Annotated in this window: 48 protein-coding genes (1 of these 48 running past the window's edge); 20 read left to right on the forward strand and 28 right to left on the reverse strand. The window is 64.7% G+C overall.

Translation table 11 applies throughout. The features are described 5' to 3' along the window. Positions 1-209: 209 nt before the first annotated feature. The 10 genes from Q0X68_RS04265 to Q0X68_RS04310 form a co-directional block, all read right to left on the reverse strand. Positions 210-860, reverse strand: coding sequence for a hypothetical protein (locus Q0X68_RS04265; protein WP_297748045.1), 651 nt, complete (start codon positions 858-860; stop codon positions 210-212). Positions 861-1,315: 455 nt separating this feature from the next. Next, a complete protein-coding gene (locus Q0X68_RS04270) occupies positions 1,316-1,948 on the reverse strand; it encodes an ABC transporter ATP-binding protein (RefSeq protein WP_297748048.1) in 633 nt (210 codons plus the stop codon). 9 nt (positions 1,949-1,957) lie between these two features. After that, the gene (locus Q0X68_RS04275; protein WP_297748051.1) at positions 1,958-3,178 is read right to left on the reverse strand and encodes an ABC transporter permease; all 1,221 of its coding nucleotides are present in this window, start codon (positions 3,176-3,178) and stop codon (positions 1,958-1,960) included. After that, complete coding sequence (locus tag Q0X68_RS04280) at positions 3,175-4,497, reverse strand: ABC transporter permease (RefSeq protein WP_297748054.1); 1,323 nt, start codon at positions 4,495-4,497, stop codon at positions 3,175-3,177. Before Q0X68_RS04280 ends, Q0X68_RS04275 begins: the two co-directional genes overlap by 4 nt. 128 nt (positions 4,498-4,625) lie before the next feature. Beyond that, positions 4,626-6,557, reverse strand: coding sequence for a S9 family peptidase (locus tag Q0X68_RS04285; RefSeq protein WP_297748057.1), 1,932 nt, complete (start codon positions 6,555-6,557; stop codon positions 4,626-4,628). 39 nt (positions 6,558-6,596) lie between these two features. After that, the gene (locus tag Q0X68_RS04290) at positions 6,597-7,889 is read right to left on the reverse strand and encodes a chromate transporter (protein WP_297748060.1); all 1,293 of its coding nucleotides are present in this window, start codon (positions 7,887-7,889) and stop codon (positions 6,597-6,599) included. Positions 7,890-8,197: 308 nt separating this feature from the next. Next, positions 8,198-10,150: an ABC transporter ATP-binding protein gene (locus tag Q0X68_RS04295; protein ID WP_297748063.1), complete on the reverse strand. Its 1,953-nt coding sequence runs from the start codon at positions 10,148-10,150 to the stop codon at positions 8,198-8,200. Continuing rightward, positions 10,147-11,889 carry an ABC transporter ATP-binding protein gene (locus Q0X68_RS04300; RefSeq protein WP_297748065.1) on the reverse strand — a complete coding sequence of 581 codons (1,743 nt, stop codon included), beginning with the start codon at positions 11,887-11,889 and terminating at the stop codon, positions 10,147-10,149. The genes Q0X68_RS04295 and Q0X68_RS04300 overlap by 4 nt, the downstream gene beginning before the upstream one ends. After that, a complete protein-coding gene (locus tag Q0X68_RS04305) occupies positions 11,886-12,452 on the reverse strand; it encodes a TetR/AcrR family transcriptional regulator (protein ID WP_297748068.1) in 567 nt (188 codons plus the stop codon). The genes Q0X68_RS04300 and Q0X68_RS04305 overlap by 4 nt, the downstream gene beginning before the upstream one ends. A 178-nt stretch (positions 12,453-12,630) precedes the next feature. Continuing rightward, complete coding sequence (locus tag Q0X68_RS04310; RefSeq protein ID WP_297748071.1) at positions 12,631-14,247, reverse strand: beta-N-acetylhexosaminidase; 1,617 nt, start codon at positions 14,245-14,247, stop codon at positions 12,631-12,633. 195 nt (positions 14,248-14,442) lie between these two features. Between Q0X68_RS04310 and Q0X68_RS04315 the strand changes: the two genes are divergently transcribed. The 7 genes from Q0X68_RS04315 (at position 14,443) to Q0X68_RS04345 (ending at position 22,922) form a co-directional block, all read left to right on the forward strand. Beyond that, entirely contained in the window at positions 14,443-15,747 is a 1,305-nt protein-coding gene (locus Q0X68_RS04315; protein ID WP_297748074.1) for a sugar ABC transporter substrate-binding protein, read from the forward strand. A gap of 70 nt (positions 15,748-15,817) precedes the next feature. Further along, entirely contained in the window at positions 15,818-16,780 is a 963-nt protein-coding gene (locus Q0X68_RS04320; protein WP_297748077.1) for a carbohydrate ABC transporter permease, read from the forward strand. 2 nt (positions 16,781-16,782) lie between these two features. Beyond that, a complete protein-coding gene (locus Q0X68_RS04325; RefSeq protein WP_297748080.1) occupies positions 16,783-17,715 on the forward strand; it encodes a carbohydrate ABC transporter permease in 933 nt (310 codons plus the stop codon). Between the two features lie 298 nt (positions 17,716-18,013). Next, on the forward strand, positions 18,014-19,309 hold the full coding sequence (locus tag Q0X68_RS04330) for a hypothetical protein (RefSeq protein WP_297748082.1): 1,296 nt from the start codon (positions 18,014-18,016) through the stop codon (positions 19,307-19,309). A 176-nt stretch (positions 19,310-19,485) separates the two neighbouring features. After that, a complete protein-coding gene (locus Q0X68_RS04335) occupies positions 19,486-20,601 on the forward strand; it encodes an ROK family protein (RefSeq protein ID WP_297748084.1) in 1,116 nt (371 codons plus the stop codon). A 26-nt stretch (positions 20,602-20,627) separates the two neighbouring features. Next, positions 20,628-21,530: an ROK family protein gene (locus tag Q0X68_RS04340; protein WP_297748087.1), complete on the forward strand. Its 903-nt coding sequence runs from the start codon at positions 20,628-20,630 to the stop codon at positions 21,528-21,530. Between the two features lie 192 nt (positions 21,531-21,722). Further along, a complete protein-coding gene (locus Q0X68_RS04345; protein WP_297748090.1) occupies positions 21,723-22,922 on the forward strand; it encodes a helix-turn-helix domain-containing protein in 1,200 nt (399 codons plus the stop codon). 31 nt (positions 22,923-22,953) lie between these two features. On the opposite strand, the gene Q0X68_RS04350 is transcribed toward Q0X68_RS04345, so the two are convergent. Further along, positions 22,954-23,595, reverse strand: a complete 642-nt coding sequence (locus Q0X68_RS04350) for a DUF1707 domain-containing protein (protein ID WP_297748094.1) — start codon at positions 23,593-23,595, stop codon at positions 22,954-22,956. Positions 23,596-23,844: 249 nt separating this feature from the next. Here Q0X68_RS04350 and Q0X68_RS04355 point away from each other — a divergent pair, with 249 nt between their 5' ends. The 4 genes from Q0X68_RS04355 to Q0X68_RS04370 all read left to right on the forward strand — a co-directional run bounded on the left by Q0X68_RS04355 (position 23,845) and on the right by Q0X68_RS04370 (position 30,639). Then, positions 23,845-28,293 (forward strand): DUF4185 domain-containing protein, encoded by a 4,449-nt coding sequence (locus tag Q0X68_RS04355; protein WP_297748098.1) that lies wholly within the window; start codon positions 23,845-23,847, stop codon positions 28,291-28,293. An 82-nt stretch (positions 28,294-28,375) separates the two neighbouring features. Beyond that, entirely contained in the window at positions 28,376-28,636 is a 261-nt protein-coding gene (locus Q0X68_RS04360) for a hypothetical protein (RefSeq protein WP_297748102.1), read from the forward strand. A gap of 52 nt (positions 28,637-28,688) precedes the next feature. Next, positions 28,689-29,159, forward strand: coding sequence for a Fur family transcriptional regulator (locus Q0X68_RS04365; protein ID WP_297748104.1), 471 nt, complete (start codon positions 28,689-28,691; stop codon positions 29,157-29,159). Continuing rightward, positions 29,146-30,639, forward strand: a complete 1,494-nt coding sequence (locus Q0X68_RS04370; RefSeq protein ID WP_297741586.1) for a catalase — start codon at positions 29,146-29,148, stop codon at positions 30,637-30,639. The genes Q0X68_RS04365 and Q0X68_RS04370 overlap by 14 nt, the downstream gene beginning before the upstream one ends. A gap of 97 nt (positions 30,640-30,736) precedes the next feature. Here the strand turns inward: Q0X68_RS04370 and Q0X68_RS04375 are convergent, their stop codons facing one another. Then, a complete protein-coding gene (locus Q0X68_RS04375) occupies positions 30,737-31,285 on the reverse strand; it encodes a DUF1707 domain-containing protein (RefSeq protein ID WP_366127721.1) in 549 nt (182 codons plus the stop codon). Beyond that, positions 31,286-32,788, reverse strand: coding sequence for a lysine--tRNA ligase (gene lysS / locus Q0X68_RS04380; protein WP_297748107.1), 1,503 nt, complete (start codon positions 32,786-32,788; stop codon positions 31,286-31,288). It abuts the gene before it with no gap. A gap of 58 nt (positions 32,789-32,846) precedes the next feature. Between lysS and Q0X68_RS04385 the strand changes: the two genes are divergently transcribed. After that, positions 32,847-33,251 carry a YbjQ family protein gene (locus tag Q0X68_RS04385; protein ID WP_297748111.1) on the forward strand — a complete coding sequence of 135 codons (405 nt, stop codon included), beginning with the start codon at positions 32,847-32,849 and terminating at the stop codon, positions 33,249-33,251. Positions 33,252-33,288: 37 nt separating this feature from the next. Here Q0X68_RS04385 and Q0X68_RS04390 read toward each other — a convergent pair whose 3' ends face one another. Both Q0X68_RS04390 and Q0X68_RS04395 read right to left on the reverse strand, forming a co-directional pair. After that, positions 33,289-33,573, reverse strand: coding sequence for a cell division protein CrgA (locus tag Q0X68_RS04390; RefSeq protein WP_108871264.1), 285 nt, complete (start codon positions 33,571-33,573; stop codon positions 33,289-33,291). Between the two features lie 235 nt (positions 33,574-33,808). Continuing rightward, positions 33,809-34,570, reverse strand: a complete 762-nt coding sequence (locus Q0X68_RS04395) for a DUF881 domain-containing protein (RefSeq protein WP_297748115.1) — start codon at positions 34,568-34,570, stop codon at positions 33,809-33,811. A 46-nt stretch (positions 34,571-34,616) separates the two neighbouring features. Between Q0X68_RS04395 and Q0X68_RS04400 the strand changes: the two genes are divergently transcribed. Continuing rightward, a complete protein-coding gene (locus Q0X68_RS04400; RefSeq protein WP_297748118.1) occupies positions 34,617-35,204 on the forward strand; it encodes an aminodeoxychorismate/anthranilate synthase component II in 588 nt (195 codons plus the stop codon). On the opposite strand, the gene pknB is transcribed toward Q0X68_RS04400, so the two are convergent. From pknB to meaB, 7 genes are all read right to left on the reverse strand, one after another. Further along, positions 35,201-37,084, reverse strand: a complete 1,884-nt coding sequence (gene pknB / locus Q0X68_RS04405) for a Stk1 family PASTA domain-containing Ser/Thr kinase (protein ID WP_297748121.1) — start codon at positions 37,082-37,084, stop codon at positions 35,201-35,203. The two genes, Q0X68_RS04400 and pknB, sit on opposite strands and share 4 nt — an antisense overlap. A 61-nt stretch (positions 37,085-37,145) precedes the next feature. Further along, positions 37,146-38,534, reverse strand: a complete 1,389-nt coding sequence (locus Q0X68_RS04410) for a penicillin-binding protein 2 (protein WP_366127723.1) — start codon at positions 38,532-38,534, stop codon at positions 37,146-37,148. Between the two features lie 38 nt (positions 38,535-38,572). Then, on the reverse strand, positions 38,573-39,967 hold the full coding sequence (locus tag Q0X68_RS04415; RefSeq protein ID WP_297748127.1) for an FtsW/RodA/SpoVE family cell cycle protein: 1,395 nt from the start codon (positions 39,965-39,967) through the stop codon (positions 38,573-38,575). A gap of 1 nt (position 39,968) precedes the next feature. Then, positions 39,969-41,393 (reverse strand): PP2C family serine/threonine-protein phosphatase, encoded by a 1,425-nt coding sequence (locus Q0X68_RS04420; protein WP_297748131.1) that lies wholly within the window; start codon positions 41,391-41,393, stop codon positions 39,969-39,971. Between the two features lie 3 nt (positions 41,394-41,396). Then, complete coding sequence (locus tag Q0X68_RS04425; protein ID WP_297748134.1) at positions 41,397-41,867, reverse strand: FHA domain-containing protein; 471 nt, start codon at positions 41,865-41,867, stop codon at positions 41,397-41,399. Positions 41,868-41,871: 4 nt separating this feature from the next. Continuing rightward, positions 41,872-42,564, reverse strand: coding sequence for a DUF3662 and FHA domain-containing protein (locus tag Q0X68_RS04430; RefSeq protein ID WP_297748137.1), 693 nt, complete (start codon positions 42,562-42,564; stop codon positions 41,872-41,874). Between the two features lie 47 nt (positions 42,565-42,611). Then, entirely contained in the window at positions 42,612-43,655 is a 1,044-nt protein-coding gene (meaB, locus tag Q0X68_RS04435; protein WP_297748140.1) for a methylmalonyl Co-A mutase-associated GTPase MeaB, read from the reverse strand. A gap of 203 nt (positions 43,656-43,858) precedes the next feature. Between meaB and Q0X68_RS04440 the strand changes: the two genes are divergently transcribed. Then, complete coding sequence (locus Q0X68_RS04440; RefSeq protein ID WP_297748143.1) at positions 43,859-44,833, forward strand: hypothetical protein; 975 nt, start codon at positions 43,859-43,861, stop codon at positions 44,831-44,833. A gap of 22 nt (positions 44,834-44,855) precedes the next feature. Here Q0X68_RS04440 and Q0X68_RS04445 read toward each other — a convergent pair whose 3' ends face one another. The 5 genes from Q0X68_RS04445 to mutA all read right to left on the reverse strand — a co-directional run bounded on the left by Q0X68_RS04445 (position 44,856) and on the right by mutA (position 50,735). After that, complete coding sequence (locus tag Q0X68_RS04445) at positions 44,856-45,359, reverse strand: hypothetical protein (protein ID WP_297748146.1); 504 nt, start codon at positions 45,357-45,359, stop codon at positions 44,856-44,858. Further along, positions 45,359-46,204, reverse strand: a complete 846-nt coding sequence (locus Q0X68_RS04450; protein ID WP_297748149.1) for a hypothetical protein — start codon at positions 46,202-46,204, stop codon at positions 45,359-45,361. The genes Q0X68_RS04445 and Q0X68_RS04450 overlap by 1 nt, the downstream gene beginning before the upstream one ends. Next, a complete protein-coding gene (locus tag Q0X68_RS04455) occupies positions 46,204-46,527 on the reverse strand; it encodes a hypothetical protein (protein ID WP_297748152.1) in 324 nt (107 codons plus the stop codon). The genes Q0X68_RS04450 and Q0X68_RS04455 overlap by 1 nt, the downstream gene beginning before the upstream one ends. A gap of 156 nt (positions 46,528-46,683) precedes the next feature. Next, positions 46,684-48,867 (reverse strand): methylmalonyl-CoA mutase, encoded by a 2,184-nt coding sequence (gene scpA / locus Q0X68_RS04460; protein WP_297748155.1) that lies wholly within the window; start codon positions 48,865-48,867, stop codon positions 46,684-46,686. Beyond that, complete coding sequence (mutA, locus tag Q0X68_RS04465; RefSeq protein ID WP_297748158.1) at positions 48,864-50,735, reverse strand: methylmalonyl-CoA mutase small subunit; 1,872 nt, start codon at positions 50,733-50,735, stop codon at positions 48,864-48,866. The genes scpA and mutA overlap by 4 nt, the downstream gene beginning before the upstream one ends. 470 nt (positions 50,736-51,205) lie before the next feature. On the opposite strand from mutA, the gene nrfH reads away from it, so the two are divergent. The 6 genes from nrfH to Q0X68_RS04495 all read left to right on the forward strand — a co-directional run bounded on the left by nrfH (position 51,206) and on the right by Q0X68_RS04495 (position 56,866). Next, entirely contained in the window at positions 51,206-51,703 is a 498-nt protein-coding gene (gene nrfH, locus Q0X68_RS04470; protein ID WP_297741151.1) for a cytochrome c nitrite reductase small subunit, read from the forward strand. A 68-nt stretch (positions 51,704-51,771) separates the two neighbouring features. Next, entirely contained in the window at positions 51,772-53,148 is a 1,377-nt protein-coding gene (locus Q0X68_RS04475; protein WP_297748161.1) for an ammonia-forming cytochrome c nitrite reductase subunit c552, read from the forward strand. Continuing rightward, positions 53,145-53,912 (forward strand): tetratricopeptide repeat protein, encoded by a 768-nt coding sequence (locus tag Q0X68_RS04480; RefSeq protein ID WP_297748164.1) that lies wholly within the window; start codon positions 53,145-53,147, stop codon positions 53,910-53,912. Before Q0X68_RS04475 ends, Q0X68_RS04480 begins: the two co-directional genes overlap by 4 nt. Positions 53,913-53,925: 13 nt before the next feature. Next, positions 53,926-55,371 (forward strand): cytochrome c biogenesis protein ResB, encoded by a 1,446-nt coding sequence (locus Q0X68_RS04485; protein ID WP_297748167.1) that lies wholly within the window; start codon positions 53,926-53,928, stop codon positions 55,369-55,371. 2 nt (positions 55,372-55,373) lie between these two features. Beyond that, positions 55,374-56,285 carry a cytochrome c biogenesis protein CcsA gene (ccsA, locus tag Q0X68_RS04490; RefSeq protein WP_297748170.1) on the forward strand — a complete coding sequence of 304 codons (912 nt, stop codon included), beginning with the start codon at positions 55,374-55,376 and terminating at the stop codon, positions 56,283-56,285. After that, positions 56,282-56,866 carry a TlpA disulfide reductase family protein gene (locus tag Q0X68_RS04495; RefSeq protein WP_297748173.1) on the forward strand — a complete coding sequence of 195 codons (585 nt, stop codon included), beginning with the start codon at positions 56,282-56,284 and terminating at the stop codon, positions 56,864-56,866. The genes ccsA and Q0X68_RS04495 overlap by 4 nt, the downstream gene beginning before the upstream one ends. Before the next feature lie 22 nt (positions 56,867-56,888). Here the strand turns inward: Q0X68_RS04495 and hemL are convergent, their stop codons facing one another. Then, on the reverse strand, positions 56,889-57,671 hold the 3' portion of the coding sequence (gene hemL, locus Q0X68_RS04500; protein ID WP_297748176.1) for a glutamate-1-semialdehyde 2,1-aminomutase. It continues 513 nt past the right edge of the window; 783 of the gene's 1,296 nt are visible here — the last part of the coding sequence; the start codon falls outside the window, past its right edge; the stop codon is at positions 56,889-56,891.

The raw sequence follows: 57,671 nt of genomic DNA on the forward strand, positions 1-57,671 counted from the left end.
AGATGTGGGGGTCACTTCGTCGCAGTTTCTGGAGTTATCCACAGGTGGGTGATTGGTGCGGCTCGATACAGTGAGGATGGTGGTGTTCTGGCGCTCGGAGGCCGGTTCGTGGACACAGCTTTTCCTCAATGGAGTAGCCTCCCCACGGATTCATCCGCCATCTGCATACGCGGGGAACGTCATGTACGTGAGCAACGCTGCGAGGGGTTTCAGCATTCTTTCATCTCCCCGGCTTCGTCTGAGACGACCCACTGACCGTTGGGGTGGCGATACATCGTATAGGTGCCGTAGATCATTTCTGGCCAGACTTGTCCTTCCTCCAGCTGTGGAGGTTGTTTGCTGGAGTACTCCAGGAGACGTAACGCTGTGAGGTCTTTGCAGACGGTGATCACAGCCGTCGTACCTCCTGAATCATCGGTGACAGGATCCGTGATTTTCACGTCGCGATAGGTGACATGGCCCGTTTGAATCCAGCCTCTGTCGCGCATTTCGCCTATGGCATTTAGCACGTCAATCTGAGCCTGGCCTGTGGCGGTGTTCGACAAGGGGGTGACATCGATTTGGTGAGGGTTCTTTGCCGTGATGTAGAACTGGTTCTCGTATTCTTCCCAGCCTTTTCTGATGGCTTGGATTTCTTTGCTCTCACCTGGTTCTGGTGGTGGGAAGGATTCGTGGGCAGTGGGGGAAGGGGACGGTGTCGGTGATGGGGTTGGGCTGGGGGTGGGGACGCGTCGGATGGATGTGGGTGCTGCGGGTGTTGGCTGTTCTTGCGCCTGGGGTTGTGCGGGTTGGCAGGCGGTGACCGTCGCAAGTAGCAGTGTGGTGGCGATGGTGTAGCCAAGACGTCGTTGTTTGACCATGATTGTTCCTCCAGGGCTTTGAGTGAACCAGATGTGGGGGTCACTTCGTCGCAGTTTCTGGAGTTATCCACAGGTGGGTGATTGATCGTGCGTTGACCAGCCCCGACCGCGCGGAGCGAACGCAAGCTTCAGTGGCAGATCGTGGTCCATGTTTGGGCGCAAATCTGCCACTGAAGGTGATGACTTCGACACGCCACCTGCGGTGGCGGCTCAATCATCGAGCTTGGTGACGGAGCCGCCACCGAGACGCCGTGACCAAAACTGCAAAACTCGCCATCAGTCACACCTCTGCACGCTCAGCCAAGCGTGAGGCACGCAGCTGATGGCGAGTTTTGCAGTTTTGATGCGGCGCACATGGTTTCGACTCGCGACTTCGTCGCGGCTCAACCATCGAGGGAGTGGGCGGAGCGCGGCTCACCCATCGGGTTGGTGCGCCCCCGACAGCCGGACGCCCCTCAGCGCTGCCGGGTGAGTTTCCGGCCCTTCAGCACCAGCACCTCGTCGGCCTCGGCGGCGAGCTGCTTGGAGTGAGTGACGACGATCACGCACTTGCCGGCGCGGGCGGCGTCGCGAAGAATCCCGACGACCTCCTCCGCGGTGGTCTCGTCGAGGTTGCCGGTGGGTTCGTCGGCGAGAATCACCGGCGCCTTCGACACCAGCGCCCGCCCGATCGCCACACGCTGCTGCTGACCGCCAGAGAGCTGCAGCACGCCTCGCTTCGCCTGCTCCTGGCTGAGCCCCAGCTCCTCCAGCTGTTGCACAGATGCCCGGCGGTCAACCAAGCGCAGGTTCTCAAGCGGCGTCAGATACTCGATGAGGTTGTAGTTCTGAAACACGAGCGAGATCTGGCTGCGTCGGTGCTTCGAGTACCCCGTCTCGGCGATGTCCTTGCCCTCGAACAGCACGGCACCCTTGGTCGGCGTATCGAGGCCCGCGAGCAGGCTCAACAGCGTCGATTTGCCCGCGCCTGACGAGCCCACAATGGCCGTGAATGTGCCCCGCTCGAAGCTGTGCGACACATCGGTCAGCACTTTGCCGTTGTTGCCCGGGTAGGTGTAATTGACCTTGTCAAGTTGCAATACGCTCATGGATAGCTCCTAGTTCATGGAAGAAAGAATGGATTTTGGGGATCGGCGCAGCACGGGGGCGAGCGCCACCGCGAGCGCCGCCGTGACGACGAGCATGCCCACGTCGAGCGCCGCTAACACGCTCAGCACGCTGCCCGACGCCGGGGAGAGTGCGCTGAGGGCAGGGTCGCCCGACGACGCCAGCACCCGCGACGCCAACGCGCCACCCAGCAGTTGGCCGAGCACGAGCGCCAGCACCGACGACGCGGCAGCCAGCAGCGCCACCTCAAGGCAAAATTGCCCGGCGATGGTGGATTTCGGGTTGCCGATCGCGAGCAGCACCCCGATCTCCCGGATACGTCCGCGCACCCAGAACACCAACACCAGCCCGAGCACGACGACGCTCACCCCACACGCGACGAGCAGCAACAGCCCAAGCACCTTCTCCACTGCTTCGATGGAGGTGAGCACCGACTGGAACTGTGCCCGATTGTCTTCGATGGTGAGCCCCGGCGCGCCCTGCCGCGCCTGGTTGAGCACGTCGCTCAGCCCCGACGCCGCCTTCGCCTCGAATCGCGCGACGGTGAGGGCCTCGTCGCCGGTGAGCTTGCGCAGCTCGGCGAGTGTGAGGAACACCTTGTTCTCCGACGCCCCCGAGGGCAACCCCGTCGGGTTTTCTGCCTTGCCGTCGAAGATTCCCGCGACGGGAACCGTCACCGTCCTGCCGTCGAGCGTGAGCGTCAGGGGCGAGCCCATGCGCAGATGATTCTGCTCAGCGAAGGCACGGTGGATGAGCGCTCCCGGCTGGCCGCCGTCGAGGTGCCGCCCCTCGGCCAGGGTGAACAGCCGGCCTTGGAATGCGGGGTAGAGCGACGAGTCGGTGGTGCCCGTGAGCCCCACGTCGCCGGCGAACTCGGGGTCGAGCTGCACGGCCCCGGCGGCCTGCACGGGCGTGGCCTTGTCGGGGCGCGCTAGGGCATCGGCCTCGAACGCGTGCTTGCGAAGGCCAGGCAGTGCGGCCAGGCGCTGCGCGTCGTCCTCGGGCAGCTGGCCGGAGGGTGCCGTCGCGGTGAACCCTGCGCCGACGCTCGCATCGATCGCGCTGCGCAACTGGCTCATCGTGGTGCGCACTCCAGACTGCGCCACCAAAGCGGTGAACACCAACGTCATGATCGCCAGCAGCACCAGGCTGCGGGCGGGGCGACGCACCGTCGCAATCCAGGCCCGACGTGGGGCCGAGATGCCGCTCACGAGATGTCCACCAGCAGTGCGCGCGGGGGACGTCGCAGCATCGGCACCGACGCCAGTAGCGCGCACAGCACGAGCACCGCGAGGCTCATCGCGCCCACGCCGAGCAGCAGATCAGGGCTCACCTGCACGTTGAGGGCGTCGAGGGTCTGGACGGCGGTGGACGACTCCATATCCGCACCCGCCTGCTGGCCTGGCGCGAAGCCCTGCTCCGCCGACGCGTTCACCGAACTCAGCACCGACGAGCCCACTCCCTGCGCCACCGTGCGGGCCAGGAAGAACGACGCCACCATGGCCGGGACCGCAATGAACACCAGCTCGGTGAGGTACTGCGCCACCACGCCTGCCTTCGGCGTGCCGACCGCGAACAGCACACCCGTCTCCTTCTTTCGCTCGTTCAGCCACAGGCACAGCACCAGCAACAGGAGCGCACCGGCCAGCACGAACGTCGCGACGGTGGTGCCGCCCATCACGCCCCGCACGCCGTCGACGGCGCCGGTGATGCCGGCGAGATACTGCGTCGTGGGCGCGAGTTGGTAGTTTCGCCAATCGATGTCGAGCTTGCTGGCGGCTTCCGCGACGCGCTCAAGCTCGTCGGGGTGTTCGACGAAGAAGTTGGCGTCCTGGTAGATCTCGGAGCTCTTGTCCCACCCGTAGAGTGTCCGGGTGGTGTCCAGGTCGGTGAACAAGGTGTTGGCGAACAGCTCGCTGCGCTGCGCGGCCGGGCGGGTGTTCTTCCCCGCGACGAGGCCGACGATCTCCGCGTCGACCTGCGCGGTGGACTTCTTTTGGTTGTCGACGTCGTAGGGGTTGGCCTTGAGCGTGATCGTGTCGCCCACCTTGAGGCCGTTGGCCTTCGCGAGCTCCTCATGGATGACCGCCTTGTTGTGGTCATCGGGCTGCAGGTGGCGCCCACTGACGAGTTTGAGGGCTCCGCTGCGGAAGTTGTTGTCCAGCTCCGTGGTGTTGACGCCCCAGACATTGGCTGCGTTGCCGAACTGTTTCTCCTTCTCAGCGTCGTATTCCTGCTGCGGAAGCTTCTGCACCGTGGCGTTCACGAGGTCTGCTGTGACGTTTTGGCGTGCCACGTAGGATTTCACCCCATCGAGCGCGGCGATGTTCTTGATGTCACCCCCTTGCACCGTGCCGGCACCACGCGGGGTGCCCATATTGAATTGTGGGTTGTTCTGGATGACGAAGCCGGCTCCGGTGCGCTTGGCGACGTCGTCGCTGACTCGGTCGGCTGAGCGGCTGATCGCACTCGTCGTGAACAGTGCCGTCATCATCGCCACGAGAATGCCGAACACAATGAGCGACTTCACCCATTTCCGGCACACATACCGCCAAGCTCGTCCTACAAATGACAAGGAAGTGTCCTTTCTGAAGTTCCACGCTCGATAACGAACGTGCTGCAGAAAGGGTTCCCGTCGGTAAACGGGCGTGCGCGGTATCAGGCGACGGGGAGGTGCTTCTCCCAGAACGCCATCACGGCCTCGAAGCGCTGCCGACGATGCCACGGCGTGCCCGAGCGCGTGAGCTCGTGGTTCTCTCCGGGGAACACCAGCATCTCCGCGTCCACCCCTGCCTGCTTCAGCAGCGCGTGGTACTGCAGACCCTGGTGGAGCGGGCAGCGCAGGTCGTCCTCGGAGTGGATCACGAGCGTCGGCGTGCGCACCTCAGATGCGTACGTCATGGGCGACTGGCGGTCGGCCTCCGCCTTGTCGTAGCTCGTGTATTCCTGCGGGAAGAACCAGCCGATGTCACTGGAGCCGACGAAGCTCTGCACATCGAGGAAACCCCGATCGACGATCGCGCCGCGGAAGCGGTGATCGTGGCCGATGATCCACGCCGTGAGATAGCCGCCGTAGGAACCGCCCATGATGCCGAGGCGCTCGCCGTCGAGGGCGTCGTCGCCAGCCAGGCAGTGTTCGAGGAAGGCGAGCACGTCGGCGGCGTCGAGGTTTCCCATGTCGCCCTTGATGGCTCGGCCGTGCTCGGTGCCGAAGCCCCACGACCCGCGCGGATTGCACATGACAACGGCGTATCCGGCCTCGACGGCCACCTGGGCCTCGTCGAAGAAGGAGCGCGTGTACCCGTGGTACGGGCCGCCGTGGATCATGAGCAGCACCGGGTGCGGGCCTCTGCCCGTGGGTTTGAGCAGCCATCCTTCGACGGGGTACCCGTCGGGTGCCTGCGCGGTGACCGCGTGCGGGAGAGTGGCGTCGGCCAGTGCCGCGCCGAAGTTGGTGAGCACCTGCCAGCGGCCGTCGCGCAGCACGGCCAGCTCGCCGGTGCTCGTGGCGCTGGTGACCGTCGCGACGATCACCCCGCCCGCGGCGGCGAGCGCCTGGACGTCCCACGTCGGGTCTTCGATGAACTGGTGATCGCCGTCGCTGACGATCACCGCGCGCTCAGTGCCGCGGTAGACCTCCGGCACGACGACGCGCCCGTCCCCGAGCGATACGAGCGGGCCGCCCACGGTGATGTCGACGACTTGGCGCGGCGCGTCGCCCGCGAGCCACACGGTGCCGTGGTGGCCGACGAAGTCGACGCCTTCGCCCACCGATCCGGCGACGAAGAAGAGGCGGCCGCCGGAGCGACGGGGCCCGCGCGCGCTCAGGCTCAGCCCAGCGGTGAGCGATTCTGGTTTCGCGCCCTCGCGCAGGCGCCAGAGCTCGCACTCGAGGGTGTCGTCGCCCTTGCGGTTGGCGCTGGCGAGCACCGAGCCGTCGGCGTCGAAGATGGGCGATGCCCAGTCGATGTCGTCGTCGGTGAGGCGCGTGGTCTCGGGGAACGGGGCGGGCACGTCGACGTCGTGCAACTTGCCCTGGCCAGTTGGTTCGAAGATGGGTTCGGCGGCGGGGTCGGGCACGTCGACGACGAACACCTGTGCGGGGCGGTCGCGGAACCAGCCGACGCCGTTGTGCCTGGTCTGGAAATCGCTGAATGCGCGCGGCGATTCGTGCGCGGCGTCGATGTCGTCGACGGTTCCGTAACGGCCGTCTTCCGGCACCCTCGCGATGAACACGATGCGGCGGGAATCGTCGGAGAACTCGAACGCGCCGACGCCCAGCTTCTGGTCGGTTATCTGCATGGGTTCGCCGCCGTCGGCAGGGGCGATGAACAGCTGTCCGGGCTTGCCAGGCTGCGAACGCACGAACGCCAGCAGGGTGCCGTCGGGGGAGAACCTAGGCGCGGTGTCACGGAATCCGCGGGTGATGCGACGCGGGCGGCCGCCGTCGAGGGGGACTCGCCACAGCTGACCTACCTCGGCGTCGACGGCGAAACTCGGGTGGGAAACTGCGACGACGGCGAAGGCGCCGTCGGGGTGGAGCGTAGGGGCGGAGAGAGAAACGAGGTCTTCGAGTTGCTCTGGGCGCATACCGCCATGCTAGGGCAGGGCGAGTGCACGCGCCGCCGCTCAGGAGAGCAGCAGCATGGTCGCCAACGACACGCCGCCGGCGCCGAGGATGAGCACGAGATCGTGCGGATGCCAGCGGCGCTGCACAACCCACAACAGCACGACCCCGGCGATTGAAACCCACGCCGTTCCTGCACCGGAGACGCCAGCGTGGTGTGCGATGTCGACGCTCGCGTTCAGCATGGAGGTCATGGTCATGAGCAGCAGGCCGCAGATCACCGGCAACACCACGGGGCCGAGCAGGCGCACGAAGGGGGAATTCGACGCCTTCTCGTACACCGCGAGAAATGCCAGCGCCAGCGCGGAACATGAACATACGGAGACGAGGAACCCCAAGGTCGCGATCAGCACTCCCATGCCGACGCCGCCGTGGGAGTACCCGAATCCGTAACCGACGGCGCTCGCCAGCTTGATGAGCACCGGCCCTGGCAGCGCGTTGGCCACCGGAACCATCTGCCCGTAGAACTCCGAGGCGGGCACGATGCCGCTTGAGACGAAGAAACCGTCCGCGACACCGATATATGCAGCGCCGCCGCCGAAGGATGAGAGCGTCGAGAGGCCGACCAACGACACCACATGTCCCGCACCGACGAGGAACGCCACCCCGAGCGCCACGAGGGCGACGAGGGCTAGCATCCCGGCTGCGCGCAGCGTGTGGCTGGTGGACGAGGGCGGGGGCTCGGCAGGCGCGGAGGGCGACTGACCCCGTCGGAAGAAACTGAGCACGGCAACACCAACGAGGGCGAGCAGGATCACCTGCACTGCGCTCAGCTGGGGGAGCGAGGACGTCCAGCCCGTGCCCAGCAGATTCCCAGCCGCACGCACGGCCTGGTTGCCACCGACGGTGGCGAACGTCAGCAGCGCCAGTATCACCGTCGCCAGCGGATGGTAGGTGCGCAACACCTTGCCGATGTAGTGAATGAGCAGCACCGTGATAAACGCGGAGATACCCAGCGCGGCGAACTCGATGACGCGGATCGCCGACGCGCCGAGCGCGGTAAACAGCATGAGGAGCAGCACCGTCCCGAGCGTCCCGGGGAGCGCGACGGCGAGCGCGGCCGCTGTCGGGGCCCATGTGGGGCGGACGTGGGTGCCAACCATCGCCGACATCTTCACCGGCTGCGCGCCGGGCGTGACGTTAGCGATGATGGTGTGCGCGGTGAATGCGTCGTCGGTGGCGAGCTTGTGGCGTTGCACGAACTCCCGCCCCATGATGGGGATGAGCGCCGCGCCGCCGCCGAACCCGAGGGCGCCGACAGTGAGCGTCGCAGAGAGTAGCTTCCGCACCGACATTGCATCGTTCCTTTCCTCGGCCAGTGTAGGGGCCGGTTTCGATACGCGGGCTTCGCCCGCTACTCAACCATCAGATTGTCTTCACCGAGCGTCGAGTAGGCGACGTAGTCGTCGTATAGAGACGCGCGATTGGCTGAGGAAACTGCAAAACTCGCCATCAGCTGTGTGCCTCACACTCGGGTGAGCGGGGAGGGCTGCGACTGTTGGCGAGTTTTGCAGTTTCTGGGCTGGATGGTTTCGACTCGCCACCTGTGGTGGCGGCTCAACCGTCGGGGGCGGGGATGGTTTCGATACGCGCCCTCCGGGCGCTACTCAACCATCGATGCCGCAAACTGCGACTGGTACAGGTCGAAGTAGTGCCCGCGGCGTTCGAGGAGCTCGTCGTGCGAACCCTGCTCGACGATGCGCCCGTTCTCCATGACGAGGATCACATCCGCGTCGCGGATGGTGGACAGCCGGTGCGCGATCACGAACGACGTCCGCCCGGTGCGCAGCGAGTTCATCGCCTGCTGGAGGAGCAGCTCGGTGCGGGTGTCGACGGAGCTCGTCGCCTCGTCGAGGATGAGCAACGACGGTTCCGACAAGAACGCCCGCGCGATGGTGATGAGCTGTTTCTCACCGGCCGAGACGTTGTTGCCCTCCTCGTCGATCACGGTGTCGTAGCCGTCGGGCAGAGAGTGCACGAAGCGGTCGACGAACGTAGCCTTCGCGGCCTCGACGATGTCCTCCTCCGTGGCGCCAACGCGGCCGTAGGCGATGTTCTCGCGGATCGTGCCGCCGAACAGCCACGCGTCCTGCAGCACCATGCCCACCTGGCGCCGCACCTCCTGGCGGGGCACCTGCGAGATGTCGACGCCGTCGAGCGTGATGCGCCCGGCGTTCAGGTCGTAGAAGCGCATGATGAGGTTCACCAGCGTGGTCTTGCCCGCGCCGGTGGGGCCGACGATCGCGATGGTCTGGCCCGGTTCGACGGCGAGGTTCAGGTCTTCAATGAGGCGCTGATCAGGCTTGTAGGAGAAGTCGACGCCTTCGAACTCGACGCGCCCCCGCACCGTCTCAGGCAGCGAACCAGTAGGCTCAGCGCTCATCTCGTCGGCGTCGAGGAGCTCGAACACCCGCTCGGCCGAAGCGACGCCCGACTGCAGCAGGTTCGCCATCGACGCCACCTGCGTGAGCGGCTGCGTGAACTGGCGCGAGTACTGGATGAACGCCTGCACGTCGCCGATGTTCATGGTGCCCGACGCCACCCGCAGCCCGCCGAGTACGGCGATGATCACGTAGTTCAGGTTCCCGACGAGGAACATGATGGGCATGATGAGCCCGGAGACGAACTGCGAACCGAAGCTCGCCTGGTACAGGCGCTCGTTGCGCTTCGCGAACTCCTCTTCAACCTCCCGCTTGCGCCCGAACACCTTCACCAGCGCATGCCCGGTGTAGGCCTCCTCGATGTGCGCATTGAGGGTTCCGGTGGCAGCCCACGTCTCCTTGAACAGCTTCTGCGAGCGCTTGCCGATCACCCCGACGACCACCATGCCCACCGGCACGGCAAGCAGGGCGACGAGGGCCAGCGTCGGTGAGATCCAGAACATCATCGCCAGCACTCCGACGACGGTGAACAGCGAGCTCATCAGCTGATGCAGCGTCTGTTGGAAGGTCTGCGACACGTTGTCGATGTCGTTGGTAACACGGCTGAGCAGCTCGCCGCGCGGTTGCGCGTCGAAGTAGCTGAGCGGCAGGCGGTCGATCTTCGCCGCCACCTTCTCCCGCATCCGGTAGACGGTGCGCTGGATGGCGCCGTTGAGGACCCACCCCTGCACCAGCTGAAACGCGAACGCCACCAGGTACAGCCCCAGCACGAGCAGCAAAATCGAACCGATGGCCCCGAAATCGATGCCCTGGCCGGGCGTGAAGTCGAGGTTGCGCAGCATCTCGGCCATCTTGGGGTTTTGTTTCGTGGCCTCGGCGATGGCCTGGGCTTTCGTGATACTCGACGGCATCCCACCGCCGACGATGCCTGCCAGCAGCTTGTCTGTGGCTTGGCCCAGAATCTTCGGGCCGAGCACGTTTAACCCCACGCCCACCGCGCAGAGCACGATGGCCAGCACCATCTTGATGCGTTCTGGCCGCATTTCCCCGACGAGGCGCTTGCCGCTGACGGAGAAGTTCGCGGCCTTCTCCCCGGTGCCACCCCCGTGCGGACCCCCGTTCGTCGTGTTCGGGGCATCCTTGGGGCGTTCGTTCGCGACGACCTTCTTACTCATGCTGCCTCCTCGGCGCTGAGCTGCGATTCGACGATCTCCCGGTACGTTTCGCTGTTGGCCAGCAGTTCGTCGTGGGTTCCTCGGCCGACGATCTCGCCCTCGTCGAGGACGATGATCTGGTGGGCGTGCTGGATGGTGGACACACGCTGGGCGACGACGATCACCGTCGCGTCGCGTGTGGTAGGGGCGAGCGCGGCGCGGAGCCGGGCGTCGGTGGCCACGTCGAGGGCGGAGAATGAGTCGTCGAAGACGTAGATGCTGGGCTGTTTCACCAGCGCGCGGGCGATGGCGAGGCGCTGCCGCTGCCCACCCGAGACGTTGGTGCCACCCTGCGCGATCTCGGATTCGAGCCCGCCATCCTTGGCCTCGACGAAGTCCCTCGCCTGGGCGATCTCCAGCGCCCGCCACATGTCGTCCTCCGACGCATCCGGCTGACCGTATCGGAGGTTGCTGGCCACGGTGCCGCTGAACAGGTACGGTCGCTGCGGCACGAGCCCGATGCGCGCCCAGAGGTCTTCGTCGTGGTAGTCGCGGACGTCCACACCGTCGACGAGCACCCGCCCGCCGGTCACGTCGAACAGGCGGGGGATGAGGTTCACGAGGGTGGATTTGCCCGACCCGGTGGAGCCGATGATAGCGGTGGTCTGGCCCGGTTCGGCAGTGAACGTGAGGTGCTTCAGCACGGGTGCGTCGGCGCCGGGGTAGGCGAAGCTGACATCGTCGAAGTGCACGACGCCGCGCTCGGTGGGCGCCTGGGCGGGGTGCTCCGGCTCCTCGACGGACGACTCGGTGCGCAGCACCTCCATGATGCGGTCGGCGCACACACCCGCGCGGGGCGCGAGCACCAGCAGCATCGTCGTCATCATCACAGAAATGAGGATCTGCATGAGGTAGGAAATGAACGCGGTGAGCTGGCCGATCTGAAGGTCCCCGGAGCTGATGCGGTGCGCACCAAACCACATCACGCCCACCGTCGAGAGGTTCATCACCACGCCCACGAACGGGAACATGAACACCATCAGGCGCCCGACGTGCAGCGTCGTGGTGGTGAGGTCGTCGTTGGCGCCGTCGAAGCGTCGAGACTCGCGCTCTTCGCGCACGAAGGCCCGCACCACGCGCACGCCGGTGATCTGCTCGCGCAGGATGCGGTTGAGGTTGTCAATGCGCTCTTGCATGCGCTTGAACAGCGGGCCCATGAACGTGATGAGCACGACGATGCCCGAGCCCAAGATGACGACCGCCACCAGGATGATCCAGGTCAGCCCGAAGTCTTCGCGCACTGCCATGATGACGCCGCCCGCCATCATGATGGGTGCGCTGATGAGCATCACGCAGGTCATGTGCACGAGCATCTGCACCTGCTGCACGTCGTTGGTGGACCGGGTGATGAGGCTGGGGGCGCCGAACTTGTCGAGCTCCTTCGTAGAGAAGCCGAGCGCGCGGTCGAACACTGCGGCCCGCACGTCGCGCCCGAACCCCATCGACGTGCGCGACGCGGCCCACGCGGCGCCAATCTGCGCGGCGGCTTGAATGGCTGACAGCGCCAGCATCACGCCGCCCGTGCGCCAGATGTAACCGGTGTCGCCCACGACGACGCCCTCGTCGATGATGCGCGCGTTCAGCGTCGGCAGGTACAGGTTCATGGCGGTGGCGATCACCTGGAGCCCGACGACGAGCGCCAGCAGCCCCCAGTACGGGCGGATGTAGACGTTGATGAGACGTCCGAGGTGTTTGATCATGCGGGTTTCCTCACTCCGTGCACGATGGTGCCGACGAGCACCTCGCGGCTGAGGGGGTCGGGGCCGGCGGCGTGGCGTCGGCGCTCGCCTACGGCCAGGGCCAACACAAGTTGGGCGCACTCAGACGGCGCGACGGTGAGTTCGTCGGCGTGGGTTGCCAAGCGTTCCGTCAACAGTGCCGCGAGCTGGGCGTCGCGCTCCTGGAGGAGGTCGCGCGCGCAGCGTGCATTCGCGTCGTGGCTAGGGCTGTTGTGCCCGATCAGGAAGGCCGAGCGCACCACGTCGAAGTAACGGCTGGCGGCCTCGAACGCGCCTTCGACATCCCCGGCGAGCGTGCCAGGGAACGTGGTGTCGGCGACGATGGCGTCGAGGCGTTCGGGGGAGAGCGACGCAGTCACCGTCGCCTCGATCACTTCCTGCAGCGAGTCGAAGGCACGGAAGATGGTGCCTTCCGCGACGCCAGCTGCCTCGGCGATCTGTTTCGTCGTGAGTTGCTGGCCATACAGCTCCAGCAGCGGGGCAGTAGCTTCGACGATGCTCGCGCGGCGTTCGTCGCGGGTCATCCTTGGGGCTCGTGTCACAACCCATCATCATAGTGAGCGCTCACTCACATGCCAAGTGTGGGCCTATCCCTGCAATAGCAAGCGGCGTGGCGAGCCTGAGCCCTTTGGGCGCACCGAGGGCATTGAGTCGCGGATCACCCCCGAAGTGGGGGCGCCGGAACTTCAGGCTCTGACTGGCTTATTCCACAGCGATGTTCGCCGTGAGCGCCTGCACGTTCGCTGCGGCTGTTTCCTTGTCTTCCGGGCGTCCAGGAATGCCTGGCCGCAGCTGCCAGGGGCGTGGTCCGTCACTGCGACGGTACTCGACGCCCAACGCGTCCAAGCGCTCCAGATGGTGGGTAAGGCGTGCTTCGAAATCGTCGAGGTCCCTGAGGTCCGGGGCCCACAGCGCTTCCGCCAGCGCGCACAAGCGGGGGAAGACCTGGTAGTCGATGCTGCGCGGGGAGTCCGTGTGCTCGGTCCACATGTTGCCCTGCCCGCCGAGCACATGGCGCGCTTCTTCGTCGCTGATGCCGGGTGGCACGGGGCTGAACCCGTACACGTCGGCGACGGTGGTGACGGTCGCCACGGGGATCGGTTCCCTGGGGTCGTCCGACTGACGGTAGTCGAGGTAGACGGTGTCCTCGGGGCAGGCGATGACGTCGTTGCCCGCGCGGGCAGCGGCGATCGCGCCAGCCCACCCGCGCCACGAGAGCACCGTCGCATCCTTGGCGAGCCCTCCCTCCAAGATCTCGTCCCAGCCGAGCAGTTTCCGGCCATGCGAGGCGAGGTGTTCACTGATTCGCGAAATGAACCAACTCTGCAGCGCGTGCTCGTCGGCGACGCCGAGCTCCTGCATACGTTCCTGGGTGCGAGGGTCGGCTTCCCACTGCTCCTTCGGGCACTCGTCGCCGCCGACGTGGATGTACTCAGACGGGAACAGCTCCACCACTTCGTCGAACACGTTGCAGAGGAACTCGATTGTGCTTTCCTCCACGTTGAAGACGTTGACGTTGATGCCCCAATTGGTCCACGGCTCGAGTGGTTCATCGACCACGCCGAGTTCGGGGTAGGCGGCGATCGCCGCTTGGGCGTGACCTGGGAGCTCGATCTCCGGAACGACGGTGATTCCTCGCGCTGCGGCGTAGGCGACGATCTCACGGATGTCGTCTTGTGTATAGAAGCCGCCATGCGGGCGGCCGTCGTGGCTCGCGTTCTCCCCCGCCCCAACCTGAGACTCTCGCCGCCAACTGCCTACCTCGGTGAGGCGTGGGTAGCGGAGAATCTCGATCCGCCATCCCTGATCGTCCGTGAGGTGAAGGTGCAACACGTTGAGGCGATGGATGGCCAAGAGGTCGATGAATCGCAGCACCTCCCTGACCGGAAGGAAATGACGAACGACGTCGAGTAGCGCGCCTCGCCACGGGTACTTTGGTTCGTCTTCGATCGTGACGGCGGGGATGGCCCAACGGGTGTTCCGCAGCGGTGCCTTGCGGTAGATGTTAGGGGGGAGAAGCTGTAGTAGTGTCTGGACGGCCCATGTGGCCCCAACCTCGGTCGCTGCCGCGATGTGTACTCGTTCGGGGGTCACTTCGACGCGGTAGCCCTCACGCGGGAGGGAATCGTCGACACGCAGCTGGATCTGCCCATCATCACCAAACCCAACCGGCAGTTGCGTGGCCTGCACCAGACTCGCCTGCAGCAGCCGAGCCGCGGAGGAGAGTGCATCACTCGTGGCGATGCGTGTTGTTGCAGACAACCTGAATTCGCCAGATCCCTTCTCGAGGTGGCGTACACGAGGAACGACGGATGTCATGAGCCCTCCTGGGAAGTGCGCGAGGTAACAGTTGGATAACTACCAGTAGACCCTACTTGACATTTGTTTGCAAGACTCATTTACTAATAATTGTCCTAGGCAACGACGCCCACATCGGTGTGACGCTTCGCCTCGGGCTTCGCATCCCGCGAAACTCATATCCGCAAGAATGTCTTCTCAACGAAGGAGAGAAACGTGGCTATCAAGAAAACTGCTCTCGGCGCGGTCGGGTTGGCTGCCACCCTCCTGTTCACCGCATGCTCGGGTGGGGGAGGAACCGAAGCTAAGCCTTCGGCCGACACCAATGGCGAAGGTAAAACCATCACCGTGTGGGTGATGGAGGGCGACTACACCGATGAAACCCTCGGTGAGATCAACAAGCGCTTCACCGAAGAAACCAAGGCCAAGGTCGATCTCCAGGTGCAGACCTGGGACGGCATTAACACTAAGATCTCGACGTCGCTCGCCACGGATACCCCGCCTGACGTGCTCGACATCGGTAACACGCAGGTCGCTTCCTACGCGGCCAACGGCGGACTCCTCGACCTGACGGAGAGCAAGGACGATCTCGCGCAAGGTCAGACTTGGCTGGACGGTCTCGTCGATCCTGCCACCATCGACGGCAAGCTGTACGCGGTTCCCGGCTTCGCCGGTGCGCGTGCGGTGATCTACAACAAGAAGATGTGGGAGGAGGCCGGCGTCACCGAGGTGCCCACCACGTACGATGAACTCACTGCGGCACTGGACAAGGTGAAGGAAGCCAATAAGTCCACTCCAGACTTCTCCGCGTTCTACCTGCCCGGTCAGTACTGGTTCGCTGGCCTGCAGTTCTTGTGGGATGCCGGCGGCGAGATCGCAACTCAGGAAGGCGACACCTGGAAGTCGGGCTTCGGCAGCGAGGCAGGGTTGAAGGGCCTCGAAGACTTCAAGGCCTTCCAGAACGCCTACTCGTCCCCTGCTTCTCAGACTCTGAACACGCTGGACCCTGACCACAACCAGATCTTCGCGGACGGCAAGACTTCTGCGATTCTCAACACCAACTCGGCGGGCATCCTCAGGCTGAACCCTGAGCTCAAGGAAGAGGATCTCGGCACCTTCCCGATGCCTGGCAAGTCGGGTAAGACCCAGCCGGTGATGCTTGGTGGGTCGAACTGGGCGATCCCTGCCAAGTCGAAGAATGCTGGCCTGGCTCTCCAGTGGGTCAAGATCGCAGCCAGCCCTGAAGTGCAGTCGGACTTCGTCTACGGAGTAGACGGCTGGATTCCGAACAGCAAGGAGGGCGTTGAGAAGGCTGATTCGACGCTGAGCGAAGTCAAGCGTGGATTCTTCGCTGCGGCACTCAACTCGAAGGCCACCCCTCCGAACCCGAACTGGACCACCATCGAGAGCAATAAGGAGCTCGAGACCATGTTCCAGGCCATTGCTTCTGGTTCGAAGGACGTCAAGGGCGCGGCTGAAGCGTTCGACGCCGCCGCCGACAAGACGCTCAACGAACAGTGATCATGCCGGTGGGCGCCGACAACATTGGTAGTCGGCGCCCACCCTCAACCCGACTCGAAAGGCGAGCTTCATGGCCGCTTTGTCCAGAACCGCATCAACGCTGAATGTGACCCGGCCGCGCAAATCAGGCTCCCCGCATGAACGGCCGTGGCTGGCACCCCTGCTGCTGCTTTCACCCGCAGGGATCGTGCTCATTTTCGTCACGCTCGCGCCCATCGTGTTCCTGGTGGGTCTGTCCACCACCGACTACAACCAACGCAGTCTCTTTACCGGCACCTACAACAACGTCGGGTTTGAGCAGTACGCCAAACTGCTGAGCGAGGGCGAATTCTGGCTTGCGCTTCTGCGCACAGTGATCTTCACCGCGAGCCTCGTGATAGGCAGCGTTGTGATCGGTGCGTTCATGTCACATCTCATGACGCGACTCACGTCGGTGATGCGATACGTCGTCACCGTCTCGTTGATTCTCGCCTGGGCAATGCCCAACGTGGCGTCATCGTTGATCTGGAAGTGGCTATTCCAGCCGCAATACGGTGTGGTGAACTGGATCCTCACGCAAACCGGGCTGTTTGGTGATCTCACTAGCAAGAACTGGGCAGCCGACCCGGTGCTGGCGTGGGTGTGCATTTGGCTGCTGGTGGTGTGGCAGGCGGTGCCTTTTATCGCGTTGACGCTCTACGCTGCGGAGACGCAAGTGCCGCTTGACCGAAAAGAAGCAGCACGCATCGATGGCGCGAGCGAATTTGCTGTCTATCGCATGGTGGTACTTCCGGCCATGAAGCCGACTTTCATGCTGGTGACCATGCTTTCCATCATCTGGGACTTCAACGTGTTCAACCAGATCTGGCTGGTGTCTGCCGGTGGTCCCGATGGTGCGACGAGCACCCTGGGCGTGTTCACCTACATCACCGCGTTCTCTGGCAACGTGCAGCTGGGGGCTGGCTCGGCCATCGCCGTCGCTTCCACGTTGATCCTGCTGGTACTCAGCGCCTTGTACATCCGCGACCTCATTCGTTCTGGAGAGGACCTCTGACCGTGACTACGACGACACAAGACGCACCACGCGGCGGCGCACTTCCTCCGCAGTCTGACACACTGACTGCTACGCAGAAGCGGCAGCTAAGGGCGAGGCGCCTCCGCAAGTTTCCTTGGGTCAGTACGCTCATCGCCATCATCTTCTGCATCGTCTGGGTCTTCCCGGTGTATTGGATGATCAATACGGCGTTTAAACCACAGTCCGAGATGCTTTCGTCGACGCCTCGCTTCCTCCCCAGCGAACCCACGCTTGAGAATTTCGTTCGGGCTGTGACGCAGGCCGGGTTCGTCCAGAACCTACGTAACTCTGTCATCGTCGTTGCGGGGGCAGTGGTGTTCTCTATCGTCTTGGGGCTTTTTGCTGCAGCCGCGCTCTCCCGATTCCGGTTTCGCGCACGCCGTCCGGTGTTGATTCTGCTGCTTGTTGTGCAGATGTTGCCGGGAGCTGCGCTGCTCATTCCGCAGTTCCTGATCTTCAACGAACTCAACTTGTTGGGAACGTACTGGGGCTTGATTTTCGCCTATGTAGCCGGCGTGCTCCCATTCTCAATTTGGGTTATGCGGGGGTTTTTCCTTGCGATTCCTATTGAGCTCGATGAAGCAGCGCGCGTCGACGGAGCATCGACCTGGAAGGTGCTTACCCGAATTCTGTTCCCACTGGTGATGCCAGGCATCATTGCGAGCAGTGTGTTTGCCTTCATTGCAGCGTGGAATGACTACATCGTCGCCTACACTTTCATGAAGGATCAGTCTCAATACACATTGCCCGTGTGGTTGGCATCGTTCACGACGGCATCCGGTGGGCAAATTGGCACAGACTACGGCGGTCAGATGGCGGGAGCAACCCTCTTCTCCTTGCCTGTCGTCGTGTTCTTCATGATTATTCAGCGCAACCTTGTTTCTGGTATGTCCGCCGGAGCAGTCAAGGGTTAGATGGTACATCCTCGAAGAAGAGAGAGTAAGAATGGATAATTTGCTTGGCGCACCCACGCGCGAACCTGGTCAAGCACGACGTCTATCGCGGCTGCGAGGGCTTGTAGCAGCATCCGTTGCAGCCGCATTGGCGGTGTGCGGCAGCATCAGCACCGCTCAAGCAACGACATGTGAACCAACGCCTGCAACCAACGGGTGGTATACGGGCTCTGACGACACAGTCGACTTCAAACGGTCAGCCGAACTTGCGTATGAGTTCCTCGACGAACGTGTAGACACGTACGGCACGGGATCTGAGATGCGTCTTGCCCGCAGCTACCAGGGCGGCTTCTTCGACACTCTTCCAGGCGGATTCGTGTCGTCGTTCCTGTACGATGATGCGCTCATCATCATGGCATACCTCGCCCGAGGCCTTCCTCAAGACATTGAGCGAGCGTCAGCCCTTGGTGACGCGCTTGTCCACGTCCAAAACGAAGACCCGTACGCTGACGGACGCACGAGGTCTTCGTATCAGCCGGACAGCCTCCAGGCTGGCGTCGTTGAGATCGGATCATCTGCGTCGTTCACCGGCAACCAAGCCTGGGTGGGCATGGCGCTGACGCATCTGTACAAGGCCACTGGCGAGCAGAAGTACTTGGATGCGGCGCTCCGCTCGGCCAAATGGATCGAGAAGAACGCAGCCGATCGTGAACGCGCGCCTCATGGCTACACGGGCGGTCAGAATGCCGACGCCGTGTCCTTCACCTTCAAAGCCACGGAACACAACATCGACGTCGCCGCCTTCTTTGGGCAACTCGCCGAAGCCACCGGCGACGCCAAGTGGGAAGAGCGGGCTGCCACCGCTTCTGACTTCATGAAGGCCATGGTGTCTGAACACGGGCATCTGTGGACTGGGACGAACCCCGACGGCGTCTCCACGAACTACTACCCTGTTCCGGAAGATCCGCAGAGCTGGAGCTACCTCACCGCACTCGATGACGGGTACCTCCCGGCACTGCAATGGACGGTAGACAACCTGCACGCTCAAGACGGCACCTACGAGGGCCCGGCGTTCAGTAACGCCGATGTCTCCAAGGTCTGGTTCGAAGGATCGGGACAGTTGGCGCTGGCGCTTCGCCACGCTGATCGTGATCGTGAGTACACGGAATCGATCCTCCGCAGCGTAGAACGAGCTCAGCGTGAGGCCCCTAACGGCGATGGGAAGGGCATCGTTGCTGCGTCCAGCGACGGGCTCGATACTGGGTTTGGGGATCTCTACTACGCGAGCCTTCACACGGGCGCTACTGCGTGGTACCTCCTAGCACTCACGGGATACAACCCCTTCCAGCTGACGCAGAGCCACCCGGCTGACGCTGCGCCGTCGGAGCCAGGCACATGCGACAACGGTGAGAGCGGCGACGGCGGTTCGGAACAAGGCCCTGGAACGTCCGATGGGGACGGTTCGGAGTCGACAACACCGGAGGATGGCCACCCCGGAACAACAGACGCAGGATCGAATCCGACGGGCAAGACGCCAGGTCCGGACAAGAAGGAGCCTGAGCAGAAAGTCGGGGGCGGTTCGCGCGGCCCCGGCCTTCCTGCCAGCGGAGTTTGACATCCTGTTGCCCCTGGGCAGGCAGCTGCCCGCAGTACCGCACCAGGCGGTGCTGCGTGGCAGCCGCAGGGTGTGTGCTGCCCGCATGATTGAACCATGAATTGCAGCCAACTGATTTCTCGCAGCATTCAGCACGGCGAGTATCAGTTCGCCCAAGACAACTATGTGGAGAGTGCATGAACCAGCTTCGGGTCACGGAGAAAGCGTCGCCGACGGACAGTAGGCAGAACAATCGCGCGTTACTGCTTCAGCATCTCTTTCACGACGGCGAGATGAGCAGGGCTGACCTCTCTCGGGTATCCGGTCTGACGAGGATGTCCGTGTCAGACCTTGTCGCCGAGCTGGATTCCGAGGGTCTGCTGCTCGACCTCGGTACTCGTGCCCGGTCAACGGTAGGGAAACCCCCCACCCTGATCGCGCTCGACGACAATGCTCGGCACGTCATCTCACTCAATCTCTCGGACGATCACCGAGTAACCGGGGCGCTACTGAACCTTCGGGGCGAAATTCTCGAGCGTCACGAGGCGGCGCTCCGGGGCCAGATGGGTGAAGATGCAGCCAACGTCGCGCTTGGCGTGGCGAGGGACCTGAAGCAAGCGTCCAAGGTTCCTGTGCTCGGCGTCGGGATCGGGTCTCCGGGCGTGGTCAACCGCGACGGTGTCATCCTTGAAGCGCCGAACCTGGGATGGGTGAATCAAGCTCTCGCTGAGCCCTTCTCTCATTCGCTCGGCGTGCCCACGCACGTCGCCAATGACGCCAATGCTGCCACGCTGGCCATTCATACGTTCCATGAGGGCGGCGGCAAGAACATGATGCTCGTGCTCATCGGTAAGGGAGTTGGTGCTGGGCTGATCATCGACGGAGCCCTCGTGCAGGGCGACGCGTTCACCGCGGGTGAGATTGGACACGTCGTGATGGATGAGGAAGGAGCACTGTGCAGCTGCGGCCGTCGTGGCTGTTTGGAAACGCTGCTGAGTGTCTCGAACTTGGGTAAGCAGCTGAGTGCAGCCAATGTGGAACAGCAGCAACGCTTGCTGCGCAAAGCCGGACGCTCTCTTGGCGCAGCGCTCACCCCCATCATCGCCGCGCTAGGCATCAGTGCAGTCACCCTCGCAGGCCCAGCCGAGTTCATGGCAGACGCCTTGCGCGAGGAGATGCGATCAACGGTCGAGCGGCGCACATTGCCTGCGGTCACTGGGCAGCTCCAGGTGGACTTGGCCACAAACCCTGGCGATCTGGTTCTGCAAGGCGCTGCCGCGCTGGTGCTCAGCAATGAACTCGGCATCTCCTGAAGCGCTGTACTCGAAGGAAGTGACAGGTGCGTATCGGTATTGACATCGGTGGGACCAGCATTGAGGCGGTGGCAGTCGACGACGATCTGTCCATTATTCGCCGCACACGTAGCGCCACGACGAAGGGAAACGCGAACGTCGTAGATGGTGTCAACAACACCGTGAAGGAGCTGCTCCAAGCTCTGCAAGGCGATGAAGTTCACGTTCACCGCATGGGCATTGGTATTCCAGGCGTTATTGACCGCGTCGATGGCCGCGTGAGGCATGCGGTCAATCTAGGAGTGGAGGATCTCGCCTTGGGGCAGATCATGGCCACGGAGTTTGATGTCGATGTGGTTATCGATAACGACGTGAATGCCGCAGCGTTCGGTGCCACTCATCTACTTGGTCTTGGGCAATCCACCGCCTATCTCAACCTCGGTACGGGCATGGCGGCAGGAATTGTGGTCAACGGCGCTATCTGGCGTGGCGCTAGGGGTGGTGCTGGAGAGGTTGGTCACATCCCCCTCAATGCCGACGGCCCCGTGTGCGCCTGTGGCCAGCGCGGCTGCCACGAGACCTATGCGTCAGGCTCGGCGCTTACGCGCCTGTGGCCTACGACGCAGCCGTATCCCGCTCTTGACCTCTTCAAGTGCGCGGATGCTGGTGACGAACGTGCCTTGGTGGTGAGAACCAACTTCGTCGAAGCTGTTGCGAGCGCCGTGCGGATGTTGATCCTTACGGCAGACGTGGAGTCGGTGGTAATCGGGGGCGGCCTGAGCAACCTCGGGGAGCGCCTCCAACAACCACTGCTGGAAGTATTTCAGCGGTGGTCTACGCAGTCAGCATTCCTACAATCGCTTGCGCTGGACTCTCGTACATTGCTCCTCCCGAGTGGACTGCCTGCGGCAGCGGTTGGTGCGGCTCTCCTTACGAGGGAGCCAATGTAGGGGATCTCGGCACGAATTCCGGTGACGCCCAGCACTTGTATCTTGATCCAAGTGGGCGCTGCGGAATCTCGTACAGCAAACGATTACACTTACACTCGGGTTGAAGCGGCAGAACGTAGCAAAATCATCCCGAGGCATGCGCTCTACCGCCTGTTGGCTAGGCTGGATGTCGACATACGTACATTTCGACAGATGGGTGGTGAAACGATGAAGGACGGAATCGTCGGGGGTGTTTCCAGGAGTGCCGATCCGAAGTCGATTCGTTTCTGGAATGAGCAGCTCGTCCTCGACGTGATGCGCAACCAGGACGAACCGCTACGGATCGCGGAACTGGCTGAGCTGACGGGGCTGACGCCTGCGTCGTTGGGGCATCTCTTGCGGGGGCTCGAGGCCAAGGGCTGGGTGGCAGCAGCAGGCAGCCAGGAACGTCGTCGAGGCAGGCCCCCGCAGCTGTTTTCGCTCGTGCGCCCCCAAGGTTGCGTGCTCGGCATCGATTTCGACGCGCACACGTCGCGCATTGTGAGCATCGACATGCTCGGCACCGAGCTGGGGCGCGCTGAGATTCCCGTGGATGAGCACGTCGACGATGACTACCGAGCAATCAGCCGCCGTCTCCTCGACGAAGTGCTGCGGGAGGGGAACGGGCCCGTCTGGGCGGTGGGTGTTTCTCTCGACGACGACCAGCACCGTACGCCTGGAAGCGATGCCGCGTCGAAGGTAGACGAACAGATCAGCGCAGTGCGTGATGAACTCCGCGCTCGGGGCTCACATGACGACATCATCGAGGTGTGTGACGGTCACGCTGCGGCGTTTGCGGCACAGCGGGTAGATATGGAATCCCGTGGCCACGCCATGCTGTATGTGCACTTCGACCGCACGCCGAAGCTCTGCGCCGTGACGGAGCACGGCGTCTACGTGGGTGCTCGCGGACGAGCCGGACACGTATATGAGCGGGGTATCCCGTCGGCTACCTATAGCCTGGGCAAGCCCCAACTCCCGGTTGAGCAGGCCGATAATCAGGCCTCTGTATTGATCGAGCAGGCCGTTGCCGGAGATGGTGATGCGCTATCGGCGGTGCAGGCCTATCTCGCAGAGGCGGCGCCGAAGATCGGGTGCGCGGCTGCATTGATGGACCCAGCGGTCGTGGTGGTGGGCGGCGCGCTCTCGCCGCTGCGCGACACGGTGCTGCCTGTGGTGAAGGAAGCCGTCGAGCAAGAGACTGGGCACCCGGCCAACGTCGTCGACTCTGGGACCGACGAGTTTGGCGTCGCTGCGGGCTCTGCGTTCATGGCGTGGCAGAAGATATTCAATCTGCTGATCTCGCCCGATGCGGGCGCGCAGGAGTTCTCGGCAGAGCAGGTGCACAAGCTCTGGGCGGAGCAGGCCGGATAGGGCTGCCGCCCAGCAGCGGCGCCCGGGTAGGTCAGTACTGGCGCGGGTGCTGCACCGTTTGCGGGTCGAGGTGCACGTCGCAGCCGGCCCAAAACTGGAAGCCACGCAAGATCAGCGTGCCGTTTGAGCCATCGCCCATGGCTGCCTTATCGACGTCGTTGCCGGCCATGATGGCCACGCACTCGTCGACGACGCGCACGCCCGGCGGAATGTAGATGTCGTGGCCGCCCATGATCGCGGACACATCGAGCGTCACGACGGCGCCTGGCCCCATGCAGTCGCGCAGATAAATATCGTCCCCGCCCCAAAACGCAAAGGTGCGCATCCCGGGTGATCCGGGTTCCAGCACGATATCGCGGCCGCTCAGCAGCGCTAGGTGAAACGGGCGGTCCTCCCCGACGCGCGTCGGCACGTGGCTGCCCCCCGCTCCGACGGCAGGAGCGCTGGCGGGCGCACCGTCGGCCTGCGCGATGAGCGCTCTACCCTCGGGTAGGTCGTCAATGAGGTCGTCCAGCTCGACGCGGTACTTCGCCTCCAGCGCTCGTTCCTGCCGCTCTTCAAACTCGGCCAGATCGAGCCTTCCCGCGGCGTGCGCTTCCTGCAGCACGTTGAGCGCGGCGTCGCGGTCGGCGTCGCCGATACGGATGCGACGAGCCGGGTGATTCTCGGACATGTCGCAAGCGTATCGAATGCGACTGCTCAAGGGCGGCCGAGCTGGGAAACCAGCCGGCGCTCCGAAGGCTTCGCACCAATTTCCGGAGGGCCTTCGCGTGAACCGATGTGCCGCTAGTCTACAACGTAAACGATTTCAGCTCGCGACGCTGCGAGCTGCCGAACGGATGAGGTAACGATGCCAAACCAACACCCAACTCGGGTCCGCAAGCGCGTCGGAGCGTTGACTGCAGTTTGTATGGTGGCGACGATGACATCGACGCCAGCACTCAACGCGGAAGCTGCCCCCGACGCTGCGACTCCGAGCCCCGCGGTATTCGTGGAGGAAATGACCGGCCAGCACGCCGCCACCGATACCAAGAAGGATTGGGATATCGGAGCGACGGACCTCGGCGTGATGTGGGAGGACGGTGAGGGCGGCATCCTGACAGCGTTCGGCGACACCTTCACCACGCCCGGAAAGGACGGCGCCGGCGTCGATAACTGGCGCTCGAACGTGCTGCTGCGCTCCACTGACAAGGATCTCGCCGACGGCATGACCTTCGACTGGGCGCTCACCGGCGAGGACGGCAAGGCCAAGGGCATCATCGAGGGCAAGAAGAAAGACAACGATGAGATGACGGTCATCCCCACCGCCGGCATCGCAGTGGGCAAGCGCCAGTACCTCGACTTCATGTCGGTGCGCCACTGGGGAGAGCCCGGCCAGTGGGACACGAACTTCGCCCAGATGGCGTACTCCGACGATTTGGGGGAAACCTGGAAGACCGACGACGCCCCGCGCTTCGACAACCCCGACGGCAACGACCCCCTGCAGATGAAGGCCTTCGCCAAAGACAACGGATTCATCTACGTCTTCGGCACCCCGAACGGGCGCCTCGGCGACGCACACCTCGCCCGCGTCAAGGAAGGCGATCTGCTCGACAAAAGCGCCTGGGAGTTCTACACCGGCTCAGCCTGGACGAAGGACTACGCGTCGATCACTCCGCTGATGAAGGGCCCGGTTGCCGAGCTGTCGGTACGCAAGGACCCGCACTCAGGCCTGTGGCAGATGGTCTACCTCGACGGCAACGCCGACCTCGTCTTGCGTACGGCTACCGAGCCGACGGGGCCCTGGCAGGAACCTCAGGTGCTCGCCACCCAACAGGACTACCCGGGGCTGTATGGCGGTTTTATGCACCCGTGGTCGCCCAAGGGCGAGCTCTACTTCGCAATGTCGGTGTGGAACGAGTACAACGTCGCGCTGATGAAAGTAACCCTCGACGACAAGGGCAAGATCACCTACCCGAATCTGTTGGTGGATCCGTCCTTCGAGCGCAGCGACAAGTTTGACGTTCCCGGCGGCTGGAGCCCGTCGAACCGTGGGGGCATTGACACCCAATCTGCGTGGGCAAATGTGGGCCGCCGGCAATTCTGGGTACGCGCAGCCGGCGGCGAACACCTGATGACGCAGAACGTCGCCGTCACTCCGCACACGGATTATCGCCTCACCGGATGGCTCACCACAGGAGACACCGTCGGCGGTAACGCCGGTGAAGGCAGGATCGGCGTGCGCCCAACTGAGGTCGGCACCGACACCATTGCGCAGAAAACATTCGGTGACCTGCGCGGGTACACGAAGTTCGTCGTTGAATTCAATTCCGGCGAGCACAGGAATATCCAGGTGTACGCAGGCTCGACGATGACCGGCGATCGCTGGGTGCAAGGCGACGACTTCAGCCTCGTCGCACTAGGCGAGCCCACGCAGGAGGCCGACCCCGAGCCGGCCACGCCGCCCGTGACGGTTCCGTCGCTTACTGACTGGAGCGCCGCTGGGGGCTCCTGGAAGCTCGGCGACCAGACCCGCATCGTCGCGCCCGAAGAGTTCCGCGCCAGCGCAGACCTGCTCTCGCGCGAGATCGGCAACTACCGCGACGGAGCCCCCGCGCAGTTCGTCACCAGCGGCAAACAAGCGAGCGACATCGAGGTGCGCATCGATCCCGCCAAGCAGGACGAGCTCGGCGACGAGGGATACTCCCTCAACGTGAGCGCCGACGGCGTCACCATCGTCGCTGCCACCAAAGCAGGCGCGTTCTACGCAACCCGCACCGTCTCGCAGCTGCTGCGCCAAGACACGACGCTTACGGCGGGGCACACCGTCGACAAACCGAAATACCCAGAACGCGGCCTCACCCTCAGCGCCTACGAGGTGAACATCTCCGACGAGTGGATCGACCGCATGCTCGTCGAGATGGCTGACCTCAAGCTCAACCAGGTGCTGCTGCAGATCAAGGTGAAATCTGACAAGTACCCCAAGCTCAACACGTGGAGCTACTACCCGAAGGAGCAGGTGAAGAAGTTCGTCGAAAAGGCGAACGCCATGGGCATCGAGGTGATTCCGGAGATCAATTCGCCCGGCCACATGGGCGTCGTGCTGGAGAATTATCCGGAATTCCAGCTCATTGATGACGAGGGAAAGCACCAGCCCAATCGGCTTGACGTCTGCAATCCCGATGCGGTCAAGTTCTACCTGGACCTCATGGATGAGTACATCGAGGTGTTCCAGCCGAAGCAGTGGCACGTCGGTTCGGACGAATACATGTTGGGCAGTGACCCTGCGCACTACAAGCGTCTCGTTGAGTGCGTGCGCGACAAGTTCGGCGATGAAGCGGTCACTGGTGATGCGTTCGAAACCATCAACAACGCCGTGTTCGACTTCGTGAACACCGTCAATGCGCACGCCAAGAGCAAGGGCCTGACGCTGCGCATGTGGAACGACGGCATCCATGGCGCGACGAAGGTGCAGCTCGATTCCGACATCGTGGTGGAGCACTGGATCGACCGCGGCGTCCCCGCCAAGTCGATCCTCGATCGCGGGCACAAGATCATGAATGCCTCACTGGCGCTCTACGACACCCGCCACCCCAACGAGGACATTTCCATCCACCCGGAGAATCTGTGGACGTCGAGATGGCACCCCGGCGTGTTCTTCGGCAGCCATGGGAGCGTCGAGCCGGGGCACCCGCAGCTCACGGGCGTGAAGGCCTCGATGTGGGTGGATCACGCTCAGGCCATGACGGAAAACGCGCAGGCCGAACGTATCCGCGACGGCCTCCGCTTCGTCGCGCAGATGGGTTGGACTGGTAATCACGGCGGCAAGAGCTGGAACCAGTTCAAGTCGGATATCGACGCTGTGGGGCGTTCGCCGCAGTGGATGAACGTCGACGATCAGCCGTTGGAGGAGGGCATGTACCGGTTCTCGCTCCACGGCGAGCCGAACAAGGTGCTGGGCGAGACGGGAATTGAGCCCGACGTGTACGGCACCGATACGTGGTACCTCACGCCCACGCCGGATCGCTACTATCAGCTGCGCTCCAGCGTGACGGGCCAGTGCCTCGCGATCTCGAAGGGTTTCGAGACACTTGGTGTTGTCACCGAGATTGGTGCCGCGCCCAACTTCGAGCCGTGCCGATCCATTGAGGATCAGTCTGCGAACAAGCAGAAATGGCAGATCATCCGCGACGGTGACGGCATCTACCGGGTCACCAACGCCACCACCAACGCGGTGCTTTCGGAGACTGATGGCGACGAGGTTCGTCCTCACCGCAACCTGGGCGGGAAGGAGTACCCGGAGCAGGCGCTCGAGGCAGGCAAGCTCGCGCAGCTTCCCGGCGATATGAGCGATGACAGGTGGAGCATCACGCCCGCCGTCGGGTTGTCGTTGCAAACGGAGCGCACGCAGCTCTGGCCAGGTCAGATGGCGAAGCTCACGATGAAGGTCATCAACAACGGCACCGTCGACATCCGCGACGCGACGCTGCACGCGCAGTTCCCCGAGGGCTGGCAGGTCTCTGACCTGCCCGAGATTCCGGTGGTCCCGGCCGGGGAGAGCAAGGAGTTCACATTGACGCTCACGAACGTCGACGCCGCCCTCGGCAAGGCTTTCCTGCCGCTCATTCTCGACTCGAGCGCTGGCAAGGTGAGCGCAGGCGTGGTGATGGAATCCGTCTGTGGCGAGCCGACGACGCCGAAGTTCGTCTCGGCGGACACGGAGCAGATGTGGGGTGAGGGCCCCGGCAGCGGGCCGGGCAGCGCCGCCGTCGACGGTAATCCCGCCACCTATTGGCACACGGAATGGGACACCAACACGCCCTTCCCGCACGAGATCGTCGTCGATACCGGCGAGGTGCAGGATCTGTGCGGTTTGGGGCACCTGCCCAGGGCGGGTGCGAAGGCTCGACAGGCCAAGGAGTACGAGATCTACGTCTCCGACGATGGCAAGGACTGGGGCGAACCCGTGTCGAAGGGAACGCTGGAGCGTGTCGACGACTGGCAGCAGCTCTCGTTCGACGCGCGCGGCCGGTACGTGAAGTTCGTCGGCCTGAACGCATGGCCGGATTCGGACGAGCCCGCCGAGGACAACCCGTGGATGGCCGTGGCGGAGCTCACGGTGACTGCGAAGTCGGGCGACTCACGTCCGGGAACCTCCACGGCCCCCGGGATGGAACCAGCGATCGTCGAGATCGAGCTGCCCGAGCCGGAGCCGCAGCCGGGTCCTGTTCCCGAGCCGGAGCCCGAGCCGCAGCCTGATCCTGAGCCCGAGCCGTCAGGTCCTCAGTCGGACCCGTCGGATGAGGTGATGCCGGGCCCGTCGCAGAAGCCACAGCCGCCGAACCTCGGCGCTGATCGTCCGCGGCCCGGCTTGCCGAGGACGGGGTTCTAATGAAGGCAGGCCTCTGACACGTGTTCCGCAACTGAGCGGAATACGTGTCAGAGGCCTGAGCCTTTGTTGGAGGTCAGCTGCTGTGGATCCCGACATCGTCGTCCTCGGCGGCGCCTTCACCCCGGTGGCGCGGCTGGGCGTGCCCGCCTTCGAGCGCGCGTTCGCGGGGATGATGGACCGCCCGCCCCGGGTCCTCGTGTCCGAGCTGGACCAGTTCGGTGCTGCCCACGGTGCGGCGCTCATCGCGCACCACGAGATCATGCGCACCATGCTCTCCCCCATCGACGGCGTGGCGAAGGAGGAGCTCGACACCTTCCGCGCGTTGCGCGAGCACCAAAGCTGACTGGACTTCCTTGTTTTCTTGACCAAGTCCAGAAATGCGCTAGGCTGGTGGCATGACGATTCTGGAACCGGTGGACCACGCAGCGTCGCTGCGTGCTGCCGGGCTTCGCGTCACCAGCCCCCGGCTCGCCACGCTGCAGGTCATCCAGCAGCATCCCCACTCCACGGCCGACGACGTCGCGTCCGCCGTGCGGGAACGACTGGGCACGGTCTCGAAACAGGCGATCTACGACGTCCTCCACGCCCTCACCGACGCGGCCCTGCTGCGCCGGGTGGCCATCGACGGTCGTGGCTCGCGGTACGAGCTCGAGGTCGGGGACAACCACCACCACGTCGTCTGTCGCGAGTGCGGCAGGCTCGAGGACGTGCCGTGCCCCGTCGGTGCCGCGCCCTGCCTCGAGCCCCCGGTCGACCACGGGTTCGAGGTGGACCAGGCCGAGGTGATCTACCGAGGACTGTGCGCCAGATGTCGTCAACCAGCCCCAACCACCACGCATGAAGGGACCAATCATGACCAAGTTTGATCCGTCCATTCCCTCCACCACCGAGACCGGCGAGCCGCGTCAGTCCGACGCCCACTCGCTCAGCATCGGCGCCAACGGCCCGCTGCTCCTCCACGACGTCGCCCTCGTCCAGAAGCTCGCCCGCTTCGACCGCGAGCGCGTTCCCGAGCGTTCCCCGCACGCCAAGGGCTCCGGCGCCTTCGGCGAGTTCGAGGTGACCGGCGACGTCTCCAAGTACACCAAGGCCGCCTTCCTGCAGCCCGGTGCCAAGACCCGCATGCTCGCCCGCTTCTCCACCGTCGCCGGTGAGCTCGGCTCGCCCGACACCTGGCGCGACGTCCGCGGCTTCGCCCTGAAGTTCTACACCGACGAGGGCAACTTCGACATGGTGGGCAACAACACCCCCGTGTTCTTCCTCCGCGACCCCATGAAGTTCCCCGACTTCATCCACTCGCAGAAGCGCATGCCGGCCTCCGGCCTGCGTGATGGCAACATGCAGTGGGACTTCTGGACGCTGAGCCCCGAGTCCGCGCACCAGGTCTCCTACCTCATGGGCGACCGCGGCCTGCCGAAGTCCTGGCGCAACATGAACGGCTACTCCTCGCACACCTACATGTGGGTCAACGCCGAGGGCGAGCGCTTCTGGGTGAAGTACCACTTCCTCACCGACCAGGGCGTCGAGAACATGACCAACGAGGAGGCCGAGGCTCTCGCCGGCAAGGACGCGGACTTCCACCGTCGCGACTTGTTCGAGGCCATCGAGCGCGGCGAGTACCCGAGCTGGACCCTCCACGTCCAGGTCATGCCGTACGACGAGGCCAAGGAATACCGCTTCAACCCGTTCGACCTCACCAAGACCTGGTCGAAGAAGGACTACCCGCGCATCGAGGTGGGCCGCTTCACCCTCAACGAGAACCCCACCAACCACTTCGCGCAGATCGAGCAGGCGGCGTTCTCCCCGTCGAACACCGTGCCCGGCACCGGCGTGAGCCCCGACAAGATGCTGCTCGGCCGCGTCTTCTCCTACCCGGACGCGCAGCGCAACCGCATCGGCACCAACTACAACCAGCTGCCGGTCAATGCTCCCGTCTGCCCCGTGAACTCCTACGACAAGGAGGGGCAGATGCAGTACCACCACAGCGGTGACGCTCCGGTCTACGCGCCCAACTCCTACGGTCGCGGCTACCAGGAGGTCGAGGGCCCGGTGGACAACGGCTGGGAGGCCGACGGCCAGATGGTGCGCTCCGCGTACACCCTCCACAGCGAGGACGACGACTGGGGCCAGGCGCACACCCTCGTGCGCGAGGTCTTCGACGATGCCCAGCGCGCCCGTCTCGTCGACACCCTCGCCGGCCAGGCGCCGGACCTCGACGACATCGTCTACCCGCGCTTCATCCAGTACTGGAAGAACATCGACGCCGAGGTGGGCGCCGAGCTCGAGGCTCGCGGCCGCGACGGCAAGGGCGGCGACAACCCGATGGGTGCCGGCGACGCCGAGTGACCCGATCCCGCGGCTGACGCCGTCGGGAGCGTGACAAGGATCAAGCCTTGTTGCGGAAAACCGCAACAAGGCTTGATCCTTCTTCGTCGGTCTGCGCTCAGATGGTGTTGAGCGCCTTGTTCGGCAGCTGGGCGCCGTAGTGCGCCCGCATGTTGACCTTGCGCTCGAGGTCGGCGATCGCGGCGGGGGAGAAGTCGATGTCGTACAGCGCCTCGCACGAGCCGAGCCCGCCGGGGCTGAAGACGTTGACCTCCACGGCCTCGGCCTTGCCGCCGTCGGACATGTTGGAGCGCATGTCGGAGTCGGACGAGCGACGTCGGAATGCGGCGATCCGGCCGTCCACCTCGAGGGGCTGGCCGTTCATGACGAACATGCGCACGTCGCCGTTCTTCGCCTCGGGGAGGTACTCCTGCGCGACGACGTAGCCGTCGCCCCGGGCGGCCTGGTCGATGTCGTTGCCCGCCATGACCTGGTGGAGATCCAGGACGACGGTGACGCCGGGGCCCATGGCCTCGTCGAGCTCCTCGGCGTCGAGCCGACCAGCTCCATGCGCTTCCTGCAGGACGCGCAGCACGGCCTCACGGTCGTGATCACCGATGCGGTAGCGGCTTCCTCTATGCGGCCAGCCTAGCCGCAGAAGGGCCAGTCAGGACTGGGGGCGCAGCAGGGGGTAGAGGATGGTCTCACGGATGCCCGCACCCGTGAGCAGCATGATGAGACGGTCGATGCCGATGCCGAGTCCGCCCATCGGGGGCACGCCGTATTCGAGTGCCTCGATGAAGTCGGTGTCGAGCTGCATCGCTTCGGGATCGCCTGCCGCAGCCTTGAGCGACTGCGCCGTGAGCACGTCGCGCTGAATCACCGGGTCGATCATCTCGGTGAAGCCGGTGCCGCGCTCCATGCCGCCGATGATGAGATCCCATGCGAGCACCTTGCCCGGATCATCCTTGTTGATGCGCGCCAGCGGCTGGGCGACGGCGGGGTAGTCGCACACGAACGTCGGCTGGATGAGCGTCGGCTCGACGATCTCGCCGAAGAGCTCCATTACGAGCTTCCCGGCGTCCCACGCCGGATCCACTTCCACGCCGCGCTCGTCGGCGAGGGCGCGCAACTCGTCGGCAGGGGTGTCGACGGTGATCTCGCGCCCAAGCTCCTCCGACAAGCGGGGATACACCGGCACCCAGGGCCACTCGCCATCCAGGTCGATGGTGCCCTGCGGCGTCTCAACCTGGCGGGTGCCCACCGCGTCGGCGGCGGCCAGCACGATCTCTCGTGTGAGCTTCCCGACGCTGAACTGATCGCCCCACGCCTCGTAGGCTTCGAGCATGGTGAACTCGGGGGAGTGCGACGAGTCGACGCCCTCGTTGCGGAATACGCGCCCCATCTCGAACACCCGGCTGGCTCCGCCCACCATGGTGCGCTTGAGGTGGAGTTCGAGGGCGATGCGCAGACTCATGTCGATGTCGAACGCATTGAGGTGCGTGCCGAACGGGCGCGCCGCCGCGCCGCCGTGCAGAAGCTGCAAGATGGGCGTCTCTACCTCTAGGTAGTTCTGCGAGTACAGCGTTTCGCGCACCGCGCGGGTGATGGCGGAGCGTTTGCGCACCATCTCGCGCGCCTCGTCGCGCACAATCAGATCGACGTACCGACGACGCACGCGCGACTCCTCCGAGAGGTCCTTGTGCATCGTCGGGAGTGGACGCAGCGCCTTCGACGCCATGCGCCACTCAGACGCCATGACCGACAGCTCTCCGCGCTTCGACGCGATCACTCGACCGGCGACCCACACGTGGTCGCCGAGGTCGACGTCGGACTTCCACGCAGCCAGCGCTTCTTCGCCCACCTCGGCGAGCGAGAGCATCACTTGGAGGCGCTCACCGTTGTTGTCAGGGGTAAAGCCGTCCTGCAACGTGGCGAACGCAAGCTTGCCCGTGTTGCGGATGAACACCACCCGGCCACCGACGGAGACCTCGTCGTTGGTTTCTTCCCCGGCCTCGAGGTGGCCCCATCCTGCGCGGACCTGCTCGAGCGTGTGGCTGCGTTTCAGGTCTGCGGGGTACGGTTCGACGCCCGCGGAGAGGAGGCGGTCGCGCTTCTCTTTCCGGATGGCGGTCTGTTCAGAATCGGTAGGCAGGTTCTCGTCAGTCACGCTTCGCATCCTAGCTTGCGGCGGCGGAGCGCGCCGATCACCTTGTACCGTAGGCGGCATGGAGACTCCCATCTCGCCGAGGCCGCAACCCGACGTCGACCCGCGTCGGCCTGAGTTCTTGCGGTACTCGCTACCGGTGACGACGACGAATACGCTGCCGGACATGTCCGAGATCATTGGCGTGGTCGTCGGGGTGGCGACGCGGCCACGCGATCAAGCGCACAACCCCGACATGCTCTACATCAATACACGGGCGCGCCAGGACGCATTGGGCGCGATGGTGATGCAGGCCAAGGAGGCAGGGGCCGACGCTGTGATCGGCGTGCGGTTCGATTCCGAGCAGATCTCCGAGTCGGTAGGGGAGATCACCGCCTACGGTACGGCGGTGAAGATTGCAGACACGACGCTCGAACCTCCGCGCCCGCGGCCACGCGCACACGGGGTGGGTCAGCCGTCGCCGTAACGTGGATGGCGGAGGAGCTCCGCGTGGAAGGCGCTCGCTACTTCCAGAGGGTCATGAGGGCGAGGCTAGCGAGGATGAGGCCGATGGAGATGCCCAGGTTCCAGTTGCCGAGTGCCTGCATGAACGGAATCATTCGCCCAGCGAGATTCCAGACCACCATCCACAGCACGCCCAACAGACCAACGGGGATGAACACCCACGGCACCCAGTCACGTCCACCGCTGGCAAGCTTCGTCGTTTGCTGACGCTGTTCAGCCTGCTCGTGGCGCTGCTTGGCAAGCTTCTTTTTGGCAGCTTCCTTGCGCACTCGTGATTCTGGCACTGTTCCTCCTTGCGGGTTCGCGCCAATGCTAGTTCAGCTGGCCCCATAACGCCACGCGAGCTCGGGTGCGGCCGCGGGGGTAACCCGATATCCACACTCGTTTGCTGAAATGAGCGTTTTGGGGCCGATTTGCGAAACGCGTGTGGATATCGGGTTAGCCAGGTGATGAGAGGGGTGTGGTTTCGATACGCCGCTTCGGGCGCTACTCAATCACCGGGGTGGCGCAGGGCACTACTCAATCACCAGACGTGGCCTGGGCGTTCGTGATGCCGAGGACGCCGGAGAACGCGGGCATCTCGACGACATCGAGGCGCTCCTGCGCATACCCCAGTCCGTACGCATCGACATACTCCCGGTAGACCCGTACCGCATCCGCAGTATCGAGGGCCTGTTCCATTTTGTCGGGACTGCCGATGGCCTCGATCACGTACGGCGGTGCGTACGGGACGCCGTGCAGCACGACGGTGTTCCCCACGCATTTGATGCCCGTCGTCGCGATCACGCGCTGGTTCTGGATGGTCATGGCCTCGGCCCCGCCAGCCCACAGCGCGTTCACCACCGACTGGATGTCCTGCTGATGCACGACGAGATCGTCGTCATCCACGCCGGCCGGCTTCACATCAGCAGGGGCATCCGTCAGCGTGACGCGCACGCCAGGCCCGGCCACTGGCGCCGTCGACGCAACCATCTCAGCCTCGCTCGTGTCTCGGCGTATCTGTCCAAGCGAAAAATCCCGCGACGACAACTCGTCGACTTCACTTCGGAGGGTGTCGATCTGTTCCTGCAGTTGCCTATTCTGCTGGGCATGCGTATTGATGAGGTCGCGCAGGGACACGTTGCGGTCGTTGCGCAGGTCGGTGCCCCTTGCCGCGATGCCGGAGACGGTGATGAGCAGGCCCGCCAACACGAAGACGAGCACAGTCGCCACGCGCCCGGCCCGCGTGCGCGGAAGGCGCTGCGGCCGGCTCAGCCGCGGCAGCTTGCGTCGTCCATCCACACCCGCCATGGTATGCGACGCCACCCATCGATGGCACAATGACGCCGTGGCCCGAATCCTCGTCATCGACAATTACGACTCGTTCGTCTACAACATCGTCCAGTACTTGCAGCAGCTCGGCGCAGAGGTAGACGTGTGGCGCAACGACGACCCGCGGTTCGACGACACATCCTGGCACGACCCCTACGACGGCGTGCTGCTATCCCCGGGCCCCGGTACGCCGGAGGCCGCCGGCGTCTGCATCGACGTGATCCGCGACCTCGCCGGACGCCTACCGCTGTTCGGCGTCTGCCTTGGTCTGCAAGCCATGGCCGTGGCGTTCGGCGGCACCGTCGACCGCGCGCCAGAGCAACTGCACGGCAAAGTATCCGACGTGTTCCACGACGGCCGCGGGGTGTTCAGGGGGCTCCCATCGCCGGTGCGCACCACCCGCTACCATTCGCTCGCGATCATCGAGTCGACGCTCCCCGCCGAACTAGAGATCACCGCGCGCACCTCGTCGGGTGTGGTGATGGCGGTACGGCACCGCGAGCTCGCTCTCGAAGCCGTGCAGTTCCACCCAGAGAGCGTGCTCACCGAGTGCGGACACGAGATGCTGGGCAACTGGCTCGCAGAATGCGGCGCTGAGCGCTAGTTGTTGTCGTCGCCCTCGTCGTCGGAGGGCGGCTCCTCCGGCGCCTGCGCCACCGACAAATTGATCGTCTCGCCCTTGCTCAGCGAGGCTCCCGGGTTGACGCTCTGCTGGAACACGAGGCCCTCCGGATGGTCAGCAGTGGGCACTGGTGTGACTTCCACCTTGAACCCGCTCTGCTCGGCGAGTTGCTGGGCACGCTCGGCGGTCATACCCGTGAAATCGGGCACCTCGGCCGTATCCGATTCGCGGGCGACGGTGAGAGTGATGGTGCTGTCCGGGTCGACGGCGCCCGTCGGCGTGACCTTGATGACGTTGCCTGCCGGCTGCGCGTCGGTCTCTTCCTCGACGAACTCGATCTTCTCCTTCTTGAACCCAGCCGCGACGAGCTCGTCGATGGCGGCTTGCTCCGTCATGCCCACCAGGTTTCCTGGCACCTCGATGGTTTTCACCACGTAGGTGTACACCTGGAGCTGCACCTCGCTGCCCTTAGCCACTTCGCTGCCGCCGTCGGGGTTGGAGCTCTTCACCGTGCCGTTGTTGCCCTCGGTGGCGCCGTCGGATACTTCCTCGACGACGGGCGACAGACCGGCATCGCGCAGGCGGTTCTCGGCGTCGGCGCGCCCGAGTCCGACGACGTGCGGCACCGCCACCATCTCGACGGTGGGCGTCGGTGAGGGGCTCTCGCTCTCAGTCTCAGAAACGGACGGTGACGGTGAGGGTGACGGCACCGCTTCACCGCCGGGCTCTCTGTTCAAGAACAGCAGCATGGCAATGACGCCGATCACCAGGAGGCCAGCGAGGATGCTGATCGCGATGATCGGCCCCTTGCTGGACTTCTCTTCTTCCAGCTCCTCTTCGGCCTCCGCAGCATTCTCAGGGCCTGCATGCGCGTCGTGCTCGACCCCATGCGCAGCCAGCGGTGCCCCCGCGGCGGGTGGGGCGGCACGTCGGGCGGTAGTGGTGATCGGGTCACTCGCGATCACCTGGGTGGGGGCATCGGTGGCGTGGGAGCGAGGAGCGGGCCGGACGGGCTGGTTGTTCAGCACCCGTACGATGTCTTCGCGCATCTCCGACGCATCCTGATAGCGGTCGCGTGGGTCTTTCTCGAGCGCGCGCATCACGATGGTGTCCATCGCCGGCGTGACTTCCGGGTCACGCTGCGACGGCGGCACCGGCAGCTCGCGCACATGCTGGAACACCACGGATACGGGGGAATCGCCTTGGAACGGGGGCTCCGAGGTGAGCAGCTCGTACAACAACACGCCGACGGCGTAGATGTCGGAGCGGTTATCCACCTTCTGCCCGCGGGCCTGCTCAGGCGACAGGTACTGCGCGGTGCCGATCACCGCGGCCGTCTGGGTCATCGTCGCGGAGGTGTCAGCGACGGCGCGGGCGATGCCGAAATCCATCACCTTCACGGTGCCGGGCGGGGTGAACATCACGTTGGCGGGCTTGATGTCGCGGTGGATGATGCCAGCCCGGTGCGAATACGCGAGCGCGTCGAGCACACCGGCGGTGAACTCGAGGGCCTTCTCAGGGACGATCTTGCGGCCGCCGCGCAGCACCTCGCGCAGCGTGACACCTTCAATGAGCTCCATCACGATGTACGGCACCATGACCCCCGACGCGGGGTCGGCTTCCTCGCCGGTGTCGTAGACCGCAACGATGTTCGGGTGATTGAGGCCAGCAGCGGCCTGAGCTTCCCGACGGAAACGTGCCTGGAAGGTGTTGTCGGAGGCCAGATCGAGGCGCAGACGTTTGACGGCGACGTCGCGCTGGAGTCGGGTGTCTCGGGCACGCCAGACCTCGGCCATGCCACCTCGCCCGATGACCTCATCGAGCTCGTATCGGCCGCCGAGCAAAGTTCCGCGCTCAGTCATCGCCTCGTTCCTTTCCAACTTCTCAACATTCTGGCAGACCGACGTCCGATTACAAGGCGCATCATTGTAAAGCCTGCACTACGGAACGGAAGATTGGCGCTGCCAGCCGCCCACCTGAGATGTCGTCGCGGGCCACCCCTGCATCTTCGATGAACACCGCCACCGCAACCTTCGGGTCTTCTGCGTAGCCGACGAACCACGCATACGGTGCGCGCTCTTTCGACGTTTGCGCCGTGCCCGTCTTGCCGCCGAGCGTGACCCCGTCGATGCGTGCCGAGCGCCCCGTACCCTCCCGCACGACGGTTTGCATCATCTGCTGGAGCTGTTTCGCGGTTGCCTCAGAGATGGGCGTCGACTGCTCCGTCGGCTTCGTGCTGGACAGCACCTGCAAATCGCGTGTCACCACGTCCTTCACCAGGTACGGCTTCATCATCTTGCCGTCGTTGGCGATCGCGCCCACCACTTGCGCCATCTGTAGCGGGGAGCTGGCGACGTCGAACTGGCCGATCGCGCTCAGCGCGGTCTGCGCTTGGTCGGCGTCGGTGGGGTATTTCGAACGCGCAGCCTGGATGTCGATCTGGCTGTCCTGGTTGAAGCCGAACCGCTCAGCCATGTCTTTCATCGTGTCGGCACCCAGATCGAGTCCGAGCTGCCCGAACGCGGTGTTGCACGACGTGGCCAGCGCGTTCTCGAGCGTGGTGGTTTCGCCGCCGCAGTTCGTGGAGTTACCGAGTGAGTGGTTGGTGCCCGGCAAACGCAGCGACGACGGTGACGGGATCTTAGTATCGGGGCTGATGCCGTGCTCGAGCGCAGCAGCAGCGGTCACCAGCTTGAACGTCGATCCCGGAGGATAGATCTCTCGCACCGCACGGTTCTTCAGCGGCTCATCCTCCGCGTTGAGCAGCTGCTGCCAGCGCTCGCTCACCTCACCGGTATTCAGACCGCTCAGTTCGTTGGGGTCGTAGCTCGGCGTGGAAGCCAGCGCGAGGATCTCGCCCGTCTCATAGTTGAGCGCGACGACTGCCCCCTTGGAGTCGCCGAGCCCCTTCATGGCCGCGCGTTGCGCGCCGGGGTTGAGCGTCGTCGAGATGTTGGCACCGGTGGGGGTTTTGCCGGTGACCATGTCGATGAGACGGTTGAACGTCTGTTCCGACGCGGTACCCGCCAGGTCGCGTGCGTACGACAGCTCCAGGCCGGAGGCGCCATGGATGCGCGTGAACCATCCGGTGACGGGCGCCCACAGCGGGCCATTGGTGAAACTGCGCTGATAGGGCACGACGGCATGCCCGGTCGGTTCGCTTTCGGCGATGGGGTCGTTGCCGACGAGGATGGCGCCGCGGTCACGCGCGAACTCGGCGTCGCGAACCCGGCGGTTGAGCGGATGGTCGAGCAGCCCAGGCTGGCGGACTGTGACGAGCACAGTGAGGTTGATGAGTAGCGCCGCCATCATGCACGCGACGAAAATGCTGACTTTCCGCAGCGGTCCGTTCACGAGGCGATCAACTCCGTCGAATCACCCTCGCTCGCCTCCATCATCTGCGGAGTGGCGGTGGCGGCTTGCGGCATGCGCGCCCGGTGGGAGATCACCATGAGCAAGCCGACGAGCAACCAGTTCGCGAGCAGCGACGACCCGCCCTGACTCATGAACGGCGTGGTGAGGCCAGTGAGGGGCAGCAACAGCGTGACGCCGCCAATAATCGAGAACACCTGCAGCGCGAGGATGAAGCTGAGCCCGCTCGCGAGCAGCTTGCCGAAACCGTCGGGGCAGATCAGCGCGGTCTTCAGCCCGCGCATGATGATGAACGTGTACACGAGGATGATGCCCATCAGTCCGACGATGCCGATCTCTTCGCCCAGCGCAGTGGCGATGAAGTCGCTCTTCGCCAGCGGCGTGAGCCCTGGTCGGCCTTCGCCCCATCCCTGGCCGAACAACCCGCCCCAAGCCATGCCGAATAGACCATTGATGATCTGCCCGTTCGCGTCGGTGTTGGCGAACGGATCCAACCAGTTGTGCACGCGCTTCGGCACGTGCGAGGTGAACAGGTATGCGGCTGCTGCTGCGGCGATGAACATGAGGAAGGCCAGGATGGGCCAAAATGCGCGCTGCGTGGCGACGTAGAGCATCACCGTAAACAGGCCGAAGATCAGCAGCGCCATGCCCAGGTCGCGCTGGAACACCATCACCATGAGCGCCATCGTCCACATGATGGCGATGGGGATGAAGTCTCGCGCCCGGGGGATGGTGATGCCCAGCACCTTCTTGCCGGCGAGGGCGAGCACGTCGCGCTTTTCATAGAAGTAGGCGGCGAACGCGATGGCGAGCGCAATCTTCGCGATCTCGGCAGGCTGGAAGCTGAACTGTTTGACGCGAATCCAGATGCGCGCACCGTTCAGCTCAACGCCGAGCGGGGTGAGCGGCAGCAACAACAAGAACAGCGAGAACAGAAACAGCAGATACGGGTAGCGCTGCAAGCGACGGTGATCGGGCATCCAGCAGGCGACGGTGATGAACACGGCCACGCTGAGCAGCGTCCACACCAGCTGCATTTCGGCGTCGTGCTTCGGCACGTCGGGGATGAGGTCAATGCGGGCGATCATCGCCAGACCAATGCCATTGAGTAGGAACACCGACGGCAGCAGCACTGGGTCGGCGTACGGCAGCTTCCACCCGACCGCAATGTGCGCAGCGATGCCGAGCCCAAACCAGATGATGGCTGCGCGCACCCAGTCGAGCGGCAACGCGCCGGTCACATTCAGGTGCACGGTAACCCAGCTGCCGTACCCGATGGCGAGCGCCAGGAGCAGCAACCCGAGCTCAACCCCGCGGCGCTTCCGGTAGACGATCACCTCGCCTGACAGCTCAGGCTGGACAGCAACACTCATGTCAGCAGCTCTCGGGGTCTGCCTCCGCCGTGGCGGTAGGCGTCATGGGGGCGAGGTGCGTCGGGAAGCCGGCTTCAACGTCGTTCGCCTGCTCCTGGCCTTCCGGCACCGGCAGGCCAGGAACCGACGCGACGGCCGTCGGCGACGGGCTGGGGGAGGGAGCAGCATTGACGGGTTTGAGCCGCTGGTCCCGCACCGCCCGGCAGCGCTCCGCGAGGCCGCGCAACTGCTCCGCTGTGGCCCTGCCCGCGTCAAGATCTTGCACTGCAATGGTGTTATTGACCGCGTTGCGATGGAACTTGGGTAGGTCATCGACGGCGACGTCGGTGCTCTCTGCGACGGTGTTGAGCGGCATCCCGAGCAGCGAGCCCGGCATGCCGTTGTAGATGGCGACGGTGCCCGCCGCAGGCGCGATGTAGTAGCGGGAACTCACGAAACGCTCCAGGCCCCAGGCCCCCACGCCAATCACGAGCGCAACGGCCATGCACGCCGAGAACAGGCCAACCCATCCTCGCCCGGAGTCTTTGGGAGCATAGCGGGCGCTCTCGTCGGGTGTTTGCTCGGTGGCCTCGGCTTCCGGCGCGGGCTTCGGGGCCGACGGATACCCGCTCGGCTTACCAGATTTCGCAGCCAGGGCGCCGATCTTCGGCACCTCCACCTCGATGGCGGAGCCGAACAGCTCACCGGGGCGTTCGTCGAGCGCATCGTCTTGTGGCACCAGCTCGCCGATGACGATGGTGATGTTGTCGTGTCCGCCGTGTTCGTTGGCGAGTCCGGCGAGCTCAACGCAGGCGTCGTCGACATCCTGGCTGGCCAGCACGTTGCGGATGGTGGCGTCGTCGACGAGGCCGCTCAACCCGTCGGAACAAAACAGCAGGCGGTCGCCTTCAGCGACGTCGAGGAGGGTGAGGTCGGGATCGAAGCCCTCCTGCCCGTTCAGCACCTTCAGGATGAGGGAGCGATGGGGGTGCGTGGCGGCCTGCTCGGGGGTGAGCCTGCCCTCGTCAATGAGCGATTGCACCCAGGAGTGGTCGTGGGTGAACTGGGTGAGTTCGCCGTTGTGGAGGAGGTAGCCGCGGGAGTCGCCGATATGCCCGACGGCGAACTGCTCGCCGTTGAACATCGCCCCGCAGAACGTGGTGCCCATACCGTCGATAGAGGCGTCTTCTTCCACGAGGTCGCTGATTTTGAGATTGGCGCGGTTGATAATGCCAGCGATGGCGGCGAGCATGTCGTCGGGGTCGCTAAGCCTGCGGTCGGTGCGCTTGGCTTCCGTGGCGGCGACGGCGGAGGCCAGGTCGCCGGCTGCGGCGCCGCCCATGCCGTCGCACACGAGGAGCATCGTCGGCGACGCGTAGGCCGCGTCCTGGTTGTTCTTGCGCACGCGCCCGACCTCGGAGTGGGCGGCCCAGCGGATGGAGTACATGCCTCAGGCCTCCAATCGCATCAGGGTGCGGCCAATACGGACCACGTCGCCGACGGTGACGGGCACGGGTTCGTCGCCGACGCGTTTGCCGTTGACGAACGTGCCGTTGGTGGAGTTGAGATCGCTCACGAGCCAGGTTTCCTGGTCACGCTGCACGAGCTGGGCGTGCCGGGCCGAGGAGAACTCGTCGTCGAGTAGCAGGGTCGAATCAGCGGAGCGGCCGAGGTTGATCGTCGGTTGCACTTCGACGGCGATGCCCTGCTGCGGGCCGTTCGTGATGGCGAAACGCGTGGGCACATGCTGGAGGCGGTGATGTTCAGGACGCCCGCGATCGGCTGGGATGGCGCTGAGTGATGATGCGGGGACACGGCGGCCGAATACGTCGGAGCGAATTGTGCCTGCCACGAAGAAGATGAACAGCCACAACAGCAAGAGGAAGACGATTTTCGTCGTCGCAACGATGAGCTCGGACACGCGGTTACATCTCCGACGGCGCGTGCACCAGCATGCGCGTGTTGCCGATCTCGATGCGTGATCCTTCTCTCAGAGCCGTCTTCGTGACCTTCGTGCCGTTGACGGTGACGCCATTGGTGGAGCCTAGATCTTCAATCGTCACCACAGGGCGCTCCGGTGTGCCAGACACCGTGATGAGCGCGTGTCGACGAGACACACCCGGGTCGTTGAGACGTAGGTCGGAATCGGCTCCACGGCCCACCACCAGGCCCGGCGGAACGAGGGGATGGCGCACACCGTGCACCTCGACGACGAGTCGTCCGCCCGACGCGCTGGCGTCGGACTTTCCTTCGACGGCCTCGCTACGGATGGTGAACTGCCCGGTGGGGAGGTGCTCTTGCAGCTCGTACTCGATGACAATCGGGCCGCTGAACACGAAGTTGTTCTCGGCGGCGTGCTCGCGGATACCAGGGAGGATCTCGGCGTTCAGCGTGCGAGCGTACGGGAAGAGACGCTCATAGTCGTGTTGCGAAAGGCCGACGAGGAAGTGATTAGGGACGAGACGCTTGCCCTTGCTGAGCAGCTTCGACTCGGCCTCGAGTTCTCGTTGGATGCCTGCGGCAATCTCGACGGGCTGCACGTCGCCTTTGAAAGCGCGCGCGAACACCTTGCCGACCACAGAATCGATCTTGCGTTCCGCCTTGTCGAAGACGCCCACGGGATCCTCCTCTCGCTCGCTACTGGCCCAATCCTCGGCAAGTGTACCTACTTGCCGTGCAAGGCCGCACTCTCGACGTCGTCGCCCGCCCAGCCGAGCGTGTCGACGGAGTTCGCGAACGCCGCCAGCACCTGCTCGGCGCCTTCGAGCGCGCTGAGCTCTTCCGTGGCGAGCTTGGCCTCGACCTCCGCCGCGACGGCCTGCACCGACGGCGACGTGCGCAGGGCCTCCTCCAGCTCGCCGCGCACCATATTCCACAGCCACTCGCGCTGCTGCTCGAGGCGACGTCGGGTGAGTACGCCCTGCGCTTCCAGTTCTTCACGGTGTTTCACGACGGCGTCCCACACCTCGTCGAGGCCCGCGCCGGTGTAGCTGGAGCACGTGAGTACGGGGGCGCGTCGCTTCTCCGTGTCGCTGGTGACGAGCTTCATGGCGATGCTCAGATCTCGAGCAGCGACGCGCGCCTCGCCCTCGTTGTCGCCGTCGGCCTTGGTAATGGCGATGACGTCGGCGAGTTCGAGGATGCCGCGCTTGATGCCCTGCAGCTGGTCGCCTGTTCGCGCCACCTGGAGCATGAGGAAGGTGTCGACCATCCCCGACACCGCCACCTCCGACTGGCCCACGCCCACCGTTTCGACGAGGACGACGTCGTAGCCAGCCGCCTCGAGCACCAGCATGGACTCGCGGGTGGCGCGCGCCACCCCGCCGAGATGCCCGGCCGATGGTGAAGGACGGACGAAGGCGTCGTCGAGCGACGCGAACTCGCCCATGCGGGTGCGGTCGCCGAGGATGGAGCCTCCGGTGCGGGAAGAGCTGGGGTCGATGGCGAGCACGGCCACCTTGTGGTGACGCTCTTGGACGAGTTTGATGCCCATGGCGTTGATGAACGTGGATTTGCCCGCACCAGGCACGCCCGAGATGCCCACCCGGAACGCCTTGCCCGTTTCAGGGGCGATGGTTCGCAGCAGTTGGTGGGCCAGCTGACGGTGCTCAGGGTTGGTGGACTCCACGAGGGTGATGGCGCGAGCGATGTGCCCTCGCGACCCTTCGCGGATGTGAGAAGCCAGTTCGTCGACGTTGATCTTGCGCACGTCATCAACCCTATCTCGGGCCTCCGACAATTCCGACGGTGGGTGCGGCTGGGTCGAGACAGCATCACGTGAACACCTCGTGGGAACCCGATGGCGGGCACCTCACCCCGGCCGATTGCACCCGTGATGTGGTCGTTACTGGGGAGTGCCCCGGTCGTCAGGTAATATTGGGCGAGCTGTGCCCTTGGAAGAAAGGTGAGTGCGTGATGCACATCGAGCGTTCCAAGCAACACGTTCGGGTATTCGCTGCGAGTGCTGGAGTGATGGCGTTGGTGTTTGCGTCTCTTCCCGGCCAGGCATCGGCGGCCGAGGAGCCTGTCGCGCAGGTATCCGCGAACCCCGACGTAGCGATGCAGTACCAGTGGTCTATCACGAACACCGCATCGAAGTCGTCGCTAGGCACAGTGCCGGGCGGATCCACAGTCTCCACGCAGTACGCCGTCGTGGCCACCCCCGGCGACTATGAATACACGCGCGCCGTGATTGCCGGCAACGTATCGATCACCAACCCCAGCCCCTCCGATGAGCTCTCCATCAAAGTAACGGTGGAGGGCTCTGACGCCGCCTGGGCCTGCGAGGCTGCTACGCCGACGGTCACCGTCAAGGCAGGCGAGAGCGCTACCGTTGCCTACGATTGCATCCTGTCCGGCGACGCCGAGCCGCACGAACAAGCCAGCATCGACGCCGTCATCGCGTGGTCAGGTGCTGGCGGTGAGGGCACCGTGAAGTCGAGCACCGCGTACCAGCTCAACCCCACGCAGACCAACCGCGAAGTGGTCGTCGAAAGTACGTTCGACGGTGGCGCCCCCGTAACGCTCGGCAGGGCCCAGTGGACGGTGGAAGGCAAGCCGGTTACGTTCCGCGACACTCGCGAATTCACGGCCGCCACGAAGCCCGGCAATTACACCGTGACGAACCAGGCGCGCATCGGCAGCTCCGGTGCGCAAGCCGCGGCGGCGGTGACGTACACCGTCGAGGAGCCCAGCCCATCCCCATCTCCGGACGCGCCGTCGCCGAGTGAGAGCCCGGAGGCACCCTCGCCGAGCGAGAGCCCGGAGGCGCCGTCGCCGAGTGCCACGCAGTCGGCCAACCCCAGCACGCCGACGCCGGGCGAGAGCCACAGCGACGGGAATCGTCGCCCCTCGCCGGGTATGCCGCCCACGGGTGTCAACCGGTAGCGAGCTCGCTGCGCGGGGCGGTTCAGCGGTGCTCGCCCAGGTACGCGAAATAGTACGTGGTGCCGTCGGTGCACGTGATGATGTCGAGGTCGCCGTCGGTGCGCTGACGGCGAGGGCGCTGTTGCTGATGCGCCAAGAGCGCGTGCACGTCGTCGACGTACAGCACCCGCCACGGTGACTGTTTCGTGCCGTCACCCGAGCGCACCATCGTGCCGAGCGCGTGCCACGCCAGTTGCTCCTCGGCGCGGGCCCGATCCATGTCGCCGAGCGCCAGGAACCCTCGCGCGAGATAGGCGTGCACCACGGGGCTGAAGAAGCCCGCGGGCAGATGCTCCTCCAGGAGCCGGACGGCGTCGTGTTCCCTGGATTTCTCGAGAAAGATCTCCACCGCCGGCAGCCACGACAGATATCGGGTGTAGTCGGGGCTCGCGACGATGGCCTGATGCAGCGTGCTGAGCGAGGCAGCGTCGCCGACGTGTTGGTAGGCGGCGTACGCTGCTTCGATCGGTTCGGGCAGTGGGTTCACTACGCCCGACCTCGAGCCGGCAGCGGCGGCACACCGGAGCGTTCGTCGAGCCAGTGGCTCGCCTCAGCGTCCGGCTGCAATGTCGGGAAGGCGGTGATCGGCTCGCCGTGACGCGCGTGGTGGAGTTCGTGGCGGAGAGCGTCGAGCGCGGAAGGGAGTTCGAGCGTTTCCGGAGCGACGAGTACCGTGCGGCGTTCCCAGTCATAGCCAGCAGGGCCGTCGAGGGCGGTGACCTCGACGGCGGTATCGGGGATGCCGAGCTGGCGGGCTTCGCGTTCGGCTGCCATCACGATGACCTCCGCGGCGCGGGCGGGGGCGTCGTCGATGATGGAGCGCCAGCGCTCCTCGAAGCTCGGCGCGGCGACGCCGTGGCCTGCGTGCGGGCCGAGAGCGCAGTGGAGCGCCTCGACGGCGGCTTCCTCGATGTGGGCCAGCTCCTCGCGAGCGGCGGGGAGCAGCGCGGTGCACCAGCGTGCGCGCGTGGCTGCGTCGGTGCCGCCAAGGGCGTCGAGTATGGCTGCGTACCTCGCATCGAGCGCGTTGATCTCTGCGAGCGCCCGGGACGTCGCTTCGGCCGCCTCAACGTAGCTGTTGGCCACGACGCGGGCGTCGGCGGCGAGCTCACCCAGCTTGGCCGCGCTGCCGTCGGGGCGGGCGGTGTAGGCGGCGAACGCGTCGGCCGTCGGACTTGCGTTGCTGTCGAGCACGGTGCGCGTGGCTGCCCGCACGTCGCAGGCGGCGGTGCCTGCGGCCTCAGCGAGCGCGACGAGCGCGTCGGCGCGGGCGCGGAACGCGTCGGGTGTGAGGTGGGGTACTGATAGCCCGAGTTCGACGAGGGCGTCCATCAGATCTCCTCAGCCCACACGTCGGCCGAGCGCGCCTCGATGGCTTCGTACTCCCTGGCCGTCTCCACCATACGGGCCGCATCCTCGCGGGCGAGCGTCGTTGCATCGTGTATCCGCTGCGCTAAGGCGCCTGCGATGGCTGCGTCGAGGCGGTAGGCGGCAGCATCAATCCTCGACGCATGGCCTACGAGCTCCAGCGCCTCGAGGTCACCGTCGGGCAGCAAGGGAGTGCGCAACGAGTGCGCGCTGGTGTGCACCGCGTCGGCGGCGTGCTCGACGGCTTCGCCGCCGCGACGCCAGGCGGACGGTGTGAAACGGATCATGATGCCTCCTCAACCTTGAAGGCTAGGTGCGTCGGGTGTCAGCGTAGCTGAGTGCTGCTACTCAGAGGCAGCGGGGCGAGATGGTGCCACGCCTCCGATAAGGCTGTGGGCCCGCCCCTTGGAAGGGAACGGGCCCACGATGCTGCGATCAGCCGATCATTCCGCGTCGAGACGCTCGTTGAGCTTGGTCAGCAAGTCAACGGCGCACTCTGGAATGTTTGTGCCGGGCGGGTAGATCGCGTCGGCGCCGTGGTCGCGGAGCTCCTGGAAGTCCTGCGACGGGATCACGCCACCCACGACGATCATGATGTCCTGACGGCCGAGCTTGTTCAGCTCCTCGCGCAGGGCCGGCACCAAGGTGAGGTGGCCGGCGGCGAGCGAGGAGGCACCCACGACGTGCACGTCGGATTCGACGGCCTGGCGTGCGGTCTCCTCGGGGGTCTGGAACAGCGGGCCTACGTCGACGTCCATGCCCAGGTCGGCGTACGCCGTCGCGATCACCTTCTGGCCACGGTCGTGACCGTCCTGGCCCATCTTCGCGACGAGGATGCGCGGGCGTCGGCCTTCCTTCTTCTCGAACTCTGCGACGAGCTTGCGGGCCTCGTCGACGGACTCACTGGATCCGGATTCTGCCTGGTACACACCGCTAATGGTACGGATCTGCGCCGTGTACCGCCCGAATACCTTCTCCAACGCGTCGGAGATTTCGCCGACGGAGGCCTGCGCGCGCGCTGCCTCGATGGATACCTGCAGCAGGTTGCGGTCGGGATCCGTCGGATCCGGGTTCGCCGCAGCCCACGTGACGCGCTCCAAGGCAGCCTGGCAGGCTTCCTCGTCGCGGCCAGCACGCAGACGCTCGAGCTTCGCAATCTGCTGCTCGCGGACGGACTTGTTGTCCACCTTGAGCACCTCGAGCTCTTCGTCGTCCTCCACCTGGTAGCGGTTCACACCGACGAGGCTCTGGCGCCCGGAGTCGATGCGGGCCTGGGTGCGGGCGGCGGCTTCCTCGATGCGCATCTTGGGGATGCCAGCCTCGATAGCCTTAGCCATGCCGCCGGCTTCCTCAACCTCGCGGATGCGCTCCCATGCCTTGCCAGCGAGCTCGCGGGTGAGGCGCTCGACGTACGCCGAGCCGGCCCACGGGTCGACGGTCTTGGTGGTGCCGGACTCCTGCTGGATGAACAGCTGGGTGTTGCGGGCGATGCGGGCCGAGAAGTCGGTTGGCAGCGCGATGGCCTCGTCGAGGGCGTTCGTGTGCAGCGACTGCGTGTGGCCCTGCGTCGCGGCCATGGCCTCGATACAGGTACGCGCGACGTTGTTGTAGACGTCCTGCGCGGTCAGCGACCAGCCGGAGGTCTGCGAGTGCGTACGAAGGCTCATCGACTTCGGGTTCTTCGGGCCGAACTCCTTCACGAGCTTCGCCCACAGCATGCGCGCGGCGCGCATCTTGGCGACCTCCATGTAGAAGTTCATGCCGATCGCCCAGAAGAACGACAGACGCGGCGCGAACTGGTCGACGTTCAGGCCCACCGACTCGCCAGCGCGGATGTATTCGACGCCGTCGGCCAGGGTGTAGGCCATCTCGATGTCCGCCGTCGCGCCGGCTTCCTGCATGTGGTAGCCGGAGATCGAAATCGAGTTGAACTTCGGCATGTTCGACGAAGTGAACGCGAAAATGTCGGCGATGATGCGCATCGACGGCTGCGGCGGGTAGATGTACGTGTTGCGGACCATGAACTCCTTCAGAATGTCGTTCTGAATGGTTCCGGTCATCTTCTCGTATGGCACTCCCTGTTCCTGCGCCGCGACGATGTACAGCGCCAGGATGGGCAGCACCGCGCCGTTCATCGTCATCGACACCGACATCTGGTCGAGCGGGATGCCGTCGAACAGCTGACGCATGTCGAGGATGGAATCGACGGCCACACCGGCCATACCGACGTCGCCGGCCACACGCGGGTGGTCGGAGTCGTAGCCGCGGTGCGTGGCCAAGTCGAATGCAATCGACAGACCCTTCTGGCCAGCGGCGAGGTTGCGACGGTAGAACGCGTTCGACTCCTCAGCGGTGGAGAATCCGGCGTACTGGCGGATGGTCCACGGCTGGTTGACGTACATCGTCGGGTAGGGGCCGCGCAGGAAGGGCGGCATGCCCGGGTAGGTGTGCAGAAAGTCGAGATCGTTCAGATCGGTGTCGCCGTAGAGCGGCGGAACGAGGATCTGCTCCGGCGTCTGCCAGCCCTCTGAGTAGCCGGCTGCCTCGAGGATTTCGTCGTATTTGTGGTGATCCTTGCCAGGCACCGCATGGCCGAGATCAACATTGTTGAAACGAGGGAAACTCACTTGGCTACTCCCATCAGGTCGAAAGCGGACTCGAGCAGCTCGACCACGTCCATGCCGTCGAAGACGTTGCCGTCAATGACGGATTCGGGGTTTTCTGCTCCGAGCTCCTTGAGTTGACCCGCGAGGAGGACGCGCTGGGCGCCTGTCTCCTTGAGGGCCTTGGCTACTGCCATGCCGTGCTCGGCGTACATGGCGGCGTTCGAGCACAGTACCGCGAGCTTGGCGCCCGATTCGGTGAACTGGCGTGCGAACTCCAGCGGGTCGGTGCTCTCCACGAGCTGCGTCTCGATGCCGCCGACGTGGAGCAGGTTCGACGTGAAGCCTTCGCGGGGGCCGTAGTGGCGACGCTGACCGATGCAGGCGAGGAACGCGGTGGGGGTGTTGCCCTCTTCCTTCGCGGCAGTTGCGCGGTCGCGCAGGGCCTCGAAGACCTCCGCGTCGCGGATCGGCTTCAGCCCGTTCAGCTGAGGTGCTTCGGGGCGGGGGCGCACCGTCGTGACGTCCTTTTCGAGGTGGTTCGGGAACGTCGAGGTGCCGGTGATGGGCAGCTTGCGGGTGGCAAGCAGCTTCGCGCGGTTGACGTTCAGCTCATCCAGCTGGGCCGCGACGGTGCCGTCGGCGAGCTTCTTCGCGAAGCCCTCGGCGTCGAGATCCTGGAACACCTTCCACGCGGCCTCGCACATCTGCTCGGTCATCGACTCGACGAACCAGGAACCGCCAGCCGGGTCGTTCACGCGGCCAACGTTGGATTCCTCCGACAGCAGCACCTGCACGTTGCGGGAGATACGACGGGAGAACTCGCCCGGCAGCCCCCAAACGGTGTCGAAGGGGAGGACGGTCTGCACTTCCGCCATGCCGGCGGCCGCCGCGAACGACGCGATCGTCGCGCGCAGGATGTTCACGTAGGCATCCGAGCGGGTCAGCTCGCGCAGCGAGGTGACGGCGTGCTGGATCGCGCCGCGGTTGTCGTCGGAAACCTCCAACACCTCGCCCACGCGGCTCCACAGGGTGCGCATTGCGCGCAGCCTGGAGATGGTGAGGAACTGGTCGGTGGTTGCCGACACGCGGAACATGATCTGGCCGAACGCCTCGTCGGCGGTGAGACCGGCGTCGACGAGCGCGCGGACGTATTCGACGCCCACCGCGATGGCGTAGGCCAGTTCGTGCACGTCGCCTGCGCCGGCGTTGTTGTAGATCGTCGCGTCGACGACGATCGGGCGCACGTTGGCGAACGGCTTCGCGAGCTCGACGGCCTCCTTCAGCACGCTCAGGTCGGGCTCGGTGCCGGCCAGCGCTGCGGCACCGATCGGGTCGATGCCGAGGTTACCGGCAACCTTGTCGGCGTCGCCCTTGGCGAACACGTCGACGAGGGCCTTCGCCGCGTCGAGTTGCTGCGTCTTGGAAGTGAGGTAGATGGGGGCGAGATCGATCAGCACACCGTCGAGGACGGTGGCGACGTCGCTTGCCGCGATGGCGTCGGGGTCGACACGCAGGAACACCGACGTGCCGCCGCGCTCCAGGTCGGCGAGGATTTGCTTCTTCGTGAAGGCAGTGTCGCCGTCCTCGTGGAGCTGGGCGATTCCCCAGGCCCCTTCCATCTGGCCAGTGCGCACCGTCGAGCCGCGCGTGAAGGGGGCGACGCCGGGGTATCCCAGCTCCTCCACGCCGTCTTCCTTCTTATACAGCGGCTTGATCTCGAGGCCATCGACCGTGTGACTCGTCAGACGCTTGTAGGCCTGCTCAATGTCTAACTCTTTACCTTCTGGCCGCCTCCGATTCAGCACCTTGAGCACTTGCTCTTCCCACTGATCCTGGGTGGGGGTGTCGAAGTCGGCGGCCAGGTTGAAGTCTTGCGTCTCAGCGCTCATAGCTCTCCATCCGGGTCTCGGGCCCGGTCCGGGCCCACATACCCAACCCTAGTAGGTGCTCATTCTGCTCGCGCGTTCGGGTGCAGGTTGGGCTCACGCCGGTGCGCTGCCGGCCGGCGCGGACCCCGTCGGGCAGAGGTAACCTGTGCGGCTCAGTTCCGGAACATGTGTCACTAGCTTAGCCGCGACGAGGCGTCGTCGGGAGGCAGGTGACACATGATCCGCTCAGTTGCCGCACAGGTTGCAGGTGCCTGCACGCGACGAGACGTCGTCGGGAAGCGTCTCGTGGAAATGGTTGGGCAATGCGGGAAGATCCGCGGGCGCTATCGCCTCGGCGTTGAGCGGCGGAGAAATCGTCGGTGTAATTTCGCCCCAACGGCACGGCCTGCTACGCGTTGTCGTATAGTTGACTCACTACGAGTAGTAGTAGCCCGTTCAACCGTACCCGACGAGCATCAAGGGGGTAGACGATGGGCCGCTGGATCCAACGACGGTGGCACGACTTCACCCATGCCTTCACGGGGTGGATGGGCGTCACGCTCGCAGCGTTGATCGGAGTGACGATCGGCGTCACGGGCTTCACCTTTCATTACTCCGGATTCTTCAACTACTTCGGAGACAGCTCGGAGACGTGCGTCGCCTGCCATGCGATGAACGAACAATATGAGGGTTGGGCAAGGGGATCGCACCGTGACGTCACTACCTGCAACTCCTGCCACACCCCGCACGATTCCATCGTGGCGAAATACATCAACAAGGCCGACAACGGCTTCTTCCACTCACTGTGGTTCACGACCGGCACTTACCCGGAGAACATCAAGATTCGTGACCACAACAGGGGAATCGTCGAGGATTCCTGCGTCTACTGCCATGGGGCGATGGTCGACGACATTGCCCACGGTTCGGCCGCTCGCGGCGAACAACTCTCCTGCATTCGATGCCACGACGGCGTGGGTCACAAGAGGTGAACAACATGACTGACAATGCAACCAAGAAACCTGAGTAGAAACTCTGGGTCGGTCCGAAGGCCCGCTGGGTGCCGATTCTGGTGCTGGTGCTGGTCGCAGCATGTGCGGCTGCACTCACCTGGTTCCTCACTACCATCTTCGAAAACAAGCAGGATGCCAAGGCACCGTTCACTCACGTCGTGAACGTCGACGAGACCACCTACGACGCGGAGGTGTGGGGTAAGAACTTCCCGCGTGAGTACGAAGGGCACATCGCCACGAAGGAGATGAGCAAGGATCCGCAGAAGACCGTCGAACACACGCCCACCAAGAACGACCCCCGTACGCGCGTCGCGACGAGCAAACTCGAGCTGGATCCGCGATTGGTGACGATGTGGCAGGGCTATGCGTTCTCCGTCGACTACCGCAAGCCCCGTGGCCATGAGTACATGCTGGAGGATCAGCAGCTCACCCGTCGCGTGCGGGAATTCGAGCAGCCCGGCGCCTGTCTGAACTGCCACGCCTCGCTTCCCGAGGTCATGGACTCTCTCGGTAACGGCGACCGCGAGGCTGGCTGGGCTGCGATGAACAAGCTGCCCTACAACGAAGCCGCCCAGCACGCCAAGGCCCCGATCGCCTGCATCGACTGCCACGAACCCGGCACCATGAAACTGCGCGCCACCCGCCCCGCGTTTATCGAGGGCATCGCCCGCTACATGGAAAATGTCAAGGGCATCAAAGACTACGATGTCAACCGCGATGCCAGCGTCCAGGAGATGCGCTCGTTTGTGTGTGCTCAATGCCACGTCGAGTACTACTTCAAGGGTGAGGAGAAGACACTCACCTTCCCATGGACCCACGGCCTTGAGGCCAACGACGCAATCAAGTACTACGACGAGGTCGGCTGGAGCGACTTCGAGCACAAGCTCACGGGCGCGAACGTGATCAAAGCGCAGCACCCTGACTTCGAGACATGGTCTCAAGGCGCCCACGCGGCCAACGGTGTTGGCTGCGCGGACTGCCACATGGCCTACAAGCGTGACGGTGCGCAGAAGATCACCGACCATCAGATCGCCAGCCCCATGCGCAGCAAAGAGTCGATCAACCAGACCTGCCTCACCTGCCACAACGCTACCGAGGATGAGATGCAGGCCCGCGTCGACAAGATTCAGGAACGCTGGCAGGGTTCGGTCGACGTCGCCTTCGACGCTCTCGACGCCCTCATCAAGGACATCGAGGCCAACAAGGACACCGCTGATCCGGCAGCACTGACCAAGGCCCGTGACTTCCAGCGCAACGCACAGTTCCTGATCGACATGAACGTCTCCGAGAACAGCCACGGCTTCCACGCCCCGCAGTATCAGACCTCGTTGCTCAACCAGGCCACCGATTACGCCCGCAAGGGTCAGCTCGCCCTCCACGGCATCGACGTTGGCCCGGTGACCGCGAGCGGACAGAACGGATGAGTGGCGCTAGCGGCAGCGTCGATGTTCAGGCGCTCGACGAGTTCCTTGCCCAGGCGCCGCCCGAACTGAAGGAATGGGCTGACGCGCAGCGCGACGGGCTGTCGTCTGCGCCCGGATTAGCGGAACTCCAAGACGATGAAAGCATCGTCGCCGAGGAGTCGACTGACCGGAAGCCGAAGCGAGAGCCGGCCACCGTTGCGCAGGGCATTAACAAAGTCCTCGTCGCGCTGCTCGCGGCCGCAATCGTGCTGCTGGTGCAGGCCTGGGGTCGTCCGGCCCCCGAACCTGCACCCGATGCGCCAACCGGGGGCATGCCCTCGATGGGTGCGGGCCAGACTACATTCAAGGAACTCGACACCAAACGTGTGGGCGAGTTGAAGCAGCGGTTGGAGCAGAACTCCAAAGACGTCGAAGCGCTGCGCGAGCTGGGCACGCTCTATCAGGAAGCGGGCCAGTGGCAGGAATCCTACGACTGCTGGGAGAAGCTGCTCGTCGTGAAGCCCGATGACGTTGATGCGCTCCTCTCGAGCGGCGTGTACCGCTTCAACACCGGCGACATCGCCGGTGCGGAACAGCGCTGGACGCAGGTCACAAAGATTGCCCCGAACAAGCCCGAGGGCTACTACAACCTGGGTTTCGTCCACATGGCCAAACAACCGGCCGACATCGAGAAGGCGAAGGCCGCGTGGGAGAAGCTGCTCGAGGTGGCGCCCGACTCGGAACTGGCCAAGACGGCCTCACAGCACATCGACCGCCTAGCCTGAGGAGAGATGGCCCATGTTGCAGCAGCAGGAGCGTCCACAAATGCGAGACGCGCTCGACGACGACATTCAAGTCGCGCCGAGCCATCTGCTGGCGAAGCTGTACGCCTTCTTCTACAACAAGTTGGTGGGCCTCATCCTCATCCTCGCGACGGGACTGCTCACCCTGCTTGGAGTGTTGGCCCGGCAGATGCCTGACTCCGCCCGCTTCGATCCGGCCCAACGAGCCGCCTGGCTCGAACAGGTGCGGCCCATCTACGGCGGTTGGACGGACGTCGTCGACGCACTCGGTGTTTTCCACATCTTCTCCTCGCCGATCTTCCTCACCGTCACCGCGCTGCTGGCGCTGTCGATCATTGCCTGCACCACCCATCGGCTGCCGCTGCTGTACCGCAAGGCCTACCGGCCGCACACCCACGTGCGCCCCACCTTCTACGAGCACGCGAAGCTGACCACAGAGATTCACTCCCCGAAGGGCCAAGCCGACGCGTTGGCCGCCGCGACCGCCGCGCTGCGCAAATCTGGGCAGAGGGTGATCGCGGATGAAGACGGGGAGACGCTCTATGTCGACCGTTTCCACTGGGCACCGTTCGGTACCGCGGCAGCGCACCTGGGCTACGTGGTTGTGATGGCTGGTTTCCTCGTGAGCTCGTTCGCAGGCTTCCGAATTGACAACTTCGATCTCACCGTCGGGATCCCCCGCGATGTGGGCCACGGCACCGGTCTCACCGCCGAGGCCAGGTCATTCACCGATACCTACGACGACCAATGGGGTACCCCCATCGACTACGTCTCCGACCTCGTCGTCAGCCGCGACGGCGCGGAGCTCTCGCGGCAGATGGTACGCGTCAACGATCCCCTCATCATCGACGGCATCTACTTCCACCAGGCATCCTTCGGAATCTCAGCGGTTATCACCGTGTTGGATGCGCAGGGCCAAGAGCTCTTCCACGACGGGGTCCCGCTGGCCTGGACTACGCCCGACGAGCGGGGCCATTACGGCGTGGCCGTGCTTGAGGAACAGGGTGTGGAGGTGTTCGTCATCGCCAACGCCTCCGGCGCACGGGTCCCTGGCCTCGAGGCCGGCCAGGTGCGCGTGGAAACCTACCCTGTCGATTCCCGCACCCCACTGGGGCAGGCGATCGTTGATGCCGGGTCGAGCGCGCAAGTGGGGGAGTTGACCGTCGGTTTTGATCGTGAGCAGCAGTACACGAGCCTCATCGTCAAGCGCGACCCGGGAACGGTCATCGTGTGGATCGGGTGCGCGCTGCTGATCGTCGGAACCTGCCTCACGATGGGGCTGCCACACCGCCGACAGTGGGTGCGTGTCACCCCCGACGGCGACGGCTCCCGCATCCAGATGGCCACCCCCGACAAGCCGGACTCGGCGCGGCGCCGGCTCTTCGACCAACTCGCCCGCTCAATCCAAGGCGCCACGGAAGGCACTGAACGAAAGGCGTAGCCATGCTCGAAACTGCACAGTTACTACTTATCGCGACGACCGTTCTGACGCTGGTGTCGTTCGCGTGTTATGTGGTGGCGTTTTGGTTCTCTCACCAGGCCAAGGCGACGGCCCGCGTCAAGCAGACGGCGCTCGTAGGCGCCGACGCCGACCCCGCGGCGTCGACGGCGGACGAGCCTGAGCAGGGGAAGCGAGGGGGAACGTCGCGAGGCACCGTGTGGCTCGGATCAGCGCTGATGCGTGTGAGTCTGCTGCTGCTCACCGCTTCGCTCATCACACGCGCGATCTCGACGGGGCACGCTCCGTTTGCGAACCACTACGAGTTCGCCGTGTCGTTCGCGTGGGGCATGATCCTCGCGCACGTGCTTGTGGAGTGGAAGTATCGAGTGCGAACGCTCGCGCTGGGCGTATTGCCAGTGATCTTCGGCATGTTGCTCTACGCCACGACGCTCTCCTATGAGGCGAAGCCGCTGATGCCAGCGCTGCAGAATTCGCCGCTGCTCACCACGCACGTGTTCTGCGCAGCGCTCGCCTACGGTGCGGCCGCAGTCGGCTTCGGTGCCGCGGTGATGTACCTGCTCGGTCCCCACGTGCCTTGGAAGGGATGGCCGAAGCAGGAGATCCTCGATGAGATCGGCTACAAGTCAGTGGTGGCGACGTTCCCGCTGCTCACCATCATGATCGTGCTGGGCGCGCTGTGGGCCAACATCGCGTGGGGTCGCTACTGGAGCTGGGATCCGAAAGAGACGGCCGCGCTCGTCACCTGGCTGGTCTACGGTGCCTATCTCCATGCGCGGGTGACGCGCGGCTGGACCGGGAAACGGTCGGCGTGGTTGTTGGTGCTTGGCTTCGCCGCGATCATCTTCACCTACTTCGGAAACCTCTTCTTCGGCGGACTGCACTCCTACGCATGAGTACCGCTAAGCACACGCAAGGCCGCGGCGGGCTCGTCGGACTGCTCATCGTCGTAGCGATCACGGCTATGGCGCTGATCGTCGGCAACCAGTTTGTCGGATCTTCCGGGCGAGAGGGGGCCCCTCCGGGGGCATCGTCGACGGTGGAAGTCGCTGGGGCTCAACGGCGGCCCCTAGTGGGGGAGCAGGCCCCCCGGCTGGCCGCTGCGTCATTGGATGGCGCATTCGACCTTGCCGCGGCAGACAAGCCCACTTGGGTGGTGTTCATGGCCTCATGGTGCCAGCAGTGCCGCGCCGAGACCCCCGACGTCGCTGCCGCAGCGAAGGCGCGCGACGACGTGGAAATCGTCGGGGTCTATCTCGGCGAGGACGAGGAGACGGTGCGGGCGTACAACGAACGACTGGGCCTGACGTTCACGGCCATCCCAGACGAGTCGCAGAAGCTCGCGGCATCGTACGGAGTGCGAGCGATCCCGGCGCACTACTTCATCGATGCCGACGGGACAGTGCAGGAACTGGCGTTCGGGGCGCTGTCCGCCGACACCATCGAGGAGCATCTGGACCGGCTCGTGGGCGGATGAGTCGTCTGGGCGCCCGCCGCGCTCAGCCCTGGGCCGCGGCCTTGGCAGCGGCGGGGAGCGCGTCGATGATCCGGCCGATGGCCTCGTCGTCGTGGGCCGCCGACAGGAACCACGCCTCGAACGCCGACGGGGGCAGCGCGACGTGCTGGCTCAGCATCGCGTGGAAGAACCGGCCGAACGCGGCGGTGTCCTGTGCCTTCGCGTCCTCGTAGTTGCGCACCGGCTCGCCGCGGAAAAACACCGAGAACAGGCTGCTCGCGTGCTGCACCACGTGCGGCACCGACGCGGCGTTGAGCGCGTCGTGCACCGCCCCCTGCAGCTGCTCCGAAACGCGATTGACATGGGCATACACCTCGTCGGTGGCGAGTCGGAGCGTGGCGATGCCAGCCGCCGTCGCGAGCGGATTCCCCGACAACGTTCCGGCCTGATACACGGGCCCGACGGGGGCCAGCAGCTGCATGACATCTTCGCGCCCGGCGAGCGCCGCCAGCGGCATGCCGCCGCCCACCACCTTGCCGAACGTGACGAGGTCGGGCGTATAGCCACCCTCAACCCCCAGCCACCCGCCCGGCGCGGTACGGAACCCGGTGAGCACTTCGTCGACGATCATCAGCGCGCCGTGCTCCTCAGTGAGGCGGCGAATCTCCTGGTTGAAGCCCTCCGACGGCGGCACCACGCCCATGTTGCACGGCACCGCCTCCGTGATGACGCACGCGATCTCGCTGCCCGCCTGCGCGAACACCGCCCGCAGCGCGTCGACGTCGTTGTACTCCACGACGATGGTGTCGCCCGCTGCGGCTAGTGT

This window comes from uncultured Tessaracoccus sp. (genome assembly GCF_947286155.1).
Classification (GTDB): Bacteria; Actinomycetota; Actinomycetes; order Propionibacteriales; family Propionibacteriaceae; genus Arachnia.

Bases quoted from the DNA above. Each gene is read 5' to 3' on its own strand.
- Q0X68_RS04265 (WP_297748045.1), bottom strand. From the start codon at position 860: ATGGTCAAACAACGACGTCTTGGCTACACCATCGCCACCACACTGCTA.
- Q0X68_RS04270 (WP_297748048.1), bottom strand. From the start codon at position 1,948: ATGAGCGTATTGCAACTTGACAAGGTCAATTACACCTACCCGGGCAAC.
- Q0X68_RS04285 (WP_297748057.1), bottom strand. From the start codon at position 6,557: ATGCGCCCAGAGCAACTCGAAGACCTCGTTTCTCTCTCCGCCCCTACG.
- Q0X68_RS04290 (WP_297748060.1), bottom strand. From the start codon at position 7,889: ATGTCGGTGCGGAAGCTACTCTCTGCGACGCTCACTGTCGGCGCCCTC.
- Q0X68_RS04295 (WP_297748063.1), bottom strand. From the start codon at position 10,150: ATGAGTAAGAAGGTCGTCGCGAACGAACGCCCCAAGGATGCCCCGAAC.
- Q0X68_RS04300 (WP_297748065.1), bottom strand. From the start codon at position 11,889: ATGATCAAACACCTCGGACGTCTCATCAACGTCTACATCCGCCCGTAC.
- Q0X68_RS04305 (WP_297748068.1), bottom strand. From the start codon at position 12,452: ATGACCCGCGACGAACGCCGCGCGAGCATCGTCGAAGCTACTGCCCCG.
- Q0X68_RS04310 (WP_297748071.1), bottom strand. From the start codon at position 14,247: ATGACATCCGTCGTTCCTCGTGTACGCCACCTCGAGAAGGGATCTGGC.
- Q0X68_RS04320 (WP_297748077.1), top strand. From the start codon at position 15,818: ATGGCCGCTTTGTCCAGAACCGCATCAACGCTGAATGTGACCCGGCCG.
- Q0X68_RS04330 (WP_297748082.1), top strand. From the start codon at position 18,014: ATGCGTCTTGCCCGCAGCTACCAGGGCGGCTTCTTCGACACTCTTCCA.
- Q0X68_RS04335 (WP_297748084.1), top strand. From the start codon at position 19,486: ATGAACCAGCTTCGGGTCACGGAGAAAGCGTCGCCGACGGACAGTAGG.
- Q0X68_RS04345 (WP_297748090.1), top strand. From the start codon at position 21,723: ATGGGTGGTGAAACGATGAAGGACGGAATCGTCGGGGGTGTTTCCAGG.
- Q0X68_RS04350 (WP_297748094.1), bottom strand. From the start codon at position 23,595: ATGTCCGAGAATCACCCGGCTCGTCGCATCCGTATCGGCGACGCCGAC.
- Q0X68_RS04355 (WP_297748098.1), top strand. From the start codon at position 23,845: ATGACATCGACGCCAGCACTCAACGCGGAAGCTGCCCCCGACGCTGCG.
- Q0X68_RS04365 (WP_297748104.1), top strand. From the start codon at position 28,689: ATGACGATTCTGGAACCGGTGGACCACGCAGCGTCGCTGCGTGCTGCC.
- Q0X68_RS04370 (WP_297741586.1), top strand. From the start codon at position 29,146: ATGACCAAGTTTGATCCGTCCATTCCCTCCACCACCGAGACCGGCGAG.
- Q0X68_RS04385 (WP_297748111.1), top strand. From the start codon at position 32,847: ATGGAGACTCCCATCTCGCCGAGGCCGCAACCCGACGTCGACCCGCGT.
- pknB (WP_297748121.1), bottom strand. From the start codon at position 37,084: ATGACTGAGCGCGGAACTTTGCTCGGCGGCCGATACGAGCTCGATGAG.
- Q0X68_RS04410 (WP_366127723.1), bottom strand. From the start codon at position 38,534: ATGATGGCGGCGCTACTCATCAACCTCACTGTGCTCGTCACAGTCCGC.
- Q0X68_RS04415 (WP_297748127.1), bottom strand. From the start codon at position 39,967: ATGAGTGTTGCTGTCCAGCCTGAGCTGTCAGGCGAGGTGATCGTCTAC.
- Q0X68_RS04420 (WP_297748131.1), bottom strand. From the start codon at position 41,393: ATGTACTCCATCCGCTGGGCCGCCCACTCCGAGGTCGGGCGCGTGCGC.
- Q0X68_RS04450 (WP_297748149.1), bottom strand. From the start codon at position 46,204: ATGGACGCCCTCGTCGAACTCGGGCTATCAGTACCCCACCTCACACCC.
- Q0X68_RS04455 (WP_297748152.1), bottom strand. From the start codon at position 46,527: ATGATCCGTTTCACACCGTCCGCCTGGCGTCGCGGCGGCGAAGCCGTC.
- mutA (WP_297748158.1), bottom strand. From the start codon at position 50,735: ATGAGCGCTGAGACGCAAGACTTCAACCTGGCCGCCGACTTCGACACC.
- nrfH (WP_297741151.1), top strand. From the start codon at position 51,206: ATGGGCCGCTGGATCCAACGACGGTGGCACGACTTCACCCATGCCTTC.
- Q0X68_RS04480 (WP_297748164.1), top strand. From the start codon at position 53,145: ATGAGTGGCGCTAGCGGCAGCGTCGATGTTCAGGCGCTCGACGAGTTC.
- Q0X68_RS04485 (WP_297748167.1), top strand. From the start codon at position 53,926: ATGTTGCAGCAGCAGGAGCGTCCACAAATGCGAGACGCGCTCGACGAC.
- ccsA (WP_297748170.1), top strand. From the start codon at position 55,374: ATGCTCGAAACTGCACAGTTACTACTTATCGCGACGACCGTTCTGACG.
- Q0X68_RS04495 (WP_297748173.1), top strand. From the start codon at position 56,282: ATGAGTACCGCTAAGCACACGCAAGGCCGCGGCGGGCTCGTCGGACTG.